Annotated in this window: 44 protein-coding genes (1 of these 44 running past the window's edge); 30 read left to right on the top strand and 14 right to left on the bottom strand. The window is 59.2% G+C overall.

Annotated elements, in window-relative coordinates:
* On the bottom strand, positions 1-1,217 hold the 5' portion of the coding sequence (locus ABIQ96_RS19765) for a transglycosylase domain-containing protein (protein WP_348216366.1). The gene continues 1,135 nt to the left of window position 1, outside the view; the window shows 1,217 of its 2,352 coding nt (coding positions 1-1,217); its start codon is at positions 1,215-1,217; its stop codon lies off the left edge, out of view.
* A 98-nt stretch (positions 1,218-1,315) separates the two neighbouring features.
* Between ABIQ96_RS19765 and ABIQ96_RS19760 the strand changes: the two genes are divergently transcribed.
* The 4 genes from ABIQ96_RS19760 (at position 1,316) to ABIQ96_RS19745 (ending at position 5,880) form a co-directional block, all read left to right on the top strand.
* A complete protein-coding gene (locus tag ABIQ96_RS19760) occupies positions 1,316-3,478 on the top strand; it encodes a trypsin-like peptidase domain-containing protein (protein WP_348216365.1) in 2,163 nt (720 codons plus the stop codon).
* A gap of 177 nt (positions 3,479-3,655) precedes the next feature.
* The gene (locus tag ABIQ96_RS19755; protein ID WP_348216364.1) at positions 3,656-4,204 is read left to right on the top strand and encodes a Maf family protein; all 549 of its coding nucleotides are present in this window, start codon (positions 3,656-3,658) and stop codon (positions 4,202-4,204) included.
* Positions 4,205-4,246: 42 nt separating this feature from the next.
* Entirely contained in the window at positions 4,247-5,212 is a 966-nt protein-coding gene (locus tag ABIQ96_RS19750) for a diacylglycerol kinase family protein (RefSeq protein ID WP_348216363.1), read from the top strand.
* On the top strand, positions 5,209-5,880 hold the full coding sequence (locus ABIQ96_RS19745; protein WP_348216362.1) for an ElyC/SanA/YdcF family protein: 672 nt from the start codon (positions 5,209-5,211) through the stop codon (positions 5,878-5,880). Before ABIQ96_RS19750 ends, ABIQ96_RS19745 begins: the two co-directional genes overlap by 4 nt.
* A gap of 325 nt (positions 5,881-6,205) precedes the next feature.
* Here ABIQ96_RS19745 and ABIQ96_RS19740 read toward each other — a convergent pair whose 3' ends face one another.
* From ABIQ96_RS19740 to gspG, 9 genes are all read right to left on the bottom strand, one after another.
* Positions 6,206-8,755: a secretin N-terminal domain-containing protein gene (locus ABIQ96_RS19740; RefSeq protein WP_348216361.1), complete on the bottom strand. Its 2,550-nt coding sequence runs from the start codon at positions 8,753-8,755 to the stop codon at positions 6,206-6,208.
* Positions 8,756-8,785: 30 nt separating this feature from the next.
* Positions 8,786-9,400 (bottom strand): hypothetical protein, encoded by a 615-nt coding sequence (locus ABIQ96_RS19735; protein WP_348216360.1) that lies wholly within the window; start codon positions 9,398-9,400, stop codon positions 8,786-8,788.
* Positions 9,401-9,413: 13 nt separating this feature from the next.
* The gene (locus ABIQ96_RS19730; RefSeq protein WP_348216359.1) at positions 9,414-9,944 is read right to left on the bottom strand and encodes a hypothetical protein; all 531 of its coding nucleotides are present in this window, start codon (positions 9,942-9,944) and stop codon (positions 9,414-9,416) included.
* A gap of 87 nt (positions 9,945-10,031) precedes the next feature.
* Positions 10,032-11,276, bottom strand: a complete 1,245-nt coding sequence (locus tag ABIQ96_RS19725; protein ID WP_348216358.1) for a hypothetical protein — start codon at positions 11,274-11,276, stop codon at positions 10,032-10,034.
* A complete protein-coding gene (locus tag ABIQ96_RS19720; RefSeq protein WP_348216357.1) occupies positions 11,273-12,211 on the bottom strand; it encodes a hypothetical protein in 939 nt (312 codons plus the stop codon). The genes ABIQ96_RS19725 and ABIQ96_RS19720 overlap by 4 nt, the downstream gene beginning before the upstream one ends.
* The gene (locus ABIQ96_RS19715; RefSeq protein ID WP_348216356.1) at positions 12,208-12,948 is read right to left on the bottom strand and encodes a type II secretion system protein GspJ; all 741 of its coding nucleotides are present in this window, start codon (positions 12,946-12,948) and stop codon (positions 12,208-12,210) included. Before ABIQ96_RS19715 ends, ABIQ96_RS19720 begins: the two co-directional genes overlap by 4 nt.
* Positions 12,945-13,358 carry a type II secretion system protein gene (locus tag ABIQ96_RS19710; protein WP_348216355.1) on the bottom strand — a complete coding sequence of 138 codons (414 nt, stop codon included), beginning with the start codon at positions 13,356-13,358 and terminating at the stop codon, positions 12,945-12,947. The genes ABIQ96_RS19715 and ABIQ96_RS19710 overlap by 4 nt, the downstream gene beginning before the upstream one ends.
* A complete protein-coding gene (locus ABIQ96_RS19705) occupies positions 13,355-13,918 on the bottom strand; it encodes a prepilin-type N-terminal cleavage/methylation domain-containing protein (RefSeq protein WP_348216354.1) in 564 nt (187 codons plus the stop codon). The genes ABIQ96_RS19710 and ABIQ96_RS19705 overlap by 4 nt, the downstream gene beginning before the upstream one ends.
* Positions 13,893-14,333, bottom strand: a complete 441-nt coding sequence (gene gspG / locus ABIQ96_RS19700) for a type II secretion system major pseudopilin GspG (protein ID WP_348216353.1) — start codon at positions 14,331-14,333, stop codon at positions 13,893-13,895. The genes ABIQ96_RS19705 and gspG overlap by 26 nt, the downstream gene beginning before the upstream one ends.
* A gap of 157 nt (positions 14,334-14,490) precedes the next feature.
* Between gspG and ABIQ96_RS19695 the strand changes: the two genes are divergently transcribed.
* The 11 genes from ABIQ96_RS19695 (at position 14,491) to ABIQ96_RS19645 (ending at position 32,790) form a co-directional block, all read left to right on the top strand.
* On the top strand, positions 14,491-15,714 hold the full coding sequence (locus ABIQ96_RS19695; protein WP_348216352.1) for a saccharopine dehydrogenase family protein: 1,224 nt from the start codon (positions 14,491-14,493) through the stop codon (positions 15,712-15,714).
* A gap of 91 nt (positions 15,715-15,805) precedes the next feature.
* Complete coding sequence (locus ABIQ96_RS19690; RefSeq protein ID WP_348216351.1) at positions 15,806-17,374, top strand: hypothetical protein; 1,569 nt, start codon at positions 15,806-15,808, stop codon at positions 17,372-17,374.
* A gap of 87 nt (positions 17,375-17,461) precedes the next feature.
* Positions 17,462-18,526: a hypothetical protein gene (locus tag ABIQ96_RS19685; RefSeq protein ID WP_348216350.1), complete on the top strand. Its 1,065-nt coding sequence runs from the start codon at positions 17,462-17,464 to the stop codon at positions 18,524-18,526.
* Positions 18,527-19,116: 590 nt separating this feature from the next.
* Complete coding sequence (gene gyrB, locus ABIQ96_RS19680) at positions 19,117-21,660, top strand: DNA topoisomerase (ATP-hydrolyzing) subunit B (RefSeq protein WP_348216349.1); 2,544 nt, start codon at positions 19,117-19,119, stop codon at positions 21,658-21,660.
* A 41-nt stretch (positions 21,661-21,701) separates the two neighbouring features.
* Positions 21,702-22,079: a four helix bundle protein gene (locus ABIQ96_RS19675; RefSeq protein WP_348216348.1), complete on the top strand. Its 378-nt coding sequence runs from the start codon at positions 21,702-21,704 to the stop codon at positions 22,077-22,079.
* Positions 22,080-22,101: 22 nt separating this feature from the next.
* A complete protein-coding gene (gene gyrA, locus ABIQ96_RS19670; RefSeq protein WP_348216347.1) occupies positions 22,102-24,720 on the top strand; it encodes a DNA gyrase subunit A in 2,619 nt (872 codons plus the stop codon).
* 27 nt (positions 24,721-24,747) lie between these two features.
* Entirely contained in the window at positions 24,748-26,199 is a 1,452-nt protein-coding gene (locus ABIQ96_RS19665) for a Wadjet anti-phage system protein JetA family protein (RefSeq protein ID WP_348216346.1), read from the top strand.
* The gene (locus ABIQ96_RS19660) at positions 26,196-26,855 is read left to right on the top strand and encodes a DUF4194 domain-containing protein (protein WP_348216345.1); all 660 of its coding nucleotides are present in this window, start codon (positions 26,196-26,198) and stop codon (positions 26,853-26,855) included. The genes ABIQ96_RS19665 and ABIQ96_RS19660 overlap by 4 nt, the downstream gene beginning before the upstream one ends.
* Positions 26,852-30,235 (top strand): SbcC/MukB-like Walker B domain-containing protein, encoded by a 3,384-nt coding sequence (locus tag ABIQ96_RS19655; protein WP_348216344.1) that lies wholly within the window; start codon positions 26,852-26,854, stop codon positions 30,233-30,235. Before ABIQ96_RS19660 ends, ABIQ96_RS19655 begins: the two co-directional genes overlap by 4 nt.
* On the top strand, positions 30,225-31,472 hold the full coding sequence (locus ABIQ96_RS19650) for a Wadjet anti-phage system protein JetD domain-containing protein (RefSeq protein WP_348216343.1): 1,248 nt from the start codon (positions 30,225-30,227) through the stop codon (positions 31,470-31,472). The genes ABIQ96_RS19655 and ABIQ96_RS19650 overlap by 11 nt, the downstream gene beginning before the upstream one ends.
* A gap of 67 nt (positions 31,473-31,539) precedes the next feature.
* Positions 31,540-32,790 (top strand): rhamnogalacturonan acetylesterase, encoded by a 1,251-nt coding sequence (locus tag ABIQ96_RS19645; RefSeq protein ID WP_348216342.1) that lies wholly within the window; start codon positions 31,540-31,542, stop codon positions 32,788-32,790.
* Between the two features lie 4 nt (positions 32,791-32,794).
* On the opposite strand, the gene ABIQ96_RS19640 is transcribed toward ABIQ96_RS19645, so the two are convergent.
* Positions 32,795-33,805, bottom strand: a complete 1,011-nt coding sequence (locus ABIQ96_RS19640; protein ID WP_348216341.1) for a LacI family DNA-binding transcriptional regulator — start codon at positions 33,803-33,805, stop codon at positions 32,795-32,797.
* A 144-nt stretch (positions 33,806-33,949) separates the two neighbouring features.
* Here ABIQ96_RS19640 and ABIQ96_RS19635 point away from each other — a divergent pair, with 144 nt between their 5' ends.
* The 7 genes from ABIQ96_RS19635 (at position 33,950) to ABIQ96_RS19605 (ending at position 39,831) form a co-directional block, all read left to right on the top strand.
* Positions 33,950-34,432, top strand: a complete 483-nt coding sequence (locus tag ABIQ96_RS19635; protein ID WP_348216340.1) for an MSMEG_0572/Sll0783 family nitrogen starvation response protein — start codon at positions 33,950-33,952, stop codon at positions 34,430-34,432.
* A gap of 12 nt (positions 34,433-34,444) precedes the next feature.
* A complete protein-coding gene (locus ABIQ96_RS19630; RefSeq protein WP_348216339.1) occupies positions 34,445-35,443 on the top strand; it encodes a Nit6803 family nitrilase in 999 nt (332 codons plus the stop codon).
* The gene (locus tag ABIQ96_RS19625; protein ID WP_348216338.1) at positions 35,385-36,533 is read left to right on the top strand and encodes an MSMEG_0568 family radical SAM protein; all 1,149 of its coding nucleotides are present in this window, start codon (positions 35,385-35,387) and stop codon (positions 36,531-36,533) included. Before ABIQ96_RS19630 ends, ABIQ96_RS19625 begins: the two co-directional genes overlap by 59 nt.
* Positions 36,526-36,804 (top strand): MSMEG_0570 family nitrogen starvation response protein, encoded by a 279-nt coding sequence (locus ABIQ96_RS19620; RefSeq protein WP_348216337.1) that lies wholly within the window; start codon positions 36,526-36,528, stop codon positions 36,802-36,804. Before ABIQ96_RS19625 ends, ABIQ96_RS19620 begins: the two co-directional genes overlap by 8 nt.
* 13 nt (positions 36,805-36,817) lie before the next feature.
* Positions 36,818-38,080, top strand: coding sequence for an MSMEG_0569 family flavin-dependent oxidoreductase (locus ABIQ96_RS19615; RefSeq protein ID WP_348216336.1), 1,263 nt, complete (start codon positions 36,818-36,820; stop codon positions 38,078-38,080).
* Between the two features lie 129 nt (positions 38,081-38,209).
* Positions 38,210-38,776, top strand: coding sequence for an MSMEG_0567/Sll0786 family nitrogen starvation N-acetyltransferase (locus ABIQ96_RS19610; protein ID WP_348216335.1), 567 nt, complete (start codon positions 38,210-38,212; stop codon positions 38,774-38,776).
* A 65-nt stretch (positions 38,777-38,841) separates the two neighbouring features.
* Positions 38,842-39,831: a sll0787 family AIR synthase-like protein gene (locus tag ABIQ96_RS19605; protein ID WP_348216334.1), complete on the top strand. Its 990-nt coding sequence runs from the start codon at positions 38,842-38,844 to the stop codon at positions 39,829-39,831.
* Here ABIQ96_RS19605 and moeB read toward each other — a convergent pair.
* Positions 39,754-40,887 (bottom strand): molybdopterin-synthase adenylyltransferase MoeB, encoded by a 1,134-nt coding sequence (gene moeB, locus ABIQ96_RS19600; protein ID WP_348216333.1) that lies wholly within the window; start codon positions 40,885-40,887, stop codon positions 39,754-39,756. The genes ABIQ96_RS19605 and moeB overlap by 78 nt on opposite strands.
* A gap of 85 nt (positions 40,888-40,972) precedes the next feature.
* On the opposite strand from moeB, the gene ABIQ96_RS19595 reads away from it, so the two are divergent.
* Positions 40,973-41,548: a thioredoxin family protein gene (locus ABIQ96_RS19595; RefSeq protein WP_348216332.1), complete on the top strand. Its 576-nt coding sequence runs from the start codon at positions 40,973-40,975 to the stop codon at positions 41,546-41,548.
* Here ABIQ96_RS19595 and ABIQ96_RS19590 read toward each other — a convergent pair.
* Positions 41,545-42,603 (bottom strand): Ca2+-dependent phosphoinositide-specific phospholipase C, encoded by a 1,059-nt coding sequence (locus ABIQ96_RS19590; protein ID WP_348216331.1) that lies wholly within the window; start codon positions 42,601-42,603, stop codon positions 41,545-41,547. The genes ABIQ96_RS19595 and ABIQ96_RS19590 overlap by 4 nt on opposite strands.
* A 192-nt stretch (positions 42,604-42,795) precedes the next feature.
* Complete coding sequence (locus ABIQ96_RS19585) at positions 42,796-49,344, bottom strand: autotransporter-associated beta strand repeat-containing protein (RefSeq protein ID WP_348216330.1); 6,549 nt, start codon at positions 49,342-49,344, stop codon at positions 42,796-42,798.
* Between the two features lie 512 nt (positions 49,345-49,856).
* Between ABIQ96_RS19585 and ABIQ96_RS19580 the strand changes: the two genes are divergently transcribed.
* The 7 genes from ABIQ96_RS19580 to ABIQ96_RS19550 all read left to right on the top strand — a co-directional run bounded on the left by ABIQ96_RS19580 (position 49,857) and on the right by ABIQ96_RS19550 (position 57,536).
* Positions 49,857-50,582: an SDR family NAD(P)-dependent oxidoreductase gene (locus ABIQ96_RS19580; RefSeq protein ID WP_348216329.1), complete on the top strand. Its 726-nt coding sequence runs from the start codon at positions 49,857-49,859 to the stop codon at positions 50,580-50,582.
* Between the two features lie 10 nt (positions 50,583-50,592).
* Entirely contained in the window at positions 50,593-50,850 is a 258-nt protein-coding gene (locus tag ABIQ96_RS19575) for a phosphopantetheine-binding protein (protein WP_348216328.1), read from the top strand.
* A gap of 23 nt (positions 50,851-50,873) precedes the next feature.
* A complete protein-coding gene (locus ABIQ96_RS19570) occupies positions 50,874-51,866 on the top strand; it encodes a lysylphosphatidylglycerol synthase transmembrane domain-containing protein (RefSeq protein ID WP_348216327.1) in 993 nt (330 codons plus the stop codon).
* 81 nt (positions 51,867-51,947) lie between these two features.
* Positions 51,948-53,510 (top strand): hypothetical protein, encoded by a 1,563-nt coding sequence (locus ABIQ96_RS19565; protein ID WP_348216326.1) that lies wholly within the window; start codon positions 51,948-51,950, stop codon positions 53,508-53,510.
* Between the two features lie 24 nt (positions 53,511-53,534).
* Positions 53,535-55,292, top strand: a complete 1,758-nt coding sequence (locus ABIQ96_RS19560) for a hypothetical protein (RefSeq protein ID WP_348216325.1) — start codon at positions 53,535-53,537, stop codon at positions 55,290-55,292.
* A gap of 158 nt (positions 55,293-55,450) precedes the next feature.
* Complete coding sequence (locus ABIQ96_RS19555; protein ID WP_348216324.1) at positions 55,451-55,975, top strand: hypothetical protein; 525 nt, start codon at positions 55,451-55,453, stop codon at positions 55,973-55,975.
* Positions 55,976-56,018: 43 nt separating this feature from the next.
* A complete protein-coding gene (locus ABIQ96_RS19550; RefSeq protein ID WP_348216323.1) occupies positions 56,019-57,536 on the top strand; it encodes a hypothetical protein in 1,518 nt (505 codons plus the stop codon).
* The last annotated feature ends 135 nt before the right edge of the window (positions 57,537-57,671 follow it).

Below are 57,671 nucleotides of genomic sequence, written 5' to 3'. Positions count from 1 at the left end.
ACGACAACGGCGGCACCTTGGATGTAGTCGGGCTCCTTGCGTTGGTCGGCGGGGATTTGCCGCCATGCCGCTTGGGTCTGGTGGTCATAACCGGACATCCTCTCGACTTCGCGGAGTTTTTTGTCTAACGCCTCCTCGCCCTTGTGCTGGATGCGGAGGTCGATGGTGGTGGTGATGTCGAGTCCGCCGAGCTCGATATTTTCCTTTTCCAGAATGACCTCCAAGTCGCGCTGGATCGCCTCCATGGCATAGGATTGCTTGGCCTCGCGCCGCCATTTCGGCCGGACTTCGATGGGTTCGAGTTTGGCTGCCTCGGCCTCGGCCTTGGTGATCACTCCGGCGTCCACCATCCGATCAAGCGTGGTGCCGCGTTCGCGGGTGGCGGCTTCCATGGAGCTGAACGGATTGTAGGCATCGGGGCCGCGGACGATCCCTGCGAGCAGCGCGGATTCTGATAGAGTGAGTTCGGACGGATGCTTTTCGAAATAAATCCGCGATGCTTCGCCCACTCCGTTGATGCTACGGCCCCAGTTGATCTGGTTGATGTAAGCTTCGAGGATTTCGTCCTTGGTCATGGCCGACTCGAGGCGGAAGGCGATGGCGATTTCAAGGCACTTGCGGTCGATCTGCATCATCAGGAGCCGGGGCTTGTTGCTGCGGATTTCATCGATTTTTTCGGGGTCCTTGAGTTTGAAAATGTCGGACGCGAGCTGCTGGGTGATGGTGGACGCGCCTTCCTTTTTCCCCTGGAGGTTTTTCAATACAGCGCGGCCGATGCCGACGGGATCGACGGCTCCGTAGTTGTAAAACCGCTCGTTTTCGCGGGCGAGGATGGCCTTGCGGAAATTCTCCGCGACTTGGTTCAGCGGGACGATCGAGCGCTTTTCGCCGTGGATGCGGCCGATTTCCTCACCGAGGCGGTCGTGGATGATCGTGCGTTCCGGCATCGCGTGGATTTTCGCGAGGTCATACTGCTGCGCCCGGATCCCATAAACGACGGCGAAAACGAGCAGGGGATACAGCCCGGCGACGACGGGGTAGGCGAAAATCCGGACCAGAAATTTCAACGGACTCCCGAGCGGCCGGGTGAGCAAATTGACCAAATGAAAGGGCCAGAAAAACAACAGCGAGGCAGCTCCCGGGCCGCGCGATGGTGCCCGGTGAGGCGCGTTCCTGTCGCGAAGGCGGTCATCATCTGGCGGGTTGCGTTTTGGCATCTTCGTGCGAATGATAAGCGATCCTTTTCGAACCTTCCATCCTTGATTATTGGGACAGACAAACCGACAAACGGGTGTCGCTGAGGATGCAACAAGCCATGAAAGTGAAATCCTTTTTTCCCCTCGCCGGAGTTTGCCTGGGCCTGTTCGCCGGCAACGGAATCCTGCAAGCCGCCGAACCGGTCCACACGCTTGACGACCTCAACCGGCTGCAATCGAAGGTCGAGACGGTTTCCCGCAAGGTGATGCCCGCCACGGTCGCGCTGCTTTCCGAAAAAACCGAGTCGTCCGGTTCCGGCGTGATCACCACCGCCGACGGATTGATTCTAACGGCTGCGCACGTCACGCAGGGTGCTGAAGAGGTGACGGTCGTCTTTCCGGATGGCGAGCAAGTGCAGGGAAAAGTGCTGGGTGCGAATTATTCCAAGGACATCGCGATGGTGCAGATCCAAGGCAAGGGCCCATGGCCGTTTGCCGAAATGGGTGAGTCGAAATCACTCACCGCCGGTGACTGGGTGGTCGCGCTGGGACACTCCGCGGGATTCGACGCTACGCGGACGCCTCCGGTTAGATTTGGCCGGGTGGTCTCGAAAGGACCGGGCAATTTCCTTACCACCGATTGCACGCTGATCGGCGGCGATTCGGGTGGACCGTTGTTCGACCTGAACGGAAAAATCATCGGGATCAACTCTTCCATCGGCGTTTCTCTAACCAACAATAATCATGCCGGCATCGACGGTTTCAAGCAGGACTGGGACCGCATCCGCGCGGGTGAGGCATGGGGTCAGCTTTCCATGAATCCCTTCGCCAATCCCGAGAAGCCGGTGTTAGGCATTGCCATGGGCCGCTCACGGGGAACCGAGGGCGTGCCGGTGGATGCCATGGCTCCGCGTTCTCCTGCTGCTGCGGCCGGGCTGCGACCGGGCGATGTCATCACGAGTCTGGACGGCGCAACCGTTCCCGACGCCAATCGTCTGGAGCAGGCCCTCACCAAGCATCAGGCGGGCGATAAGGTGAAACTCGGCATCCTGCGCAACCGCAAGACGATTGACGTGGATGTTTTGTTGGCCCGCTACGACGACATCTTCAGCTCGATGCCGGATGGAGCCTCTCCTCAAACAGATGAGGATATTCCTTTGATGCTGCCGGAAGAACGGCAGGCCATCACCGCGCAGGATCAGGAGTCCGGCACCGCCATTGCCCCGGAGCTTACGACTGCGGCCAAGTCCACGGTGGGAATCTGGGCGGGATCTCGCCGGCTCGCTTATGGTACCGTGGTGGGTGACGGGACGAAAATTGTCAGCAAGTGGAGCGAGGTCGCCAGGGCTTCCGGCAACCTGCGGGTCGGCAATGGCGCGGGGGAAGCCCGTGCTGTCAAACTGGCCGGAGTTTATGAAGACGAGGACCTCGTCGTGCTGGATATCGAAGGCGCGGCGCTCGCTCCTGTTAGCTGGTCGCACGAAGCGCCGAAGCTCGGTAGTTTCCTCGCCGCTCCGCAGCCGGACGGACGTCTCGCCGGCTTCGGCGTCGTTAGCGTGCTTGAGCGCAATCTCCGCGATACGGACCTGGCCTACCTCGGCGTCGTCGCCGCCAAAGGCTTCGCGGGCAAAGGCGTGAAGATTGGCGAAATTGATCCGGGTTCCGGTGCCGCCAAGGCCGGGTTGCTTCCCGGAAATGTGATTCTCAAAGTTGGTGATCGCCCGATTTCCGGAGTCCTCGCGCTGAGAAACGCCCTCAACGGCGCAGCTCCCGGTGGCAAGGTTTCCTTGTGGGTCGAAGTGAACGGCCGTGAAAAGGCGATCGACGTCTCACTCGGCAACCGCCCCGAAACGCACCAGTATTTCGGTGCCAGACTCCAGCAAATGGAGCGCATGGGTGGCCCGATCAGCCAGATCCGCGACTCGTTCAGCCATGTGATTCAGAGCGACCTGCGTGTCTCCCCGAACCAAGTCGGCGGCCCGGTGGTGGATTTGAATGGTCGTGTGCTGGGGATCACGATGGCGCGTGCCGACCGTACTCGTTCCTTTGTCATGCCCGCCGCCGCTGTGGAGAATTTGTTGAAAAAGGATCCCGCGAATCCCGCGCTGGCCCAAGTCCGCGAGGATGACGAAGCCAAGCCGGAGCCCGCGAACGGAGGACCGCCGCTACCACGCGGTCGCTCGCAACGCGGAACCGAAGAGCGGATGCGCCGCCATCTCACCGACATGCAGCGGCTGATGGAATACATGAACGACGAAATGCAGGCGCTGGAGAATCGCTAGTGCCGTGTAAAATTGATTTTGGCGGACAAAGCGCTGAACGTGGTTGTGGCCGTCCGGGCTTTACGGGCTCCAGGACTCTAACGGAGCGTTGGGTTCCTGCCGGCCGGTTCAATTTCCGCTTTACCAACCGCTGCAGCTACTAAGACTCGCTGGCTGAAGCCAGCGCTCTCTTTCACCATGCCCATCGTCCTCGCCTCCGCTTCTCCGCGCCGCCATGAATTGTTAGGCGGGGCGGGTATCGTGTTCGAAGTAGTGGTTTCCCCGGCCGAGGAAATCCACGACGCATCAATGAAACCGGATGTTCTCTGCGAGATCAACGCCACCTTGAAGGCCGCGGCGGTCGCAAACGTTAGGCCGGACGCCACCGTCATCGGCGCAGACACGCTGGTCTTCATCGACGACCTGCCGCTTGGCAAACCCGCCGATATGGAAGACGCGCGGCAAATGCTGCGACGGCTCTCCGGCAGGACGCACCAAGTATGCACCGGCGTCTGCGTGATCTATCCGGGCGGCGGCAAAAATGTGTTTCACGACATCACCCAGGTCACCTTTCTCCCCCTCGACGACGCTGCCATCGACCGCTATTTCACCCTCGCCAACCCGCTCGACAAGGCCGGGGCCTACGGCATTCAGGAATCCGGCGAGCTGATCATTTCGGAAATCCGCGGGAGCTTTGACAACGTGATGGGTCTGCCGGTGGACAAGGTGATCGCGGCGCTCGGGTGAAATCGGGTTGCGGATAGGGCGGCGATAGGTGAAGAATCGCGCATGGAGACGCCCCACCGGTATCCGGTCATTTTCAATCCCAAGGCACGCAGCCAGAAGGGTGGGAGGGTGCTTCGTTTCCTGATGAGTCACGCCAACCGGTTTGCACTGTTCGCCACGAACCACGCCGGCGAGGCCCGCGAATTGGCGGCCAGGTTCGCCGCGGCGGGCGAGCCGGTGGTGATCGCCGCCGGTGGTGACGGCACGCTTAACGAGGTGGTCAGCGGGCTCGCGGGATCGCGGACGTTGTTAGGCGTTCTGCCGGCCGGGACGATGAACGTGTTTGCCCGGGAAATGGGAATCCCCTTCGACACGCTGGAGCGGGCGTTCCAGGTCATCGAGCGCGGGTTTGTCAGGGAAGTGGATTTGTTCGAGGCGAACGGCTCGCCCTTCGTCCAGATGGCCGGAGTCGGATTCGACGCGATGGTCATTGAGGAAACGTCGTGGGAGGCGAAGAAGAAGCTGGGGCCGCTGGCCTATCTGCTAGCGGCGGTGAAGGTTCTCGGTGAAACCCCGCCGAAGATCGAGGTGATTTGTCCGGACGGACGGCGCGAGGAAGGCGTGGCCGTACTGGCGGGAAATGGCTCGCTGTACGGCGGGCAGTTCAAATTTTTCCGGAATGCGAACAACAACGATTCCAAGCTCGATGTCCTCGTTTACAAGGAAGCGGGCTACCGGCTGGTACTGGATTCGCTGCGCGGGCTGGCGTTCGGCGGGATCGATCTGGTGGCTTCGACGAGTTGTTTCCAGACGGAAAGTTTCATCGTCCGGGCGGACCGCGAGGTGCCGGTGGAAGTGGACGGCGAATGGATCGGGCGCTTTTCCGAGGTCCGTTTTGTGGACACCTCCAACCGCTTGCGGGTGATTGCCCCGGAAGAGCCGCTGGCGGGCGGCTTCTCCGACGTGGTTCGATCCTTGCTGCAATGGCCGCGTCGGCCGACCGAGCTTCAAACCACGCGGAGTTTATGAAGCCCGGCGCGAAGAGTTTCCTCAAGCGCTGGAGCAAACGGATTTTGATTTTTCTCCTGATTGTCGGCGTGTTGGGCGTCGGCGTGATCGCCTATGCCAATTTCACCGCCATGTGGGCTTCACGCGGACGCCTTTTCGATGATGTCGCCTCGCTGCCACCGACCAAGGTGGGATTGGTCTTCGGCACCACGGACCGGGTCAACGGGCACGAAAATCCGTATTTTAGCTACCGGATTGACGCCGCTGTCGAGGTTTGGAAATCCGGTAAGGTTGAGACCCTTGTCGTCTCGGGTGACAATCTAAGCCGCTATTACAACGAGCCTGAAAAGATGAAGCAGGCGCTGATCGAGCGCGGAATTCCCCCGGACCGTATCGTCTGTGATCCGCTGGGGCTGAGGACTCTGGACTCGGTGTTCCGGGTGAAGGAGAGCATTGGTTCGGGGTCGCTGCTTTTGATCAGCCAGAGGTTCCAGAACGAGCGGGGAATCTATCTGGCGAAAGCCAACGGCATGGAGGCGTATGGGTTTAACGCCCGCGACGTGGAAACCCAAGCCGGTATGAAGACGAAAATCCGCGAGATCGGTGCTCGGGTAAAAATGTGGCTGGATGTGAATTTCCTGAACACCCGCCCGGCCCATCTCAGCAAGAAGATCGTGCTGCCCGAGTGATCGCGAGCGGCTTGGGAGGTCGTGTGGCCTCCTGATCCTCTCATGGAAGGGGGGATGGACGTCTCGTCCATTCGGCGCAGGTGCCTCGATGATGAATGGACGAGGGCGTCCATTCTCCTCATTTGTGGGCAAAAAAGAGGCCGCCGGAGCACCCACTCCGGCGGCCAAGCTGAACAACTTCAACACACGCGCGATTTAACTCGCGGCCCGTAATGAGGCTGACAACTGCTGTTCACCCTTACATGAAAACGCGAACTTACGTACGGTCTTCAGCGGCTTTTGACCCATGGGGAACGGCGGCGTTCAAAAATAATTCCGGAATTTTTCAGTGGCGGTGAGCCGGGCGAATCGACGGCTTCATGGTGCTCGCAGCAGGCTCGGGATTCGAGGTCTGGGCGGGCTGCACCCTGGACGATTGATGGCCACTCTCCTTGTCCGCCACCGGTTGGATGGCGCCGACATCAGGAAGCACGCCGGGTCCGTCGGCCATTTCATGAGCCCTGGAGGAAACCTTGTAGCGAGCATCGATGTCCGATTGGACGGCATCGAGCGAGCGATCGTTTTTCACGACGGATGGCTGGATGAAAACCAGCAGCTCGCTGCGGGTGTCCGTATCGGTCGTGGTGGAGAACAGTCTCCCGAGATAGGGAATGTTGCTGAGGATCGGGATGCCGCTTCGGTCGGTGCCTTTCCGGCCGATGATCAAGCCGCCGAGGGCAATGGTCTGGCCGTTCGGGACGGTGGCGGTGGTGAGGATTTCCCGGGTGGAGATTTTGGGGACCGTGAGTGGTTGGCCGTTGCCGGCGCCGCCTTCAATTGTCTGGGTGCCGTTTTGCTCATCGTTCAACAGGGCGATCTTCATGGTGATTTCGTTATCCGAGTTCACGAGCGGAATCACTTCCAGTTTCAAGACAACGTCCTGATACTCGATGTTGGTGCTTGTGTTGCTACCAGTACCGCCGCCGTAGGTGTTGCTACCCGTCGGAATGGCGATTTTTTCACCACTGGAGATGGTGCCCTTCTGGTTGTTGGAGGTGAAAATGCTGGGTCTGGAAAGCACTGTGAAGTCGGTCTTGTTCTCGAGCGCCTTGAGATAAACTTGCAGATCGCCAATGGTTCCCAGTGCCCGGAGGCCGCTGCCGGTCAGGGAGCGTGGGTCGAAGCGGGGGAATCTTCCTGCGGCTGCGGCTCCTGCCACTGGCGTAATGAGGTCCTTGATAACGCCGTTGCCGCCGCCGCCGCCGGCGCGGAAGTCATTGCCACGATATAAGTAGTCCACTCCGAATTGGTTCGAGTCCGAGAGGCTGAGCTGGCCGATGACGGTGGAAATCATCACCTGATCCGGTTTCACGTCGATCTGGTCGAGCAGGCGCTCGATGATTTCCAAGCCTGAAGGCGGGCCTTGGACGACGATGGAGTTGGTGATATTGTCTGCGACCAGCAGCGTCCGTCCGACCAAGACCGACTCGGGAGCGGAGTTGGTTTCCGGATCGCTCAGGGCATTTCCCGTGCCGCCGCCGCCGCCACCGCTTGAGCTGCCACTGCCGCCGAAAGAGCTGCCGCTGCCAGCGGAGGTTCCACTGGAGCCCGAGCTTGCGGAACTCTGACGGCCGGCTGATTGGGTGCGTCCGCCGGCTGCGGCTCCGCCACCTTGGGCTCCTCCGCGTGCGGCTCCGCCACCTTGGGCACTTGCGGCGCCACCCGCTTTGTCACCGCTGCTGAAGGCGCGGTTGAGGGCATCGCCGGCGATCGGCAGGAAATCGGAAACCGTGAGGAAGCGAAGTTTGCGGCGAAGGAAGTTCTTCTCGCTGGTTTCCACGTCGAACTCGCGGACGAGTCCTTCCACGAACAACAGATCGACCGGACGGCCCATGGCGAAGATCCGGTTGGTGCGGGGATCGGGGACGATTTGGACGGGAGTTTCCTCACCGCTGCCCGAGCTTCCAGCCTGACCGGCGATTTGCGGAGCACCTGGAGCCGGAGCGGCATCCGCGCGTTGAATGCCAGCGGTTTTCTGGCCGGTTTGTTGGGCCGTGAGAAGGGTGGTGAGGGTGTCCGCGATCTCGGTGACGTCGGCGTATTGGACCTTGATGAAACGCGTGCCTTGGACGGAGCCGGGCTTGTCGATTTCCTTTTTGAGGTCGATGAGCTTGCGGATCAGTGAGGTGTTTTCCGTGATAATGAGGGAGGAGGCGTTGGCGACCGGAGCAATGGAACCGTAGGCGCCGAACTGGCCAATGATTTGGGTGAAGACGTTCTGCGCATCGACCGGCTTGATGTAGTTGAGCTGCATCACGTAGGAAATGACGGCGTCGCCCTCGGGGAGGGCGTCGCTCTCGCTATAAACAAGACCCTTATCGGTATAAACCTCGACTCCGCGCTGAGTCGGGCGAATGCCGCCAGTGGGAAGGGTGAGGAATTCTAGATTCTTGTCCTGTCCATCGGGCACGAAAACAAAATTTTCGATGATGGCGGCTTTGCGGAGGAGCTCGGCGGCTTTCGCGAAAGTAAGAGGATCCTGGGGAGTCGCTTCCTGAACGAACGAGAACTCGGCGGCGGCAGCGGCGGCGGAAACGATCACGCGCCTGCCGGTGTATCGACGGTAAAGCCCGGCAAGCGCATTGCCGGTGAGTTTCGGTTCATTGATGTCCTCGATGATCGGCGTGTCTCCCAGATTGGTCGGAGCTTTGTTACCCTGGTTCGCGCCGGGAGCTCCGGCGGGACGAGGCGGGATGACTCCTGGGACGGGAACACCTGGAGGTGCAACGGGCACGCTCGGAGGAGGAGCGGGATTTCCCGGAGCTTCCGCCGGTTGCTGGGCGTTAGCTGTGGCAAGGCCGAGGAGGAGAAATGCGAAGGAGCGTGGCAAGGACATGGAGAAAAGATGAAATTTCAGATTGGAGAATTAGTTGCGGCGGCGTTGCGGGCGCTGGGCGTTTGCGTTGTTTTGCGGCTGTGCGACTTGCGGTTGAGGAACTTGCGGCTGGCCATTCGGAGTGGGTGGCGGGACGACCCGGGGCCGTGCCTGCGGCTGACGGGGATCACCACCAGGCTGCGGTTGTCCTGGCATCGGCGGCTGGCCGGGTTGAGCGGGCACGGGTTTCGGCGGTGCCGTTGGAGTGATGACGAGCAGTTTCTCGTCGAAACGCACGGTGCCGGTTTGTTTTCCTGAAGACATGCTGACCACGGTGCCCAATGGATCTCCGGCCTTTTTGGTCACACCGAGAATCTTGAAATCGGACGTCGTGCTATCCGAATAGACCATGATGCGTTCATCCGGCTTCTTCTTGTTGATCAGCGTGACACGGAATTTTCCTTCGCCAATGGGTGACACTCCGATGAGCGCGTAGTCATCCAAGGGGTTGTTCTCCGGGCCACCGGTGATCGGAGGTGGTTTGGTGGTGAACGGCGAATCGTTCCAAAGCTTGCTGTAGCTACCGAGTTGTCCCTTTTTGGGGATCTCCGCAGAGGTGAGGCCGACGAGGGCGAGCGAGAGTAGGGAAATGACCGGAATTTTCATAAAATCAGATAGGTCAGGAGGTGGATGGAACGAACCATTGTTCGACGGTAGCGGTGCAGTCGATCTTGGTGTCGTCCTGGGTGTTCGGCGACAGGCGGATCTGTGAAGCCATGCGGAGTTGTTCCGGCACGTTGAGTTTATCAAACCACCGATAGAGCGCGTCTTCCGTGCCGGTGACGGCGATCTGGATTTTTGCGCGGTGGTAGTAGGTGCCGGTGGTATCCGTGGGTAGAGGTTTTTGGCCGGGCTTGATGGTGAGGCCAGTCTCGCTCGCTGCCCGCTCGACGACTTGCTGGAGCTTGGTTTGGACTTCCTGGTTTTCGGCAGGCTCGGGCTCGTTTTTGGCGAGCCACTCCATCTGGTCGGTGACTTGCTCGCTGCTGTCCTGAATCATATGGGCTTTGGCGAGCTCCTGTTGGGCGATGGCGTTTTCCGCCTTCACCTTGATCTGCTTGGCTTGGGCGATGTTGAAACCCAGGAAATTGATGATCACGAAGCCGGCGATGCCGAAGAAGATCAGGAGTTTTTTTTCTCGGTCGGACATGAAGAAAGGAAAAGAAAAGGAGCGGATGGAGAAGGATGCTGCCCGGTTAATGCCGCAGCAGTGGGGTTTTGTCGGTGAAGTGGAAAATCAGGGCTGCGTGGCGGCTGCGGGGACTTCCCCGCTATAGACAAACTCCCAGCCGCGGGTCGATTGGCTGGGCTCGGGTCTTTGCCAGGTGAAACGGGTGAGGCCGTTGCTCTTGCCGAGGTTGAGGCTGAAAGAATTGACTGCGGGCAGCGCGCCAGCCTCGCCGATGAGCTTGATTTCGGTGGCGCTGATGTCGGCGGTTTTCAGGCGCAGGCCGCTTTGTGGCGGGATGCAGTCGGCGACACGCTTGAGGATATCGACCGGAGAATTGGCGAGTTCGATGGCGTTGGCCAGTTCGTCCCATTTCGCGATGTGTTGGGTGTAGGCCGCACTTTCGGGGGCGATCCGTTTCGCCTCGGCGAGCAATTTCGCGGTGTCCGAACTGGTTTTCCACAAACCGTAGCAGAACCAGCCGATGATGCCGAAGTAAAGCAGCGCCACGGCGGCGACGCCGAGAAGGATGTTTTGTTTGCGACGGGCGGCGCGGCGGGCGGAGCGGACGTCGGCAGGTAGGAGTTTGCTGAGCGGGTTCGGAAGAACGGGCGCGGGCCGCGGAAGGACCTCGACGGGGGCCTTGAATGCCGCATTCAGCGCTGCCGGACTGACTCCGGGCGAACTGGTCCAAAGCGCGATGTGCGCAGGCTCGATTTCCAAGCCCTGCATCGAAAGCTGGATCAGTGCGAGGCGGATTTCCCGGGCGAATGCTTCATCCGGGCTGGAAGAAGTGCCGGAGGTGGCTTGGCAATAGACGAGATTTCCCTGATGATAGAGACTGAAAACCCAGCGGCCGAACTCTTTCCAAACCGCCAGCGCATCGCCGCCGAGCGGATAGGCGCGGGGTGAAATGTCGAATCCTTTCGGGCCGCGCGGTGGCATTTCGCTATCGACCGGCGTGCGCAGAAGGACGGAAACCAGCGCGCTGTTCTCCGCCTCGCGGGCGATCACGAAAACGTCGGTTAGCTGGCCGGCCATCGGGTCCGGACGCAGGCCGAGACGCTCGGCATGGAGCGCGGCCAGGTCGGGAAACAGCGCCTCATCGTCGCTGCTCACGCGCATCGGCACGGCGGTGACGGATTTCACCGGGAAAAGCAGCAGGACGTCACCTGCTGGAAGGTCGGTGAGTTCGCTGGCGAGCTCGACAGCGGTGGCGCTGTGAAGGGTGAATTCGGCGGCGGATGGGCCGGTCCAGATTTCCCAGCCGGATTCGCCGGGGACGAGAAGAACGTTGTCGGTGGATTTGCTCACGGGATGGTTTCTTCAGTGCGTTCGAGGAGGGCCGGTCTTCCGGTACGGTTGCGGACAATGACAGTGATCTTGTGCTTGGCACCTTCCGCGATGCCGATGCTTTCGATGCGGGTGATGGGATCATTCACCGTGAAGCGCTTGGCGATATCCGGACGGCTCTGGGTGTCAATTCCCAATTCCTTGAGCGCGTCATCAGCACGTTGATAGGGGACGTCATCCGCGGTGTCACGCTCGCCATCCGCGCCGCGGACTTTTTCCGGGATCATATCGGCATTTTCCACCGAGACTTCCGCGGCGGCAGCGATCAATTCCGCAGGCGCTTCATTCAGATCGAGCGGGCCTCCGCTCCAGATGGTGAACCAGTCGCGCCAATCCGGACGGACCGCTTCCACCAGATCCATTCCCCTCACCAGGCTCATTTCACTAAGGTCGTAAAAGGGGCGGTTGAACGGCTGGTTGATGCGGCCTTCCTTGTCGTAGAAATCTTTTTCCGCGCCATTCAGGGCCACGTTGTCATCGGCATCGATCCAGTCCGACATGGCATCGACGACGTTCTGTGCATCCTCGAGCTCCAGTCCCCATTTGATGAAAATTTCGCGCAGCAGGGGCTTGTCGTCCTGGAGGAGGATCGAGTTGATGTTGAAGCGGCCACCTTCGGAAATGATTCTAACGTCGAAATTCTCACCGGTTTCCGGGTTGGCGCGGTGAAGCAGGGGATCGGTCTTTTTGACCATGTAGTTCGACCCGACGGCAATTCCCATTTCAGCGATTTGGCGCGCGCGCGAACCGTGGACTTTGGCCGAGGCGATTTCCATGTCGAAGGAAATGACGCGCAGCGCGGCCATGCATGCCATGCCCAGGATCGCAATCAGCCAGAGCACGGCCATGAGAGCCGCGCCGGGAGGTTTCCGGGAGCTGACGGTGGAAATCCTCATGGCTTTGGAACCGGAGTTGGAGTTGGAGTTGGAGTTGGAGTTGGAGTGGTTTGTCCACCGCTTTGTACCATTTGGCGGATTTGGGTCTCGATGTTTGCCTTCGGTGGAATCCAGAAAATCTGGCGGCTTTCCTCGCCTTTGGCACCGACGGCCATGGTGAGTTCGACTTGAAGCGGCAGGCGTCCTTGCAAATCCCAGTCGTATTGCCATTCCATCGAGCGGCCGTCCAAGACGCGCCATTCGAAGTAGGCGACGTCTGTTAGCAGGACGATTTCCGCGAACGGCTTGTTATCGGCGGCGGGAGTGGTGGAATTTCCCGAGGAATCCGGGAGAATTTCATTTTCGTAATAGCGCAGGACGATGTCGAGGTAGCCGCTGCGCTTTTTCACGGTGCTGAGCTGGACGGCCTTGGCGATGCGGGCCTGGCCGCCCCAAGTGAAACCGAGCGGAACGTTTTGCAGCGTCAGATCCGACAGGTAGTGGGAGCCGGAATCCGAAACCTGGAGATCAAACCGGGTATTGCCGGGCAGGGCGGAAAAGCGCTGGGTGAGGAGTTCGAAAAACGCCTGATGCAGCATTTCCTCGTTCTGGGTTTGCACGATGGTGTTGCCCAAAGCGAGAGAGGTCCGCGCGGTGCCGAAAACCATGCCGACGATGATGGCAAGGATGGCCATGGACAGCACGAGCTCCAGCAGCGTGAATCCGGAAATGCGGGTTTTGACAGGGGAGGTGATCACTGGGTTTGGTACATGCGTCCGTAGCGCCAGGTATCGACGGCGCGCTCCTGCCAAGCGCCGTTTTCGAACCATTTGGCATTGATCTCGATGTGGAACATCTCCGCGAGTTGTTGACCGTCTTCGGTTTGCAGGTCTTCGATGAGTGAAATCTTGGTGAGGAGCTCGATTTCCGTTTCGCCGACGGTGCTGCTGGTTTCCCCTTCCTCCATGGTCGGGAGCGAGAGCGTTTCATCGATCGCGCTGTCGAGAATCCGGGTGATCCTGAGTTCGCTTTGGGCGAGTTGCGCGGCCTGGGCCATGCGTTTGAGCGCGACGGCGAATCCGGTCGCGGCGATGCCGAACACGCCCAGCGCGAGAACCATCTCAAGGAGAAGGAATCCGCGTTTCAGGCGCTGTCGGGAAAGGGTCATCTGGCTTCGAGTTCGCTATCGCTGATGGAAGCGGTGAGCGGGTGAAAGGTGTCCATGGCCCAGCTTTTGTTGAGGGTGAGTCGGACGGAAATCGGTTCGCACAGACCGTCCGGATCGAATCGCCAGACTTGGACGTTATTCTTGGCGGTGGCGAGCCACTTGTCGGAATTCCAATGGCGGATCGAGAGTTCCATGCCATCCTGAAGCTTGAACCAGCGGTTTTCGCTGGCTGCGCCGCTGGGTTCCGGTTCGTCAACAACACCGCGGCTTCTGGAGAGTTTCTTCTCGTCTCGGCCGGCTTGGGCGAAGGGCAGCAGGTTCACACGGCCATCCCGGAATTCCAGAGCATAGGGCGTCTGGTGAAGGATCGAAATGGTGCGGGCGCGTTTGGCCATCAGCTCGATTTCACCGGATGCATTGCGCAAGGCCCGCTCGTCGGATGAGAAAACCATTAGTCCCACCGCGCCGGCCATGACGACACCCGCGATGGCCATGACCATGACCAGCTCAATGAGGGTGAAGCCCCGCAGCGGCTTATTCGTCCTGACTGCTGAGATCATCTGGGGTGTTTTCCTGGCCGTCAGGGCCGCTGCTGTAGATTTCAAACTCGCTGGCGATCTTCTTGCCCGGGAAGCGATAGCCATAAGGAACGCCCCATGGGTCCAACGGAATTTTGGGCATGATCTGCACCCAGCGGCGTGGAACCGGGGTGGATGAAGGTTTTTCCACAAGTGCCTTCAGTCCTTGCTGGCTGACGGGAAAGGTGCCGCCGTTGAGCTTATACATGGCGAGGGCGCTTTCGAAGCTCTTGAAGTCGGATTCGACTTGGCTGAGCTTGGCGGAGTTGCCGATCTTTTTCATCGAGTAGATCGCACCGCCGAGGATCATCGCGATGATGCCGAGAACGATGACCATTTCGAGCAGGGTGAAACCGGCGCGGCGGCGGAAGCTGGAGGAAGGGGTGGTGAGTTTCATGGAGAAGTATTTTTTTGTCTGGCGTTAGCCTTTCAGGGATGAAAACGCCGCGCTACCGAAAAGTTGTCGGAAAAATCCGCGAAAGTATTGGCAGACGTCACGGAGAATTTCTTGCAAGCCGTGCGGCTTTCTTTCACCCCTTGTGCCTCATCAGATCATGAACAAAGTCCTTATCATCGGAGCCGGCGGAGTCGGCAGCGTCGTCGCCCACAAATGCGCCATGGTTCCCGAGGTCTTCGGGGAAATCACTTTGGCGTCGCGAACCCTCTCGAAATGCGACGCGATCGCCGCCGAAGTGAAACAACGGACCGGCCGCGACATCGCCACCGCCAAGGTGGACGCCGACAATGCGGAGGAAACGGCAGCGCTCATCCGCAAAACCGGGGCGAAACTGCTGATCAACGTCGCTTTGCCCTACCAGGATCTGAATTTGATGGACGCCTGCCTGCTCGCCGGTTGCGACTACATGGACACGGCGAACTACGAACCGCTGGACGTGGCGAAATTCGAGTATTCCTGGCAATGGGCGTATCAGGAAAAATTTGAAAAGGCCGGTCTCACCGCGTTGCTGGGCTCTGGTTTCGATCCCGGCGTCACCAATGTTTACACCGCTTGGGCGCTGAAACACCATTTTGACGAAATCCACACGCTCGACATCATCGACGTGAACGGCGGCAACCATGGCAAGGCCTTCGCGACGAATTTCAACCCGGAAATCAACATCCGCGAGGTCACTGCCGAATGCCGCCATTGGGAAAGCGGTGAGTTTGTCGAAACGCCGCCGATGTCGAAGCATCAGGAATTCACCTGCCCGGACGGCGTCGGAACCTACGAAATTTACCGGATGTACCACGAGGAGCTCGAATCGCTGGTGAAACACATCCCCACGATCCGTCGCGCGCAGTTCTGGATGTCGTTTTCCTCGAATTACCTGAAGCATTTGGAAGTCCTCCAAAATGTCGGCATGACGCGGATCGATCCGGTCGTTTATAATGGCGTGGAAATCGTCCCGCTCCAGTTTCTCAAGGCTGTCCTGCCGAATCCCGGCGACCTCGGCCAATCCACCAAAGGCCGCACCTGCATCGGCAACGTCATCACCGGAATCAAGGACGGCAAGCCCAAGGCGATCTACATTTACAACATCTGCGATCACGAGGAATGCTTCGCGGAAGTTGGTTCGCAGGCGATTTCCTACACCACCGGCGTTCCGGCGATGATCGGCGCGAAGCAGATTCTCGCGCAACTTTGGAACCAGCCGGGAGTTTGGAATATCGAGCAACTCGATCCCGATTCGTTCATGGCTGATTTGAACGTTTACGGGCTCCCATGGAAAGTCCTGGAATTGACTCCGGATCAAGCCGCGTCTTTCCAAGTCGCATGATCGTTCCGTGCTTACAAAGTATTTCCCAATTAGTCTGAGGAACGTCGAATTTCCTCTTGTCAGCTCCAATTACCCACACCATCTTCCGCACATGATTCGGATCAAAACCCTCTCTTTGCCGCTCATTTCCGCCCTAGTGGCAGGGTCGGCGCTGCCAGCCAACGCCCAGCTTTCGTTCTCTCTCAGCAGTAAAATTACCTACCGGCAAAACAAAAAGGGCATTTTTTTCCAAGGTGGAACCTTCAATTCCCAGCTTCTTGACGGAAGCGCGACCTACATCAGCGGATGTGAATGGTATCAGTATTATGGTCCCGGGTTTTACAATAATATCTGCTCACCGGGAACCACCGCTTTGATAAGTGCTGGCACGATCGATGGAATTAATCCTGCTTACCCGTATTTTCTGGTTTCCAGCATCTACCCGGCGTTCATCGTTGCTCCCCGTAAGGCGGAAAAAATCTTTTTGAATGCGGCACCGGCTTCCACACTTCCGCGGCCCTCAGGTGGTTTCACTGACAACAGCTATTCGTTGTTTTATAACCTCACGGTTCCGAGCACCATCAGCGAATATGTTATCACGAATTATTACAAGCGGACCGGCTACACTTCAAAGCAACGGGATAAATTCCAAAGCGATATTGTTCCGGGCGTTTACTATTATTCGTTCCCGCGCCTAGGGAACCCCGATATTCCTGCTCCGATCGCAGCGGTGATTTACCCGATGTTGGAAGGCAAGCAGGAGATCAACAACACGGTTAGCGGCTTCGAATTTACCAAAGTCAATGGAAACAAATGGAACAAGGATGGCTTCATTGAAATGAGCTATCTCCGCCCAAACTCCATCAATTGGACGGGTATGTCTCCCACCACCGTTTTTGCGTCTGCGGACAGTCTCTATTTTTCCATCAAGGCCATTGCGAACGATAAGGATCCTACCTCGGATACGGTGACGACTTACGCGGGAAAACCGTTCTCGATTTTCCCTCCTTATCAAAATGGCGGTGAACCCCGGGTCCTGCTTCCGACGCCCTACGCCACCTCCTTCACGACCCCGCCGATTTTCAACGCGAATACCACAGGGGTCGTGCAACTTGATTTGCGCCGAAATTTGCAAACCGGTGGAGTCACTTATGACTTCTCCACAAGAACCTTCCAGATTCCTGTCGTCGTGGTGGATCGCTACACCGAATACGTGGATATCGATTTCCCCACATCATCGAAAGGTACTGGCATTCTGGAAGATCCGGACAAAGACGGATACAACAACCTGAACGAGTGGATTCTCGACAGCAATGCTTCAAATTCCGCAAGTATCCCGATTGCCCCGGTGACAGAACTGGTTCAACCGGTTGATCCCTTCTTCGGACTTCCCACCGGATTTTCTTATTTCGGATTCGATGTGAAGAAGAAGCTCGGAACGATTCCGGGTGTTATCTACACCCTTCAACGGAGTAAGGATCAGGGCAAAACTTGGTCGAAATTCAAAACCGACACCGACTGGACGGTTCAAACCGTTCGGACTGCGGCGATCGCCAATTTGCCCGCGTCTGCCACGATTCAGGTCCGGAGCTTGGTTTATGACACGACCACCGGTACCCCGATCCAGCCACCGGGAACCGACAACGACATCTATCGGGTGAAAATCACCTTGAAGAAGTAACGTGCGGATCGGGCTGTTGGGTAGTCTCTTGAAGCGGCCTGCGGGTTGGATTTTCACACTCTGGATTGTCAGTTGATGAGCTCGGATATGATCGACACTGCGGAGCGGCTCGTTTGCCATCTTGAAACGAGTCGCAGCGGTTCCGAAAATCCGATATGCGCCATCGACACGGAAGCGGATAGTTTGCATCGCTATCGCGAGTCTCTCTGTTTGATCCAGTTTGCCGACCGCGCGAAATGCGTCCTCATTGATCCGTTGGCGATCGAGGATTTGTCGTCGTTGGGAACGTATCTGTCATCGGCGACGGTGTGGATGCATGGAGCTGATTATGACATGACGATGTTCAAGCGGCAGTTCGGGAAATTGCCTGCTGTCGTTTATGACACTCAGATCGGTGCGAGATTGCTCGGGGCCCGTCGCTTCGGCCTTGGGGATCTCGTGAACCTATATTTCGGAGTGGAGCTCTCCAAATCGTCGCAGAAGGCGGATTGGGGCAAGCGCCCTCTGTCTCCCAAGATGATCGAGTATGCGCTCAATGATGTGCATTATCTCCTCGAAATGGGCGACATGATCGTTTCTCAGCTCAAGGAGAAAGGCCGTTACGAATGGTTCGAGGAGAGTTGCCTCGCCGCCCGGCAGCGGGTTTTGGATCGGGATGACTCAAAAGAGGAGAATTGGCGAGTCCAAGGGTCAGGCAAGCTGGAGCCGTATGGATTGGCGTTTCTGCGGGCCTTGTGGCAATGGCGTGACGGCGAAGCCAAATCCTGGGACCGTCCGTCGTTCATGGTGGCTCCGAATCGCCAGCTCTTGGAATGGAGCATCGATCTTGCCGCGAACCGCAACCTGTCTCTTCCCAATCATTTCCGGCCGGACCGCTTGAAGAGATTTCGCGCCGCCGTAGAGACGGTTCAAAGCCTTCCTGAATCGGAATGGCCCGAGCGCCCGGCCGGCAAGCGCAGAAAGCGTGACCGGGATTTTGAACGCAGGGTCGATCTCCTCATCAAAACGCGTGAGCACGAGGCGGCAAAACTCGATATCGAAGGATCCCTGATCGCACCGCGGGCCACTTTGGAATCCTTGGCTGAAGGCGAGGTCGAGCCCAAGGACGTGCTTTTGAAATGGCAGCGTGCATGCCTTGGCATGGCGGTTTGATCGTTCTTTCCTGATCTTCCGGCTTGAGTTCGTGGACCGGTGCGGAGTTCACTTCAACCGTGTTGGCTTCATCTCCTCGCGACCCGGACTCCAGCCAGCCACTCGTTTTCCTTTGCCCGGAATGTGGCATGACGCTGTCGGTTAGGCCTCGTTTGGCCGGCGTGAGCGGACCATGTCCGTCCTGTGCTTCAATGATCAGTGCTCCCAACTCCCACGAAGCGCCGCAATCCGTCCCAGTTGCGGTCGTCGCGCCTTTTCCGCGGAGGGGGAAAATTTCACCACATCAGGGTAAAAACTCCGCCTCACAACGGAGCAAAGGCAGTATCTCGGCGGACTCCAATTGGGACCGCGAGCACTTGGATCGGCGGGAAGTCATGAAGACGCTATTGATCCTCACGATGTTTATTTTGGCGATTTGCGCATGTCTCGCCGTGTCATGGTTTTTGAAGGTTTGGGTGGGGAAATAACAAGTGTTTAATTCGTTCATAAACAATGAGTTATCTTGGTTGAAAGTGGGTCGAAAAAACCCATGGTTTTGCGACGAAGTTCCTTGTCTCCGGGAGTAGGATTTCAGACCTTCTGGCCCCACCATGTCCGAGTCTCCTAACGAGCCCCAAAAAGCAGAAACGCAGGTCGCTGCAGCACAAGTTTACGATGCCGCGCAAATCGACAAGCTGGAAGGCTTGGACGCGGTTCGGAAGCGCCCCGGCATGTATATCGGCGATCCCGACGAACGCGGTCTGCATCACTGCGTGTTCGAGGTTTTGGATAACTCGATCGACGAACATCTAGCCGGTTATTGTTCGCGGATCAAGGTCGCGATCCATGTCGACGGCTCCGTTTCCGTCGCCGACAATGGCCGCGGCATTCCGGTCGACATGCACCAGAAATTCGGCATGCCTGCCGTCGAACTGGTCCTAACCAATCTTCACGCTGGCGGCAAATTCGGACAAGGAGCCTACAAATATTCCGGCGGTCTCCACGGTGTCGGAGCGAAATGCGTCAACGCTCTATCCGATTGGTTCAAGGCCGAGATCATGCGGAACGGCAAGGTTCACCTCATCTGCTTCGAGCGCGGCAAGACGACGAAGCCGTTGCATGTCATCGGTGAAGTCGATCCCGGCAGAACCGGCACGATGATCACCTTCTTTCCGGACGCCACCATCTTCGTCGATACCATCGAGTTCAAGTTCGACCGCCTGTCCACCCGCCTCCGCGAGTTGGCTTTCCTTAACCCCGGCCTCATCATCGACCTTGAGGACGAGCGCCCCGAGTCGTTGAAGAAGGCCACCTTCTATTACGCAAAGGGCATCGAGGAGTTCGTGGTCCAGTTAGGCGAAAACAAGACCGTCATCCACGATGATCCGATCGTGCTTCACGGCAAGCGCCAGATCGAACTCGACTACGACGGAAAGAAAACCACAGACGACGTTTTCGCCGACGTCGTCTTCCAATACAACGATTCCTACAACGACCAGATCCTCTGCTTCGCCAACTCCATCCCCAACCGCGACGGCGGCACCCACCTCACCGGTTTCCGGACGGCACTCACCCGCGGCATCAACCAATATGCCAAGGTCAACAAGATCGTTAAGGACAAGGATGCCGCTCTAACTGGTGACGATGTCCGCGAAGGTCTGGTGGCGGTCATTTCCGTGAAGATGCCCAACCCGCGCTTCAACTCGCAGACCAAGGATAAATTGGTCAACGCGGAGATCGAAGGGGTCATCTCGTCCATTGTCTATGAGGGCATCATGCAGTATTTCGAGGAGAATCCCGCCCTCGCCAAGCGGGTGATCGAAAAATCCCTCAACGCCGCCCGCGCCCGCGAGGCTGCTAGAAAAGCCCGCGAGACCGTTCGCAAGTCAGCCCTATCAGGTGGTGGCCTCCCCGGAAAACTCGCCGACTGCTCCGAGCGCGATCCCGCTAAGTCCGAGCTCTATATTGTCGAAGGTGACTCCGCCGGTGGTTCCGCCAAACAAGGCCGCGACCGGCGGACGCAGGCGATCCTCCCGCTGCGGGGCAAAATCCTCAACGTCGAGAAAGCCCGCCTCCACCGCGCGATGCAGAACCGGGAAATCCAGAACCTCATCACCGCCATCGGTGCGGGCATCGGCGATGGCGAGCAAGAAGGCTCATTCAACATCGACAAGGTCCGCTATCACAAAATTGTCATCATGACCGATGCCGACGTTGACGGCTCCCACATCCGCACGCTCCTCCTGACGTTTTTCTGCCGTCACATGCCCTTGTTGGTCAAACGCGGCTTCCTCTACATCGCCCAGCCGCCGCTCTATCTGGTCACCCGCAAGAAGCGCTCCGAATACGTTCAGGACAACGACCAGCTCAACAAGATCCTTATCGAACTCGGCGCCGGCGAAGTCCTCCTCCGCACTACCGACCACTCCCGCAGCTTCACCGCGGAGGAACTCAAGGTCATCCTCGATAGCCTTTCGTCGCTTTCGCGCTTCACGAATTCCATCGAGGGCAATGGTGGCAATTTTAGAAACTATCTCGACGCCCGCCGCGACGGAGCGCTGCCGGAATACATGGTTCGTATCCGCATCGGCAACGACGAGAGCGTGCGCTATTTCTCCACCGAGGCCGAACTCCGCGGCTACGCTGCGGAAAACCGCGACCTTCGTCTTTTCGACGAAATCCTAACCGAAGAGGAACTGGCTCTCAACAAAGGCCCGTCGCGTCGTGCGAATCTCCACGAGCTCCACGAGTCGCATGCGATCACCCGCCTCTTCGCCCGCCTGACCGAATGTGGCATCGACACCACCGTCTTCTTCAATGACGACGCGCCCATTTTCGAAGTCGTCGAAGGTGAAGGCGAGAAGGAAAAGGTCACCCCGGTTTTCGCAGTCCCGGAAATCCTCGCGAAGGTTCTGGAAATCGCCAGCCGCGGTGTGCAGATCAAACGCTTCAAGGGTCTTGGTGAAATGAACGCCAAGCAGCTTTTCGAAACCACCATGGATCCCACCGTCCGCCAATTCCTCCGCGTCCGCCTCGATGAGGATAACGCCGTTGAGGCCGACAAGATGTTCGACGTGCTCATGGGAGATGTCGTCGAACCCCGCAAGCGTTTCATCGAAGACAACGCCCTCAACGTTCGCAATCTCGACGTCTGATGATGTTCGTCATGAGTCATGTGCCACGAGTGAAGAGTGAAATGAGCAAATCCCTGAACGATCTGGAAATCTACCGCGAGGCGATGCGCCTCGGGGAGGTCGTTTGGGGCTGGGTGGTTCACTGGGATTTCCTCGCAAAAGACACCGTTGGCAAACAATTCGTACGCTCATCCGATTCAATCGCCGCCAACATCTCGGAAGGACACGGCCGCTTTCATTTCAAGGAAAACCAGAAATTCTGCTATTACGCCAGAGGGTCGCTCACCGAAACCCAAACGTGGCTCGAAAAAGCCGCGCGGCGTGACCTGATCGATGCCGAGCAAGCCCGCGATCTGTATCGCGATCTCGAAGCACTCCGCAAACGTCTCAACGCTTACATCAAATCCATCGGTCCGCAGTCAGATACCCATGACTCCTGACTCTTGACCCATCAACTTCTCCATGTCTGAAGAACATATCAAGCCGATCAACGTCGCCGAGGAACTTTCCAATTCGTTCCTGGAATACTCGATGTCCGTCATCATCTCGCGCGCGCTGCCCGATGTGCGCGACGGCCTCAAGCCTTCCCAACGCCGCGTTCTCTACGCCATGCGCCAGTTAGGCGTCGGCCCCGGAAAACCCCACGTCAAGTGTGCCAAGATCGTCGGTGAAACCATGGGTAATTTCCACCCCCACGGCGACCAATCGATCTACTCGACCCTCGTCAACATGGGCCAGCCATGGTCGATGCGTGACATGTTAGTGGATGGCCAGGGTAACTTCGGTTCCGTTGAAGGCGATTCCGCTGCGTCCATGCGTTATACCGAAGCCCGGTTGCACCATCTGGGCATGGCGATGATGGAGGATCTCGACAAGGACACCGTCGACTTCCAACCGAACTACGACGGCTCGCAAACCGAGCCATCCGTTCTTCCCTCGGCATTCCCTAACTTCCTGGTCAACGGCGGCACCGGCATCGCCGTCGGCATGGCCACCAACCTTGCCCCGCACAACCTCGGCGAGGTGATCGACGGCATCTGCGCGCAGATCGACAATGCGGAAATCACGCTGCCGGAGCTGATGCAGTTCATCAAGGGGCCCGACTTTCCGGTCGCCTGCGAAATCCGTGGCATGCGCGGCATCGAGGAATACTTCCGCACCGGCCGCGGCTCCATGCGCCTTCGCGGCAAAATGGAAATCGTGGAGAACGACAATGGCCGCTCGATGATCATCATCCGCGGCGTGCCTTACGGCGTGAACCGCGCAACGCTTCAGGAGCGCATCGCCGAGTTGGTCAATGAAAAGACCCTCACCGGCATTTCCGGCATGCGCGACCTCTCTGCGGAGGACACCTGCATCGAGATCGAGTTGAAACGCGACGCCCGCCCACAGGTGGTGATGGCACAGCTTTTCAAGCTCACCTCCATGGAGACCTCCTTCAGCGTGAACATGCTGGCGATCCACAAGAACCGCCCGAAACAGCTTTCACTCAAGGAGGCCATTGATGCCTACATCGAGCACCGCCGCGAAGTCATCATCCGCCGCACCCGCTATTTGTTAGGCAAGGCCGAGGAACGCGCCGAATTGCTCGAAGCCTTCCTGCTGGCCCTCGGCCACCTCGATGACTTCATCAAGATCATCCGTTCGTCGAAAAATCGCGACGAAGCCCGCGAACGCCTGGCCGCTTACAGCTTCCCGGTTGCCACCGCCGAGTCGCTCGGCATCATGATCCGTTCGCAGCCGTCGATCTCCGGCGACACCTACACCTTCAGCGAGCGTCAGGTGAACGCCATCCTCGAACTCCGCCTCTATCAGCTTACGGGCATGGAGCAGGACAAGGTGAAGGGCGAATACGACGGAGTGCTCGTCGACATCAAGGACTTCCTCGACATCCTCGCCCGCGAGGAGCGCGTGCTGATCATCATCAAGGACGAGCTCCGCATGATCAAAGACAAGTACGCCACGCCGCGTCAGTGCTCGATCGTTGCAGAAGCCGGCGAAGTCGCGATGGAAGACCTCATCGCCAACGACGCGATGATCGTCACGCTCTCCCACCGCGGTTACATCAAGCGCACCCTCTCCAGCGAATACCGCGTCCAAGGCCGTGGCGGAAAAGGCCTCAAGGGCATGGAAACCCGCGCCACGAAGAAGGACGAAGCCAACGATTTCATCGAGCACCTCTTCAGCGTCCAGGCGCACGACTATCTGTTATTCTTCACCAACACCGGCCGCATGTATGTCGAGCGGGTGTATGAACTTCCCGAAGGCTCGCGCACCGCGATGGGCCGCAGCATACAGAACGTGCTCAACCTCAAACCCGAGGAAAAGATCGCCGCACTCCTTCGCCTCGAACGCACGGTGGACGAGAATGGCAACGACATCACCTTCCGCGAGGAAGCCGGTTTCGTCTTCTTCGCCACCCGCAGCGGCAAGGTGAAGAAAACCGCCGTCAACGATTTCCGCAACTACCGCAAGGACGGCATCATCGCCATCAACCTTGAGGAGAACAACGAACTCATCGGCGTGCGTCTCACTTCCGGCGGCGACGAAATCATCCTCGTCACCCACGAAGGCATGAGCCTCCGTTTCCACGAAGACGACACCCGTCCTCTTGGTCGTGGCACCGCCGGTGTGATGGGCATCCGCCCCAGCGAAACCGACTTTGTCATCGGCCTCGCCCTCGTTACCCAAGGATCCACTTTGTTAGTCGCCTCCGAGAATGGCATCGGCAAGCGCACCACCTTCGAGGACTACCGCAAGCAATCGCGCGGCGGCAAAGGCATCATCACCATGAAGGTCACCGACAAGACCGGCCCGGTCGTCGGTGCCGTGACTGTCACCGAGGAAGACGAACTCATGCTCATGACCTCCAGCGGTCAAAGCATCCGCATCCGCGCCGCCGAAGTCCGCGAAACCGGTCGTAATGCCCAAGGAGTGAAACTCCTCACCCTCAAAGGGAATGAGAAACTCCAGGACATTTCCCGAGTGATTCCGGATGGCGATGATTCACCAAGCGACGAGCCAACGGGTGAAATCGAAGAAGGTGAAACCGAATCCGGCACCGACGAAGCGGCGGAGTAATCCGCTGATCTCAGCGCAGCAAAAAGCATGAGCGCGGAGCATCTGTCCACAGCGTTGTTCCGCGAAACGCGGGGCAGCGGCTTCTTCCGGGTGCTTTCGGGGAAAAACGCTCCGTTCTATGTCGATGTGTTGGATTCGCTCGAACACGAAGCCTCGGAACGACCCGACGGACTGGCTCGTGAAGAGGTACTTGCCATCATTTCGGACACGCTCGAGCGGCATCCCGGATTGGAAATCGAGGAGGAAAACGGTTCCCTCGATCAAACCGAACGATCCCAGCGGGAGAAAGCGCGCCTCCTTTTGGATCATCTCCTGAAATGCCGCTGGCTGGAAGAACCGCCGCGTCGCGATTGGCGGCGGACACTTCAGTTCGATGCGCACGGAGCAACCTTGATTGCCGCGCTGCGGAAAATCGCCTGGCCCGACGCCGCGGTTTTCACGGACAAACTGATGGCGGTCTGCGCACTGCTGGCAAACGAGGTGGAGATTTCCGAACGCCCGTGGCAGACCGTGGAAAACTGCCTTTCGAATGTTCGCGAGGGACTGAACGAGCTGCGCTCGATGCAAAAATCCGTGCAACGTTTCACCCGCCGCCAGTTGGAAGAGGACACGTTGAAGGGGAATCTATCTGTGGTTTTCGACGACTACTCGGAGCAGGTTTCCCACGCCTGTTATTCGGAACTGGTCCGCGCGCGCCTCCCGCTGCGGTTGCCGGAGGCCGTCCGGAGAATCGATGATCGGTTGTGCGGTGACTGCGGCACAATGTCGGATATGCAGGTCGAGGTGCTGCGGCGCAATCCCAACATGGATGCGGAAACCGCCCGTGCCAAAGTCAGGAACGCGCTGGACGAACTTTCATCCATGCTCGAACGCGTCCTGCCGATGGCCGACGAGATCGACCGCGGCACGGCGGATTTCTCCCGACGTTCGCTTGCCAGGTTCCGTTACTTGCAGGATGTCACCGGCGAGAGGCGGAGCGAGATCAAGGCGTTCTTCGAGCGGGCGAACTCGCTTCTATCCGGCAAGCGTCTTTCCCATCACGCGGCGGATCTGCCGGAGCTCCCGTCGCCGCGACTGCCGGAGGTGAGACTGCCCGCCGGACTGGATTCGCTCTACTCGCCACCTCAGCGCCGCGCTGCGGCGGAACAGGAGGCATTCGAGGATTCCGCGGAGGATGAGGATCGCGAGAGCGGCCTGGAGAACATGGGCAGGGCGCTGCGGGATTCACTTTCGGTGCTGCGCGCCAACACGTTCGTCGCATCTCTCGATGGAGGAAAAGGCTCCCGCATCCTGAGCGCGGATCTGCCGATCCAAGGTGAATCCGGTTTCACCGACCTCATCTCCCTGCTGCTCCATTCCGAATCCGCCGAGGCGCGCTACCGCATCGTGATGGACCGCACCGAGGACGAGGGGCATGTGCCGGCGCTGGACTCGCTGGAAGGCTGCGTGGTCGAACGTTTTTCCGTGATCAAGAAATGAGCGACGATTTGCCAATCCCTGAAACTCCCGAGGACACGCCCACCTTGCTGCGTCTATCCGACGAAGACCGCGCACGGCTTGGCGAAGCCGTACAGGAGCTGTTGGCCCACGGATCGATCCTCGGGCTCGATGCGGGACGCTCGGCGCTCTATCACTGGTGCCGCCAGTATTTCGATTGGGTGAAAGAGGCCGCCGCGCTCGTCGGTCTCGACGTCGCGCTGATGCATGAGGAGCGCATGGTGCAGGCGATTCCCCGGACATCCGCTTTGCAGATCCGTCTGCGCCAGGATGCCACGCTGGTCTGGCTCGCGCTGTGGTATGCGGGCGACGTCCGCTGGCGTGACGAAGGACAGACGCAGGCGTTTCTATCTGTCGCCGAGTTGAACGGCCTGATCAAGGACCAGCTCCTGCCAGACGCGGCGGGATTGCTAACAATAAAACGCATGAAGGAAATCCTGAGGCAGGCGGCTCGGTTTCACCTCATCCGTTTCGAACCCGCCGAGCCGTTCGAGGAATCCGGCATCGAAGTGCTGCCCGCCATCCGCCGTGTGGTGCCTTTCCGCGATTTGGCAGCGTGGACGGAAACCGCCGCAAGTTTTCAGAAAATCGATGGACCTACGGAAGAGCCTGTCATCATCGAGGAGGAAGAATCATGAGCCGCGCCATCCGTCTGACGAAAATCCACGCGCTGAACTGGTATGGCTATCGCGACTCGCTGCCCGTGGTGGGAAACCTCGTGCTGGCCGGAGTCACCGGTTCGGGGAAATCCATCCTGATGGACCTGCTCATGCTCGTCCTGGTCGGCCCGGAGCGCGCGCGGCATCATTTCAACCGCAGCGCCACGGGATCGAAAAGCGACCGGACGATCAAGGGGTATTGCCTGCTGGATACGAAGCGCGAGGAAAACGGCCAACCGCAGTATTTCCACGACAAGGGCGTGACCACTTACATCGCCGCCGAGTTCACCTGGCCGGATGGGAAGCGGAAGGAAACCTGGGGACTGCGTTTCGAGTTCCGCAACACGTCGGAAAACGACGGGTTCACGACGCCATTCTATTGTCCGGCTTCACTGGAGCGTGAGGATTTTCTAGCAATTTCTCCGGAGGATGGAAAACAACGGACGCGCACGCTCGCCGACTTCAAGAGTCTGATCGATTCGAAGGGCGGACGGCTCTTCACCACCTCGCGCGAGTATCTGCGCGACATGGCGAACCCGAGCCATCTCAATTTTAACAAGGACGTGCTGGAGCGGTTGCTGCCGAGCGCGATGTCGTTCACAAACCTCAAGAGCTTCGATGACTTCTGCCGTCAGTTCGTGCTGCCCGCCGAATCCGTGCCGGTGGAGGATGTGACATCAAGCTTCCGAAACTTCGAATCCTACGAGCGGGAGCTGCGCGAACTGAGATCCCAGTTGGATCAATTGCTGCGTATCCGCGGGCTATCCAAAACGCTCAAGGAAGCCGAGCGCGACCGCGACGTTGCGACCTATCTCGCGGCCGAGCACGCGTGGGAACACGCGGCGGCGGACGTGGCATCAATGGAAAGCCGCCTGACGAAACTGCGCGAGGATTTCGCGGAGGACGAGGCCCGGCTCGCCGAACTAACATCTCTCAGCACTGAGACGCAGCGGCAGCGCGAGCGTTCCATCGCCCTGCTCAACGAATCCACCGAAGGCCGGCTTTATAAGGATCTGGCCGACCGCATCCGCAAGCTGGAGATCGAGATCGAACGGCTCCGCGCGCTCGCCAGCAAGATCGACGGCGGCCTCGCTCATCGACTGAAGGCCGCGCGCAAGTGGATGCAGGATGTGGGGAAAGCGCCGGTGCATCCGTTCGTCGATGTTTCCCGCATGGACGAATCATTGCGTTTTCTCGACTCCTGCGAACGTTCCGAGACCTCCAACAGCCTCGCGTTCCTCGCCACAGCGGCTGATCAGCTTTGCAAACAACTTCGCGATCGTTTCCGCAACGATGCCGAGGAACTCCGGCGCCTGCGTTCGGAAAAATCCGATCTCGATTCGCAAATCGATGCTCTCAAACGCGGCCTCCCACCCGTTCCGCAGCCGCTGCTCGCCGCGCTACGCGAAAACCTCCCCACGCTGCCGGGCGAAGTGCCGCCACGTGCGTTGCGCGAGCTTTGCGAAGTGGAGGATGAAGCGTGGCGTGCGGCGGCTGAAGTCGCGTTCGAAGAGAAATTCGCCGTGCTTGTTGCTTCCGGCCATCACGCGCAGGCGCTCGACATCCTCTCGCGTTTGCCCGCCGCGGATCTGCTGAAAGCCGGACCACAGCGTGTGATTGATTCAGGAAAGATCCCCGCTGCTAGCAAATCCCGCAGATTGAAAAACTCGCTCGCCGAAGTCATCCGCTGCAGTGACGAGACGGCGCAGGGATATGTCGATTCGCTGTTCGGCGAAACCATCCGGGTTTCCACACCTGCGGATTTTTCCCGCCATGATTCCGCCATTCTGCCGGATGGCCTGCACAAGCGAGGCTCCGTCATCACGCGTCCGCAGCCTTACGACGGCCAGCCGTTCATCGGCGAGGGAGGGTTGAAGCGTCAGCTCGAAATCAAGCTCGCGCGACTTGGCGAGATCGATGCCGCGCTGCGCCGGCTTGAGCCAATCGAGCGTGAAATCGAACGGCTCATCGCCGCACGGCAGCAGGAGATTCCCGATCATTCGGACATTTCCCGGGAACTGGTGCGGGTGGAAGAACTTCCTAACAAACAATCGGAGCACGAGGACCTCATGTCCCAGCTCAATGCCATCGCCACCGACGAGATCGCCACTCTGGAAGGGCGCATCGAGGAATTCAAGGAGCAGCTCGCCGCGTGGGATCGCGAGAAAAACGCAATCCTCCGCAAAGGCGGCCACAAGGACATCGAGCAGGCGGAGAAGATGTTGGAATCGCGCCAAAAGGAAGCTTCGGGCCGCGAGGACGATTTCTCACGAGCGAAGCTCCGCATTGACATCAGCGCCCATCTTGAGCGCTACCGTTCATGGAAACAGGAGGCCGCCGAATACACTCCGGCGCTTGATGTCCGCGCCCGTGAATTTACCAAAGCCGCAGCAGCAGCGGAGATTCTGGCCGCAAACACGATCGGCGATCTCAAGGTTGCGATGCTGGATTTCAAAAAGACCTTCCAACCGAAGTTCGACGATCTGCCGGACGACGGCCGCGACACGCAGCCTTACGAACGCGTGCTCGGTCTCATCGAAGACGCTAACATTCCGGAGTATGAAAAAAAATCCGCGACCGAGCGGAAGCGCTGGGAATCGCTCTTCCGCACGCAGGTGCTCAGCCGGATGCAGCAGGCGATCAAGAACGTGGAGAACATCATCTCGCTGCTCAATCACCAGCTCAAGCGCCCCATCGGTCACGACCGCTACAAGATCGACCGCAAGCTGAACCCGGAATTCCGGATCTATCGGGAGTTGATCGACCTGAACGCGCTGCACCACGAGGATGAGCTATTCTTCGCCAGCATGGGCGAAGATCTCAAGGAAGCGCTGAAAACATTCCTAACGACATTGGTAAAGAACGCGAACAGCCCGGACGCCGCGCGGCTGTTGGACTACCGCCAGTATTTCGATTACGACCTGCTCGTCACCGATATCCGCGATCCCGACGGCAAGCCGGTAAGTGTGGACAAACAAAGCGGCAAGATGAGCGGCGGTGAAAACCAGAGTCCGTATTTCGTCGCCATCCTCGCCAGCTATCTGCACGCCTACAACCGCCATGAAACGCGTCGCAAAGAACCGTCTCTGGCGCTGGTTCCCATCGACGAGGCGTTTTCCAAACTCTCCGGCGAACGCATTCAGAACTGTTTGCAAGCGATGGCGGAACTTGATTTGCAAGGCATGTTCTCGATGTCGAGCGGCAACATTCCCTACGCCTTCAGTCAGTGCGACGAGCTGATCGTCATCACGCGGAAAGAGGAGCGCCGGGGCTCGCGCGTGGGTGTGCGCAATGTGCCGTCGGTATTGTTCCGTGACACACCGGAAGGCAGGAAATGGATGGACGACCATGCCTCATGACGTTCCAAGAATTTTGCGGGTGTTGGCGGATTTCTATCGAAAGTCCGCCGCCGGCAGCCATGGCGGTGCCCGGGATTTTATCTGTGATTACGAGCAATTGCTGCGTCACGCGGATTGCCACGATGGCGACGACCGCGAGAAGGCCGAGGACGATCTGAAACGGGCGGAGCTGGAATCAGGGAATCTGCTTTCACTCGACCGCGCCGCAAGATCCGGAATCTATCAGCGCGTTCGTCTGTCCAAGGAGGGCGGCGAGTCGTGGCTTTTCCAACGATTGCGTGAAAGTCCGCCAAGCGGCCAAAGATCGGAACTGGCGTCGTTTTTCAAAGCGATGTCGGATCAGCCGGTGCCGGAAAGCTGGCGGCAACCGTGGCGGGCCTGGTGCGAATCACTGGAGGACAAAGCTGTCATCCAAGGCAGCGTGCAACCATTCAGGCGCGATGATCCTGCTGGAAATGAAGAGTTTCTCAAGGCGCTGCTAGGTGTGATCCATTGGCAGGATGAGTCGCTCATCCGATTCGCCAGCAGCGTGATCTGCGGTGATTCGAAACGCTTGGAAAAACTGGAGAGCAGGTTGATTTCCGCGCTCCAGGCGATCCGCGGTGATGACGTGTGCGCTTTGGAGGACTGTGGGATTTTGAAGAAACCCAGGGCACTGACGTTTCACGGTCCGTTGGTTTTGAAATTCGGAAACGAACGGGTGGACTTCGGATTGCTACCGGGGCCGTGCCGTATTTCCGAGATCAACCTGGCTCAGGCCGATGAGGTGACCACCGATGCGATGCTTTGCCTAACGGTTGAAAACGAGGAGGTGTTCCTCGAACTGGCGAAACGGAATCATGGATGGCTGCTCGTTCACACCAGCTTCCCGGGTTCAGCGGTCCGGCGTTTGTTTGGAATGCTCCGCCCGGATTTGGATTGCCTGCATTTCGGCGACAGCGATCCGGCAGGCTTCGATATCTTGCGCGATCTGCGGGAAAAAACCGGGTTCGCATTCCGGCCGCTGTGTATGAAGTTCCGTCCGGATGATGCGGGGCTTCCGCTGACGGCGGACGAGCGGAAAACAATCGACCGACTTCTCGCCACACCGTTGATGGCGGATGTGCATGCCGAGCTGCGGAAGATGTCACACGCCGGCACCAAGGGCTCGTTCGAACAGGAGTCCGTGTCCCTTGCAGAGGTGATTGGATGCGCCGCAGCGTTGACTTCGTCCGGCTCGGACGACCCTACGGGCTGACGCCCTCGCGTTGTCTGCTCCAAACGGGGGATGTTGGAATCTGTCGGAATGCTGTCATCGTCCGCTTGTGAAAACTCCTCAAGCCCTGCTGATCCCTTTTCTCCTTTCGGGGTTGGCGCAAGCCGAGACGTCCAAGCCGATGAAATTCGATTTCGGCACGGCGGAAACCAGTCCGGGTTTCACGGCAGTGACTTCGGAGGATGTTTACACTTCCGAAAAAGGATACGGCTTCGATCTGGGCTTCCCCGTGAAGGCGGAAAGCCGCGGAAGCAACGCGGTGAAGGGAGATTTTGTCACGGGCGAGGGCGGTTTCTATTTCTCCGTGGCACTGCGGCAGGGAAATTATGAGGTCACGGTTCTGCTAGGCGATCCGGCGGGCAAGTCGGACACCACGGTCAAGGCGGAGTCGCGGCGGTTGATGTTGGAAAACGTGGTGACTGGGGACAAGGAGCAGGTGAGTAGGAAATTCACCGTAAACATCCGCCAGCCGGATTATCCCGGAGGACGCGTCGGACTGAAGGATCGCGAGAAACCTTATCTTCACTGGGACAACAAGCTCACCCTCGAATTCAACGGCCCACATCCATGTGTGGCAGCTGTTGAAATCACACCCGCGCCCAACGCCACCACGGTCTATCTGCTGGGTGACTCCACGGTGACGGACCAACCCTACGAACCGTGGAACTCCTGGGGACAGATGTTCACGCGGTTTTTCAAATCCGGTGTCGCCATCTCCAACAACGCGGAATCCGGCGAGTCGTTAGGCAGTTCGCTTTCCGCCCGCCGGGTGGCGAAGGTGGAGGCGGAGATGAAAAAGGGGGACTACGTTTTCATCCAGTTCGGCCACAATGACATGAAGAGCAAGGCACCGGACGCGTTGCAGAAGTACGAGGAGAATCTCGGGAAAGTCGTTCGCGAAATCCAGCAGAAGGATGCCACTCCGGTGCTGGTCACTTCGATGGAGCGCAAGGGCGGTGTGGAGAAGGACACACTCGGCGGCTATCCGGATGCGATGAAGCGCGTGGCGGAAAAGGAGAAGGCCGCTTTGATCGACCTGCACGCGATGAGCCGCCAGCTCTATGTCGGGCTCGGCAAGGATCTGAACGCCGCGTTTCAAGATGGCACGCACCACAACAATTTCGGCAGCTACGAGATCGCGAAGTGTGTGGTGGAGGGAATCCGGAAGGACAAACTGCCGCTCGCCGCGATGTTGGCGGATGACGTGAAACCGTTTGACCCATCGAAGCCGGATTCAGTTTCCACTTTCGCCTATGCTGCCAGTCCGTTGAAGGATCTAACGAAACCTGACGGGAATTGATCCATCATGGTGTCGCCTTCCAGATGCCTTTGATCAGCACTTCCTTCGGATCCGCAGGGGCACCGAGCCGGTGGGTGTGGAGGCCTTCGACGACGAGGTCGAAGGCGGCGGCTCCGACGGCCTGGAGGTTGCCGTGGATACCGGGCCAGGTTTTCATTTCGTCCTCGGTACGATAGAGGTAGGCGAGGGCGATGTCTTCGGGGACGCGGAGGCCGGATTTGGAGAGCCAGCTTTTCACGGGGAATTTGTAGACTAACAATGAATCGGGGTTTTCGCGTTTGACCCATTTTGCGAAGTCTTTTTCCTCGTCGCCAGCGTGCGGGATGAAGGGCGTGCAGCGGTCCGATTCCGCCTGGCGGGTTTGCCAGTCCAGCGCGCCGCCTGACCAGAGGTAGCCGGAAATACGGTTGTTGAACTCGGGGACGACGAGACCGGTGCGTTTGTAGCCGGCGGCACGCAGTTCGCCGAGGGCGAGCTGGACGTTGAAGAAGCCGTGGAAGTTCGCGCGGTCCACCGGCACCTCGCGGAAATAGGTGCTCAGTCCGGCGACGGTGAATTGATTGATAGAGAGTCCGGCGCGTTCGGTGCGGTCGCGGGAGAATCCTAACAAAACACCGCGGATGCCGCGGGTGAGCAGGGCTTTTTCCAATTTCGCGGCGTCGTAGTGGAAATCGCTCATGGGAAATTCTTCGACCCGGTAGCCGAGTTCGTCGGCACGGCGGCAGATGCCGGCGTATTCCCAGAGGCAGACGTCCTTGGATCTCCACCCGCCTTCGCCATGGTAGTCGGTGACGAGGGCGACCGTACCGACCTCGCCGCTGCCGCCCTTTTTTCTAACGGACATGAGCGCGCTGACGAGCGGGTTCGGCCGATAGCCGAGTTCGGCGGCGAGCTGGTTGACGCGGTCGCGGGTGTCCTTGCCGATGCGCGGATCGCCTTTGAGGGCGCGGGAAATGGTGGATTCGGAGAGGCCGAGCGCTTTCGCCAACGCCGACATGGTGACCCGCGCGTTCATGCCATTTCTCCAAGCAGATTCCGTGCGCAACGATGTGCATGAAATACGCGCTGCGATTTCACCCTGCGGAAAGCGGCTGGCCCGCCCGGTGCTCTATCGATCCCAGTCCGGCGTCCGGACCACAACTCCTAAACCACCACGAACATGCCAAAAGTTGATAAAGAAATGCACAAGGACGGAGACTTTCTCGTCGATTACGAAGAGAAGGTTTTCGAAGACTTCAAGGCCGAGCCGGGCGAGAAAGCGCTCGTCACTTTCCACACCGTCGCCTTCGAGGGATCGATCTCGATCGTGAACACACTGTCCGCGACGCGCCTGCTGCGGAAGGGCTATGAAACATCGATCCTGCTCTACGGACCGGGCGTGACGATGGGCTTCCAGCGCGGTTTCCCGACGCTCGGCGACGAGGCGTTTCCCGGCCATCTCTTTGTGAACCAGCGGCTCGCGAAATTCATGGAAGAGGGCGGCAAGGTCTATGCCTGCCGTTTTTCCACCCAAGCGCTCTATGGGCAAACCGAAAAGGCGTTCATCCCCGGCATCATCCCGATCAATCCGCTCGACGTCCTCGACTGCATCCTTCTGCACAAGAAGTGCAACGCGGTGATCATGGACTCCTGGACTGTCTAACAAAACTATCTCATGAAAAAAATCCGAGCAGCGGCCATCCAGATCGCCCCCGACCTCAACGGCGCGGACGGCACCATCGACCGTATGGTCCGGGCCATCACTGAAGCCGCGGATGCGGGCGTGAAGTTGGCCGTTTTCCCGGAGACCTTCGTGCCGTATTATCCCTACTTTTCCTTCGTCGAACCGCCGTTCGCCACGGGAAAAGCGCATCAGAAACTGTATCGCGAGGCTGTGGAAGTTCCCGGTCCGCTGGCCCAACGACTCTCCCGCGCCGCCGCGAGCCACCGCATGGTGCTCGTGGTGGGCGTGAACGAGCTGGACGGCGGATCGCTTTATAACACGCAGCTCGTCTATGATTCCACGGGTGATCTGCTTTTGAAACGCCGGAAAATCACCCCGACGTTTCACGAGCGGATGGTCTGGGGCCAGGGCGACGGCTCCGGCCTGCGTGCCGTGGATTCCGCCGTGGGAAGAATCGGCGCGCTGGCCTGTTGGGAGCACTACAATCCACTTGCTAGATACACCTTGATGGCCGACCGCGAGGAGATCCATTGCGCGCAATTTCCCGGCTCGATGGTCGGGCAGATTTTCGCCGATCAAATCGAAGTCACCATCCGCCATCATGCGCTGGAGGCGGGATGTTTCGTCGTGAATTCCACCGGCTGGCTCACCGATGAGCAGATCGTGGACATCACGCCGGATCCGCAGAAACAGAAGGCCCTGCGCGGCGGTTGCTTTTCAGCAATCATCGCGCCGGATGGCTCGCACCTTTGCGAACCGGTCACGGAAGGCGAGGGAATGGCGATCGCCGATCTCGACTTCGACCTCATCACCAAGCGCAAGCGGATGATGGATTCCGTCGGCCACTACAGCCGACCCGATTTGTTCGAACTCCGCGTGGATAAAACGCCGCGTCCCGCCCTCACGGAAATTTCAGAAGAAACCAACGCCAATGCAGACACTCGACTTCCCATCCGCCCTCTCCTCGAAGAAGCAATGGTTGCTCGCTGAGCTCCAGTCCGCCGGACTCCGCATCGGCGATGCGCCTTCCACCGCGCCCTCGCGCAGCGGTGGCGCGGGGCCGACCGATCACAAGGCAGTCACGGTGTTAGGCACCACGATCATGGTGCCGATCCACACGCGTGGCGCGGCTTCGTCACCGTTTTTGGTCGGACCTGTGAATGCGGCGGGCGTCGCGTCACTCTATCAGGGCGATGAGCAAATCCTGAGTGTCCAGTTTCCACCCGAGCCGAAATTCTACGGAATGACCACGGCGGACGGCGTGCCGTATTGGAAAATCGCGCAGCTTCATTCGCAGCGTGTGCTCGCCACCACCTTGCTGCAAACGTGTATCCGCTATGGAAATTCCAGCACGCGTTGCCAGTTTTGCGCTATCGGTGAGTCGCTCAAGGCGGGCCGCACAATCAAGGAGAAGTCCCCCGCGCAGCTCGCCGAAGTCGCTGCTGCGGCGAAGCGTCTCGACGGCATCGACAACGTCGTCATGACCACCGGCACCCCGCCGACTTCCGACCGCGGGGCCGCCGTGCTCGCCGCCGCCGCCTACGCCATCAAGCTGGCGACGAACCTGCCCATCCAGGCGCAGTGTGAGCCGCCGGATGATTTCCACTGGTTTGTGAAACTCCGTGCCAACGGCGTCGATTCTCTCGGCATGCATCTCGAAGCGTGGGATGAAACCGTCCGCCACAAAATCATGCCGGGAAAAGCCGAGGTGCCGATGTCCTACTACATGGAAGCATTTTCCGCCGCCGTGAAAGTCTTCGGTCGCGGCCAAGTCAGCACGTATCTGCTCGCGGGACTCGGCGACACGGTGGACGGATTGCTCGAGGGCTGCCGCCAGCTCATTTCGCTCGGCGTATATCCTTTCGTCGTGCCGTTCGTCCCGGTCACCGGCACGCCGCTCGCCGGCCACGCTCCGCCGACCGCGGAGTTCATGAAAGCCGTGCTCTCTCCGCTCGGCGCAATGCTCACCGAAGCTGGCATGACTTCTGATACAGTGAAGGCTGGCTGCGCGAAATGCGGAGCCTGCAGTTCTCTTTCCTCGTTCGAAAATCCAACCCAAACCACCTGTTCCAATGCCTGAAGTCACATTCACCGCCGAACTGCCGGACGGCAGTTTCCAGCCATGTTACTCGCCATCCACCGTCGTGAGGAAATACTTCAAGACGGGCCAGCAACTCCCTGCGGATGAGTTCATCCGCTTGTCCCGGATCGCCCTCACCGAGGCGTCCGACCGTGTCCGCGAGCGATTCGGATTCTCCTGCACCTCGGCCTATTCCTCGCTCTCGGAAATCGAGCGCTGGGCCGGTGCCCTGCCGCCGGACACTCCGGTGCTGATCTCCCACGTCAGTTAGAAATCCCGTCGTCATGCCTTTTACCGATCCTCAATACATTTCCGTGGTCATCATCGGCGGCGGGCAAGCCGGACTCTCGGCGAGCTATTGCCTCCGTCAGCGCGGGGTGGACGATCACGTCATTCTCGAGAAAAACCGCATCGCCCATTCGTGGCGGTCGGAGCGATGGGACACCTTCTGCCTCGTCACGCCAAACCACCAATGCCGCCTGCCCGGCCATCCCTACGACGGCGATGATCCCGAGGGTTTCATGGTGAAGGATGAAATCGTCAGCTACATCGAACGCTACGCGAAAAAATTCCGACCTCCGATCCTGGAAGGTGTCACCGTGACTTCCGTTACCAAGCGCGAGGGTTATTTCCATATCACGACCAATCAAGGCTCCTGGTTCTGCGATGATGTGATCGTCGCCATCGGCGGATTCCATACGCCGTTTGTGCCGGTCGGAGCTGATAGGGTTCCGGACTCGATCAAACAGATCCATTCAGTCGATTACAAACGTCCCTTGCAGATTCCCGAAGGCGAAACACTCATCGTCGGCTCCGGCCAATCCGGCGTGCAGATCATGGAGGATCTCCATCTCGAAGGCCGCAAAGTCCATCTCTGCCTTGGCAACGCCCCGCGTTCGCCACGGCGCTATCGTGGAAAAGACGCGGTCACCTGGCTGGAGGAAATGGGATACTATAAAACCACTTTCGCCGAACATCCCGATCAAGCGAAAGCGGTTTCCGGCACGAATCATTATCTCACAGGTCGTGATGGAGGTCATGAAATCGATCTCCGCAAGTTCGCTCTCGAAGGCGTGAAACTCTATGGATTCGTCGAGGACATTGACTTCGAAAAATTCACCGTCCGGCAGGATGTCGCCGCCAAGCTCGACAGCGCGGATCGATCCTACAATGGAATCTGCCAGCGGATTGATGACTATATCTCCGAGAATCAAATCGATGCTCCCGAGGAACCACACTATACTCCGGTTTGGCGTCCAGAAAGCGAGCCGACCGAGCTGAACTTCACGGAAAACAACATCACCAGCATCATCTGGTGCATCGGATTTCTTCCGGATTTCAAATTCATCAAACTGCCGGTCATGAACATGCGCGGATTTCCGGAAACGGATCGCGGTGTCACCGAGCTGCCGGGGCTCTACTTTCTCGGGCTGCCCTGGCTCCACACCTGGGGCTCCGCACGGTTTTCCGGCATCGCCGAAGATGCGGATTACATCGCTGCGAAAATCGAAGCGAGCATTCCCCAAACCGCCCATTGCGAACCATGAACCTATGAAGCAAAACGCGGAGGCGCAGAGGCAGCCGGGAGAAACGGGGAGTTATCAAATGGCTTCTCTTTTCTCTGCGATTCTCTCAGCGACCTCTGCGCCTCGGCGTTTCGCTTCACTCCTACCGCCATGATCCTCGAAAAATTCCCCACCTACAGTCCGCATGATTTCGTGTTTAAGATCGCGAAATCAGCCGAGGACCTCGATGGATTCTTCTCGGTCCGCCGCGACATCTTTTGCGAGGAGCAGGGGATCTTTGCCGGCGATGATCGTGACCTGTTTGACGAGTCGATGATCCCCATTGTTTGCAAAACACTCATCGCCGGCATGGAGGATGCCGTGGCGGGCGTTGTCCGGATTGACGAGCGGAAGCCGGGACTGTGGTATGGTTCCCGGCTGGGAGTCGCGATGGATTTCCGACGGATCCGTCATTTCAGTCCGGGGGTGGCGGTGAGAAATCTACAACCTTGCTATCACGGACTGGGAGCACTCGGTGCCGGATTGATCTATAAAGCGGTGTCCACGGCGAACGCGCTGGGCTGCCATGAATTCCTCGCCACCGTGCAACATCAGAACGCCCGGTTTTTCCAACGTCTTCATTGGGAAGCACTCGAAGAGATATCTCTTCATGGAATTCAACATGTGAAAATGCGTGCGGATCTCAGCTATTACCACGCCTCATCACGGGTCGCCTGAAAATAACCTGATTGGGATCATTTTTTCACATAATTGGCATGAGTTGATCTATCAGTGAATGCCTGATGACAGACCTCGCCTCGCTGGCTGAATATCTCTCAGGTCACCCTGCGGTGGCCGAGAAAGCCAATATCCAGCAGGCTTTCGGACATGCGTTGGAAGTCTCCGGCAAGATCAGGCTGGGTGACGACTGCGCGGCGATTGCCAATCCATCGGGCACCGGACATCTGCTTTTTGCCGCCGAAGGCATGTTGGGATCATTTGTTGAAGACGATCCATGGTTCGCCGGCTACTCGGCGGTGATGGTCAATCTGTCCGATGTCGCCGCGATGGGCGGACGTCCCGTCGCCGTCACGGATATCCTATGGACGCCCACCGAACAGATTTCCGCCGAGATCTGGCAGGGAATGCAAGCGGCGGCTCTGGCCTACTCCGTGCCAATCGTCGGCGGCCACACGACGCGGACGGTTTCCGGAAAAGCCATGCTCGGTGCGGCGGTGCTCGGTCATGCCGGCGATCGGTTGATCACGAGCTTCGATGCAAAGCCGGGCGACCTCCTCGTCATCGCCATCGACATGCACGGCGGCTACCGCGGCGACAAACCATTTTGGAATGCCAGCACCATCACCTCGCCGGAGCGGTTGAGAGCGGATTTGGAATTGCTGCCCTCGCTGGCGGAAAAAGGACTCTGCCGCGCGGGTAAGGACATCAGCAACGGCGGCATCATCGGCACGCTGGCGATGCTTTGCCAATGCTCGGCGGTCGGCGCCGTCCTTGATCTTGAAAATCTGCCGTGCCCGATGGATGTGGAAATCGAGAAATGGCTCGTCTCGTTTCCAAGTTTCGGGTTTTTGTTAGCGATCGCGCCGGAGGATCTTGAAAATACGATGAGCGATTTCACGGCGACGAAGATCACCTGCCGCGAAATCGGTCATTTCAGGGAAACGCCCGGCATCACGATCACCGCGGATGGTGAATCAGCCGAGCTGGTTTTCCGCAAGCCAGGCGTCCATGCCGCCGGTGACGTTTTTGACTCGGGTGAAGCCATGGTCTAGCAGCATTTGCACTGCCTTGGCCGAGCGGCCACCGGCCTTGCAATGGACGAGGATCTCGCGGTCTTTCGGCAGGCTGTCCAACTGCTCGGGCAGGGTTTTCAACGGGATCAGCCGCGAGCCTTCGATGTGGGCGACGGCGTATTCGTCCGGTTCACGGACGTCGATGAGCAGGCCGTCGAATGGGCCTTGGAGCTGGGTGCGGAGTTCGCTGGTGGTGATGGATTCCATGTGTTCGGGAGTAAAGGCGCAGGAGGCGGAAGCAGTGGTTTCGGCATTTGAAACGCCGGTGATTTCCGGGGAGTCTCCGCACAGGCGGCACTTCGGATCGCGGTTCAACTTGAGGGTTCGGAACGCGCTGTTGAGCCCGTCATAACAAGTGAGTTTGCCCAGCGGCACGGTGCCGATGCCGAGGATCAGCTTGAGGGTTTCCATCGCCTGGAGCGAGCCGATGATGCCCGGCAGCACCCCTAACACCCCGGCCTCGTGGCAGGACGGCACGCTGCCCGGCGGTGGCATGTTGGGAAGCAGGCAGCGGTAACAAGGTCCGCCGAGGTGCGGGGCGAAAACGCCGGCCTGGCCTTCGAAGCGGTGGATCGCGCCATAGACGAGCGGCTTTTTCTGGAAAAACGCGGTGTCATTGGTGAGGAAGCGGGTGGGGAAATTGTCCGAGCCATCGACTAGGATATCGTAGGATGAAGCGATCTCCGCAGCGTTATCCGGTGTAAATCTAACCGGGTGAAGTTCCACCGTGATGTGCGGATTCACCTCGCGCAGCCGGGCGGCGGCGCTTTCGAGTTTCGGTTTCCCGATCCATGATTCGCCGTGGAGGATCTGGCGCTGGAGGTTGGACGCATCGACCACATCGGCATCGACCAGTCCGAGCCGGCCGACTCCGGCGGCGGCAAGATAGAGCGCGGCGGGAGAGCCCAGCGCGCCGGTGCCGATGAGCAGGACGGACGCGTTTTTCAACCGCAGTTGCCCCGCCTCGCCGACGGCGGGAATGAGCAAATGGCGGGAATAGCGGAGAAGTTCCGCCGGTGAAAGTCCGTCTGACATCGCGGCGGATGCTCGCAGTGGAATTGTCACCCGTCAAAGGCGGAAAACCGTTTTGCCCCTTCGGGAATTGTGGTAGAGTGCTCCCATGTCTGAAACCCTGTCATCCTTTCAAATGAGTCCGGGCGACTCGGCGCCCGACTTCTCCTTGCCCGATGCCGACGGCAATATGTTTCCGCGTGACGCGATCTCCGGTCCGCGTGGATTGTTGGTGGTCTTCGCCTGCAACCATTGTCCGTTCGTGGTCCATCTAGCCGATGCGCTCGGTGATTTCGCCCGCGAAATCGCGGAGCAAGGGGTCAACACGGTGGCGATCAACTCGAACGATCTCGGGAGATATCCGCAGGACAGTCCGGAGCTGATGAAGGGTTTCAGTGACGCCCATCGTTGGGAGTTTCCCTACCTGTTGGATGAGTCGCAGGAGATTGCCAAGGCCCACGGCGCGGTGTGCACGCCGGATTTTTTCCTGTTCGACGACAACGGGCTGCTCTTTTACGCGGGCCAGTTCGACGACTCCCGTCCGCGGAGCGGACTCGAACCCCACGCCGGTGACCTGCGGGAAGCAGTTAGGCGCATGCTTGGCGGCGAGGAACCTCTTGCCCGGCCTTATCCAAGTAGCGGGTGCAACATCAAGTGGAAGCCGGGGAACGAACCATTAAATTAGGGTGGGCTTGTGGGTTTCCAGACCCGCCCGTTTTCCCAGCCGACGCGATAGCCGGGGAAATCCGGGAGTTCCTCGGGCGCGTCTGTGCTGATCCACTGTGCGCCGCTCTCCACGGCTTTTTTGAAACGGCTGAGGTCCTTGGCGCGGACTTCCTTCAAGTCGGCATCGGCGCGGGTGCGGACCATGAATCCGGCGGCCACGAGCTTGCGGATTTCGTCGTAGCTGCCGACCGGATCGTTGCGTTTCATGAAGGCGGCGGCGGGGTGGTCGGGCGGGACGCTGACAAAGAGGAGGCGTTCCCGCAGGTCTTTGTTAGGACTGAGCGCGAGGTAGCGGTCGCGGACCGCGCCTTCATTGTCGAGGGCGAACAGGAATTTCCCGGCAGCCGCTGAAAGGCTCGGCCAGCCACGGGTGGTCACCGCGTCCCGCAAACTCGGTGAGTCGCCGCGAACCTTGTCCGGCGTGAGGATGCGGTCGGCGGGCATCTCCGCGCGGATTTCCGCTTCGAGCGATGTGAGCTGGGTGTCATCAAACGGCAGCGGGTGAATCCGCGGTGAAAATGAATCCTCCTTGAGTTCTAGCAGAACCATCACCGGCTCGTGTTTTGGATGTGCCTTGGACCAAGCGTTCAGTTCCTGAAGCGCCTTCCGCAGCGTCGGCACGGTGGTGCGGAAATCGAAATCAGGACTGTGCAGGATCTTCAGCCCCGGCTCCTTCCACGCGGGATCGGGGTTCGCCTCGACTTCCCCCGCCAGTCGGGCGGCGAGGGGATCCGAGTAAAGCCCGCCCTTGGGATCGGCGTAGAGGTCGAGCTCGATCTGGCGGATGTGGAGTTTCTCAAGTTGTTCGGTGAGCGGGCGGTGCGTGTGGTTGATCGCATCGCCTTCGCCTTTTGCGGCTATTTCAATCATCCGCCGGACCTTCGGCGAGGGTGCGATGTGATAGGAATTGTGGGTGCCGATGAATTGCACTCGGTTCATCGGCGGGTCTTCATCGGCTATGGAACTGCCAACTGCGGAAATAAGGACGCCCAGGGCAAGCCAGTGTGTTTTCATGAACGATGGGAACATTGCATGATGAATCCCAAACCGCTAGTTCATTGTCCTGTACCAACACCCCGAACATCGCAGAGGAAGATCGACCGGCTGCTGGCTGATGCATTTCATCTAGCGAAAACCCGGGCTTCCCTACTGAAAATGAAAACGCCCCGGCTGGAGCGGGTCCGGCCGGGGCGTTGAGTGGGATGGTTACGGGGCGACGTTCACTACCAGGCGGGCGAATTTTTTCGCATCCGGTGCTTGCGGCACCCTCAAGGTGATGGTGTCCGTGCCGTTGCCATTGTCCACCACCGTGACGCCTGGATTGGCGGCGACAGGATTGTTAGGAACCGCGTAGCTGGCGGGCCAGCTGGCCAGGCTCGTGCCCACTTCGATTTTCGCGGTGGTATCCGGCGTTTCGGAATCCTGCTTTCGCACGAAGGTGAATACGAGGTCGCCACCATTCAAGGAAAGCCCGGGCAGCTTGCCAAGGTCGTTGGTGGTGGCCAAACCACCGAGCAAATACTCGACACCGTTGGCCACTCCGTCGTTGTCATAATCGTCCTTGGCGGTTCCCACAGGGGCGTTGGTGGAGGCCCAGGTGGTGTATCCACCCGAGGTAGCCACTTCCAAGGTGAGCTTGCCCGCGTTCACGCCGGTTTCGTAGAAGCGCCAGGTGTTGTTGCCCTCGACCTTGGTCCACACATCGGAGGCTTGGGTGAAGCCGCCTGGGATATTGAATAAGAGGCTGTCAAACGTCCTGGTTGAGACATCCACGAGTGTCCAACTGTTGCCATTGGCAATCGAGGCTCCGGCGAGGTTGATGCTGAAATTGCCGTAGAAGAAGGCGGTTCCAGTGCCTGTCACCTTGTTGCTCACACCGTTCGCTCCGGGGGCGAACTGCAGGGTGGCAGTTTGATCGAGCGCCAGCGTGGTGCCCGTGCCGACCACCGTGTTGCCAGTGTAGGTGTTCGATCCGGCGAGCGTGGTGATGGCCGCACCGCTGAAGGTCATCGCGCCGCTGGTGGTGGCGGTCAGAGTGGCGGTTCCGCCGATGGCACCGGTGTTTCCGACTCCGCCACCGATCAAGGTGAATGTTGGCGGGGTAATGTAGCCGTTGCCGCGGTTGGTCATCGTGATGCCTGTGAGATTGCCGGTGGAATCGATGTTTGCCACGGCGGTTGCGCCTGTTCCGTCACCTGTGATTTGGACGAGGGGAGTATCGATGTAACCGCCGCCGGAAACCGTCAGCCCGGTTGCGCTCACGCCGTTGCCGGTGGGAGCGAGCAGCGGCTGGCCGATGGTGATCGCGTTTCCACCATTGTTGATGGTGCCTCCACCCGAGCGGACGAAGGTTTCGGTCAATCCCGTTAGGAACGCGGTGCTCGCCGCATTGGCGGTGAGTGTTCCGCCGTTGAAGTTGAGTGTTCCCGCACCCGCTCCGCGGTAAACCTTGGGAGTCGTGACGTTGCCGCCGAGGAGGTTGACGACGCCGGAAGCGGCCGCGTTTCTCGCCAGTTGCAGTCCGTTGTTGGTGACTGCGAAATTCAGTGCGGCGCTGCCGGAAACGTTGAGGGCGGCACCGGCGTTTTCACCAACCCAAAGGCCATTGTCAACGGTGCCATTCACGTTGAACACCGCCGAGCCACTCAGGTTCACCAGGGCGGCGCTTCCCGTGCTGGCGGCAAGGGTGATCGGATAGGTCGTTTGGTTGTAGATACCTCCGCTTTGGTTGAGAACGCCGATGGAGGTTCCGAGGCCCACGGCCAGGAAGCCGCCGACGTTGGTCGTGCCGCCGGTTTGTGTGTAGCCACCGAACGAACCGTTGACACCCGCCACAGTCAACTGGCGGAAGCTGGTCAAGGAACCCGAATTCAGGCGGACCGCTCCGGCGCTGTTGCCAATAGTCGCTCCGATGAGGAGAGTTGTGCGGTAAGCGAGGTTGTCAGCATTGGAGGAATTGTTGTAGTTGACCGTTGCGCCATTGATTTCCAGGACGCCGTTCGCGTTGTATCCGATCACCGAGGTGTTCACGGCGACGGCACCCGCCGCGTTCGTGCAACCGTAGGAACCGGTGTTGGCGAGGACGAGTTTGCCGCTGTCCACCGATAGGTTGGAGGTGGCGTTGTTGGCATTGTTGGTGAGCGTCCATGTGCCCGCTCCCCGTTTGATGAGGCCGAGCAGTCCCGTTCCGCCACCGTTTTGGATGATGCCGCCGGAGGTTTGATCGGTGGTGATGTTCCAGAACGACCATTTGGAGTTGGCTGTGCCGTTTTCAAAGGTGCCGGTGCCTGCCAGTCCATCGGCGTAGAAATCCTCAGATGTTCCGACGGTGCCTGCTTGAATCGAGACAATTCCGTTGATCACTGAAACGCCGCCGGAGATCCGGAGTGCGCCGGGGCCGGCCTTCACAAGGTCGTAGCCCGTGGAGGCGATCTTACCCGTGCCGAAAGTACCCGCGCTGACGGTGACGGTGCGGGAAGTGCCCGCGCCGCCGAGGGTCACTTGTCCGGTTCCGAGGGCGAGGTCGTTGGTGCCGGTGAAGGTGAAGTCCGCATTCCAGTTCTGGGGTTTCGTGGAAGTGGACGCAATGGCCGCGCCGCTGGTGTTGTCGAGAGTGCCGGCGTTGAGGATGATGGTTCCGGGCCCGGTGCCGAGGGCGCCCGCGCTGTTGAAGTTGAGCACTCCCGCGTCCAGGGTGAAATTCCCGGTGAATGTGTTGGCTCCGGAGAGAGTGAGGGTGCCCGAGCCTTGTTTGGTGATGGAACCCGTGCCGGTGATGGGATTGGCATAAAGGTTCGGCGATCCCACCAGATTGAAGATCAGGTTGCTGTTGTTGGTGATTGTCGAACTGGAAGCAATGGATCCATTGGTCGCGCCATTGCCGATTTCCAATATGCCCTCGTTGATGACGGTGGATCCGGTGTAGGTGTTGTTGGTGGTCATGGTCACCTTGCCCGAGCCGTTCTTGATGACCGAACCAGTGATGATGCCAAAGCCTCCGGTGCTGGAGATCGTGTAGTCGTTAGGATCGGTGTTGTTGAAGACGACAGTGTTGGGGCTGACATTCTGGGCGAGATTGACTGAGAACCTCGAAGCCGTATCGTCGAAGATCACCGGGCTGTTGGTGGAGAATTCGATGCCATTCCCGAGGTAACTCCAGTTTTTGGAGCCTCCGATGGCTGTAGTGGTCCAGTTCGAGTTCACATTTCCCGTCCAGACCAGCGATTCACCGGTGATGCTGAGGGCGATTGAGACGCCGTTGTTGACCAGGGTGGCGGTTTGATTGGGGTTCAGGCCCGGAATGCTTCCCAGCGTGAAATGCGTGGCGTCGGGCGCGGCGTAATTGGTGAAATAAATGAGGGGGTAGTCGGTTCCACTGGTCCACGCTCCCGAGACGTTGGTGACATTGATGACGGTGCCGTTAGATGGGGTGGCGAGGTCATTGGTATAGATATACCTTTCCATGTTCGTGCCGTTAGCCTGAAGGTTCAAGGTGGCCGCGCCTTGGAAGGTCAGCGTGCCGACGGACAACTGCGAGACGCCTGCCCCGCCATTCCCCGTGGTGATCGTGTTGCCGATCGCGCTTGCGACGGTGAGGGTGTTGATCGTTCCGACTCCATCGACCGATCCCTGGGTGACTGTCACTGGCGAAGCGATGGGAGCCGTGCTGGTCTGGATCAGTTTCGCATTGCTTCCGTTGATACTGATGCTGCTGCTCGTATCCACACTTCCGCTGTTGGCCAGTGTCAGGGTTCCGGCGCTGACAACCGTCGGGCCGGTGTAGGTGTGGGCGCTGTTGAGCGTGAGTATACCGTTGCCGGACTTGGTCAGCCCGCCGTCAGTGGCAGCGTCGCCACCGACGTCGCTATGGACGAGCGATTGGGCAACCGTGATATTGAATCCGTTGGAGTCGATTTTCGCCCCGCCGTTGCGCACGTTGGCGCGGGTGGTTCCGGCTCCGAGATTGAAAAAGGTGGTGCTGGTCGCGGTGGGCTTGATCGTTCCGCCGTTGAAATTAAACGTGCGGCTGCCGGTGGTGGCTGTTGATGCTACCTGAGGCACGGTGAGCGTTCCACCATTCAGGTTGTAGGTGTTGTTGCTGGCTGCCGCACCCGCGCGCTGGAGGTCCAGGTTGCCGGTGCCGCCGACGGTGATTCCGGCATCGCTGTAAAAGGTCACTGCCCCGCCGCTCTGGTTGACCACGTTGGCACCGACGGTGCCGTCCGCATTCATCTTGATGGCCGAGCTGTTGTAGAGGTTCACCGAACCACTGGAGATGTCGAGCTGCCCCTTGCTGGTGTCCCATCGGCCAACCATCAGCCACTTGGCTGCCGCGGGGACGATGGTTCCGACGTTCAGGGTTCCGCCGCTGACCGTGAGTTTCCCGAGATTGTTAGATCCGGCAAAGCCGAGAGTGACATCACTTGCGGAATTGACGATGGCTGTGCCGCTGATGGTGCCGGTCCCCGAAACCGTGTTCAGGCTGCCGTTGCCCCTTGCGAGGGTCAACGCGCCAAGATTCGCGGTTCCGCCCGAGATGGTCAATGTTCCGGAGCCATTGGGCGTCGCGGTATTTCCGGTATCATAAGCGCCCACCCGCACTTCACTTGTGTTGTTCCAGGTCCCGCCGGCCATCGTGAGGGTGCCTGTACCCGTGTTGAAGCCGATATTGGTGACTCCTGCAGTGGTAAGGGAGGCGGATCCGTTGAGATTGAGGGTGCCGGTGCCGCCGGTGTTGCCGACGTAGGCGATGCCGCCGATGGAGGAGACGCTGGTGTTGTTCAAGGTCAAGGTCCCCGTGCTGGCAGTATTGCCGATCACGACGTTGCCCCCGAGGGTGAGATTTCCAGTGCCATTGCGTGTGAGGCTGCTGCCGATGGCGGTTGCGGTGCCGCCGATGGTGGTGACGCCACCAAAATTCATGCTGCTGCCACCGTTGAGAATGACAGTGCCAATGCCAGCGTTGCCGACAGTCTTGGCTCCCGCGCCGGTGGCGATCACCTGGGCGGAATCATTGAGAGTCATCGACATGTTAGATCCGGGGCTCTCGGCGAAGTTGAAGACACCGGCGCCGGAAATCGTGAATGACGAGGTGTTGTTCAGTGTGAACGTGCCTTTGGGCAGGTTGGTGGCAGTGCCGCCGTTGTAGCCGGCGCTGAAGTTTGCCGCAGTGACGATGGCCGCGTTGTTCGTGACCAGATCGGAGGAAACGGCACCAATGCCGTTGCCGCGACCCAACGAAAGATAGGTGGAAATCGCTAGAGTTCCGCTGTCAACTTGCAGTTTGGCGTCCAGACCAGCGACGCCGTTGGCTTTGCCAAACAGGCCGCCAACGACGGCTTCGCCGGTAACCGTGTGGGTGCCGCCGTTCAGCAACAGCGTTCCCTGGCGGGCGATGAAGGGGAATCCTCCAATTCCGTTGCCGGCGTAAGTGCCTCCACCGGTCAGTTCCAGTGTCCCGGTGCCGAGCTTCATCAGGCCGACGGTGACCGCAGGAGTGAGAGCGCCGGCTTGAGTCACCGTGGCGGTTGCGTTGGTGGTATCGACAGCCATGGATGTGCCTGCGATCCAGTTGACGGCCGCTCCTTGGCCACCGGTTCCGGCGATCAGGCCGCCAATGGTTCCGGCTCCGGTTCCACCGTTGAATTCACCGGCACCGCCGGCGTTCACAGCGATGGTTCCGCCAGCGATGGTGGTCATCGCACCGGTGGCGGGCATGGATGCGATTTTTTTGAACTGGAGGAACGAAGCCCCGTTCATCGTTGTACCGCCGGTGTAATTCTGCGTTCCTGCGTAAATGACCACGCCGTTGCGAATATTGATCGGAACGGAAGAGGTGATAGTGTTGTTCCCGGCGATGGTCAGCGCGTTGTCGACATATCCGGCTGTGGCGAAATGACCGCCCGCACTGGTGGCCACGGCGCTGACGGTTCCGCTGAAGGTGGCATTGCCTGTCGGCACGTAAACAACGCCCTGAGCGGCGATGCCACCTCCGCTGATGGTAAGGGCATTTGCCACATTGACTCCGTTGGCGAGCTGGAGCTGGTTTCCGGTTGCGTTGTTTACCGTGACTCCAGCCGTACCCAGGGCGGAGCTGTTTGCCGCATTCAGGATGCCGGTAATCAAGGTCCCGCCCGAGTAGCTGTTCGGGCCGGAAAGGGTCAATAGGTTGGTTCCGGTCTTGTTCAGGGAAACCGTGCCGGAACCATCCGAAACGGTTCCGCTAATGTTGGTAAGTCCCGCACTGTTGACAGTAAGGGTTTTCACTCCGGTCTGGGTGGTACTGACGGCACCCGCCACGGTGAGAGTGTTGATCGTGGTCTTGAGGTTGGCCAAGGTGAAGGCCTGGGCCCCTGCTGCGGCACCGAGGCTCAGGTTCGCGTTGATCAGTTGATTGGCGGCAACCGTTGCATTGACGGTGATCGCGCTGGATCCGTTCAGGGTGAGGACCTGGCTGCCCACAGCGCCGGAGCCGAGGGTGTAGCCCGCCGTAGTGGCGGTGTCGAAAACGATGGAGCCGACGCTGACGCCGGCTCCCAGATCAATAGTGGTATTGGCATTGCCCGCATTGTTGAAAGTGGCTGTGTCGGCCGATCCCGGTGCCGGGGTGGCACTCCAGTTGGTGTCCGTCGCCCAGGTGGCGTTGGTGGTTCCGTTCCATGTCGCGCTGGCGGCGAAGGCGGAAGAGGTCGCGAAAGTGGCGACGATGAGGGCGGTGGAGCTGGCGAGGAGGCGGGATTGGCCTTTGGGTTTCATAATGTTGTTTTCGGGATTTGGATTGGAGGATTCTTCCTCCGGAGTCGGTCTGGATTTGAAAGGCAAATGGGCTCGCCGGGCGAAATGGCGATCAATTGACGGGTCAAAATTTTGTAGCGTGCCGCACTTGGGATGGTGCGGACGCCAACGGGTCAAAATAGGGCCGATCAGCGGATCAATGGGTTCTGTACGGACGCAAAGGACGTTTGCGTTTGTGCATACATTCTAAGCGCTGTTTTCGGGCGTTTCCTGTATGAAGACGCCCGAGATGAGTAGTTTTGCGACAATGGTGATTTTGTAATTATATGAAAATGATTGGTTTTTAGTCTATTATAGAAATTTGAATCTGGATTTTCCCCCATCTGTATCCCCCTAAATGGGGGCCCCCGAACGGGGGGGACTCGTCCGGTCTGGAAGACCCGGATGCCGGGAATGGTGAGCGGGAAGTTTGAAAAAAACCGGGCCCGGGTATTGAAATTGACCCCCTTACATCCGGTGGTGATGCTGCCGCCGTGCGTTCGATCTTGGTCACTGGTGGAAATGGAGGGCTCGGTCTGGGGATCGCCCGCTATTTCCTCGACCACGATTCCGACGCCCGGCTGTGGCTCGGGGTCCGGTCGAATCGCGGGCACGCGGAGGCCCTCGCCAGCGGGTTTCCCGGGCGCTGCCGGGTGATCGATCTCGAAGTCACGAACCCCGACGCATGGAAGGCGGCGGTGGAGACAATCGTGGAAACCGACGGCCGCCTCGACGTGCTCGTCAACAACGCGGGCATGCACCGCGATTGCCTGCTCGCCGCGATGCCGGACGAGGCGTGGCACTCGGTCATTTCCTCGAATCTCGACGCGGTTTTCCACGGCTGTCGCGCGGTGGTCACGCCGATGATGCGGCAGCGCTTCGGGCGGATCATCAACATCGCGTCGCTCAGCGCCGTGCTGCCGCCGTTAGGCCAGACCAATTACGCCGCGGCCAAGGCCGGAGTGGTTGCGTTAGGCCAGACGCTCGCCAAGGAAGTCGCGCGGGCGGGTATCACCGTGAACTCGGTGCTTCCGGGATTCATCGAGACCGACGCTCTCGGCGACATGGATGAAGAAGCGCGGAAAAACGCCAAGCGCGGCATCCCGATGCGCCGCTTCGGGAAACCGGAGGAAGTCGCCGCCGCCGTTTATTTTCTAGCAAGTAGTGACGCTTCTTATGTCACCGGAGCCGCGCTCAAGATCGACGGCGGAATTTTCTAACTTAACAATCATGCAAGGCGACGAACTGCGACAGAAGATCAAGGAAATGATGGTGGACGAGCTCATGCTCGAACAGGCTCCGTCCGATATCAGCGACACGATCCCGATTTTCGGCGGTGGCGGGCTCGGACTCGATTCGGTGGACGCACTGCAGCTCGTCGTCGGGCTGGAAAAACATTTCGGCCTGAAGATCGGCAACCCGGACTCGGCCAAAGCCATTCTGGAAAACGTCGAATCGATCGCCCGCGAGATTGAGAAATCCGCTTAGGCGCATCGTTCCGACCGGCTTGCATGAAGGCATTTCTGATATTCCTCCTCAAGCTGGCTCTAACGGGACTGTGCCTGTGGTGGGCGTTCTCCCAGGTGAAGTTCGACCGCTCGATCTTCACCCGGCCCGGTGCCGTTGATTACCGCTGGCTTGCCGGCGGGGTGGCGTTGGCGGGAACGTCCATCGTGCTTCACGCGCTGCGCTGGTGGTTTTTCCTGCGGGGGCAGTCACTGGATGTTAGAATCGGCCGCGCGGTCGAGCTGACGATGATCGATAGTCTGTTCAGTCTCGCTTCTGTTAGCGGTCTCGGCGGCGATGCGGCGCGGATCCTCCTGCTGATGCGCGACCATCCGGGGAAGAAACTCGTCATCGCAATGGCGGTGATGGCGGATCACCTGGCCGGTTTGGTTTCGTTGTCGCTGTTGTTCTTCATCATCTCGGTCGCGAGGTTCGACGCTATCGCGAACCAGAGCATCCTTGGTCGCGGAGTCATTCATTTCGCTTGGTTCTATTTGGGTGGTGGCTTGGCGATGGTGGCGCTGATTTTCGTTTGTGCCTCGCCGCCGGTGCATCGGCGGATTCATAACAACGACCGGTTCGCACGGTTTCCGATCTTGAAAAAAGTTCCGGAACTTTATGACGTCTATCGGAAAAACTGGTGGTTCGCGGTCGCCGGACTGGCCGTTTCATTCGTCATGCTGCTCGCGTATTTTTCCTCCTACTACTGCGGGATGCGCGCCGTCGGTGGCACGGCCGGATACAGCGCGGTGGTTTCCGCGATGCCGGTTATCGACTCCATCAGCGGCATGCCGGTTTCCATCGCGGGCGTCGGCGTGCGTGAGAAGTTGTTCGAAATTCTGATGAAGGATCTTGCCGGAGTGCCACCGGAAACCGCGGTCGCCGCGTCGCTTGCGGGCTTCGCTTGCAATGTCTTCTGGGCGGGCTTAGGCGCGTTGTTTTTCCTGAAGAAAAGCGACCGCGTCACGGTGGCGGAACTGGAGGCGAATAAGCAGTAAGCTCCCGCCGTCTGATTTGCGGATTTTGGTCGTCGCCGCCGGAATTCCCCTGTAGGAAACCCGGTTAGCTAACAATCCATCGTGACGAAAAAATCCCCATCCGTTCTCATCGCCGGGCTTTGTGTCGCAGGCTCGCTGGTCGGCTTTACCGCCAAACGGCTGACCACCAGCGATTCCGTTTCCCAGTCCACCGCCGCCGCTTCCCGCAGCGAGCAATACCGTCCGGATGCTTCGGGGAAATCCGTCGATGAGCCCGGTCGCACCGCCGCCAAGCCGAAGCAGATCACGTTTCCCGCGCGCCATTCCACCGATACTTTGGAAACGCTCGCCCTCGTCGATGACAGCGAACTCTACGCCCGCCTCGCGTTATGGTTGGGCGACGCCAGTGCGGCGGACATCGCCGCGTATTGGAGCATCTACTCGAAGAAACCCAAGCGCAGCAACGATATCACCGATCTCGTTTTCCTCAACTGGACCCGCCTCGATCCCCAGGCCGCCATCGCCGGGAGTTCTAGCGACCAGCACGCGTGGTGGGCGTGGGCCTGCCACGATCCGAAGGGAGCGCTCGCCTTTGCCACGGCCAACGCCCCGGACCACATCAATCACGTCGCCTGGGGCATCGGCGAGTTCCACCCCGACTGGTTGCGCCAGCATTTCAAGGAACTCTCCAAGGGTGCGCAGGACAACGCCCTCCGCGGCATGGCGAAATGGGACGACGGCCAGGATCCTCTCGACGCCATGAAATTCCTCAAAGAAGTCGGCCGCTCCATCACGCCCGGCACTTTTAAGGCACTCGTCCGCAAGGACCCGTGGGCCGCGTTGGACTGGGTGAAGGAAAATCCCAACAGCCGCAGCGCCTTCGGATACAGTATCGACGATCCCATGAAATTTCTCGTCCGCACCATGGCCGACGAGCGCCCGGAGGATCTCGAGCGCCTCGCAGCGCAAACGCCCTCCGGCAGCCTCAAGCTGCAAATGGATTCCGCCCTTTTCGCCAACCTCCTCAAGACCGATCCCGAGGCCGCCATGGAGCAGGCGAAATCTACCACCGCCCCGCGCATCGCCGCTGAGCGCTATGCCGCCATCGGTCTCACCCTCGCGAAATCCAATCCCGAGCAAGCTTTCGAGATCGCCAAAAGCCTCTTCGCCGCCTGCCCCGATGCCATGCAAATGATGGCCATGATCGAATACCCCAACGGCGGATCGGGCTCGGGCATGACCATTCCAGGCGTCACTGAGTTCGTGGAAACGCTGGTCAACAAGGATCCGGCGAGGGCATTGCAAATGACCATCGGCCTCAAATCGGGACCTTATGGCAACTCCGCGTTCAGCACCATTTCCGGCCAATGGGCCGAGCGCGACTTCGTGGGCTACACGAACTGGGTCAACCAGCAAACCGACTCCGCCGCCCGTGAAGGAGGTGTCAGTTTCGTCATCAATAAGCTCCAGGAGGAGGGGAATTACGCCGAGTCCGCGGACTGGGTCATGACCATCAAGGATGATGAGCAAAGCTATCGCCTTAGCGACATGCTGTCGAATTGGCAGCGCAAGGATCCCGCTGCCGCTGCCGATTGGTTGGAAAACGTCGATCTTCCCGAGGTCCGCAAGACCGAGCTGCGGACGAGGATGCAGAAGAATCAATAAACCCACACCCCGGCCCCTTTTCTCATGAAAGCCCTTCCCGTTCTCGCCTTCCTTGTTACCGCCGTCATCGGCTGGAATTTCGCAGGAATTCCCGCCCGCTCCGCGAAATCCACGGACTCCGCCGCTGCTGTTCGCGAACGCGGCCAGCGGCCTGAACGCCATGTTAGGAAGGCCGCCGGGCCGGACGGCGAGGCCGGGCAACGTCTCGCCGCCATCCGCGCCTCGCGCGATCCCGCCGAACGGATGCGCGCCACCATCGATCTCGCCAGCACCCTTCCGATCTCCGAGTTTACCGCGTGGATCGACGGCAGCTTTTTCGACCTGCGCGGCGGGGCCGAGCTCACCGTTTTTTCCAAGATCTTCGAGGAGCGTTGGAAAAACGAAGACCCCGAGGGCTTTCTCGCGTGGGCCACCAAGAGCAGTCCGCAGCTTGCCAGCGAGATGCTCGCCGGATGGGCGGAAAACGATCCTCAGCGCGTCCTCGATTTCTATAAAAACCATCCCAACGACGTCGCCGAGATGCGTTCCCTCAGCGCCATCGCCCTCAAGAATCCCGCCCTGGCCCTCCAGCGCATGCAGGAATTGCTCGCCGCCGGCACCTCCCTCACCAGCCTCAGCTCCCACACCGGTTCGTTGTTCGCCGCGCTGGCGGACAAGTCTCCCGCCGCCCTTGATGCCGCGCTCGATTCCCTGCCCGCGAAACTGAAACTCCAGGCCGAGTCCATCCTCGTCGGCCGGAAAATGAAGACCTCCCTCGACGATGAGTTCCTAAAACTTCAGTCCCACCCGGACGGCATCGCCATCCTCAGCCGCATTCTGGATTCCGGCGATAGCCGTGATAGCGGTGACGCCATCCATGCCAAAATTCTCGCTAACCTCGCCGACCTTCCCGCTTTGTGGCGCGCCGCCATTGCCTCCAATAGCTACAGTTTCATGGGTGGAAAAAACGCCGCCCTGTGGATTACCGCCGATCTCGAAGGCTCCGGATTCACCGCGGAGCAAGCCAAGCAAATGCGCTCGCAAGCCCTCGATCGACTCTACAATCAGCCCGAAGTCGCCCTCAAGCTCCTGCCCGAGGTGGAAATGGATGACGATTCCCGCAAGAACCTCCTTTCCAACATTTTCAGCAATCTCAACGGCGATGAGACAAAAGCCGCCGCCCTGCTCGCCCTGCTCCCCAACGAGGAAGACCGCAAGTTTGCCCTCGCCATGGCCTCGCCGCGCGAGCAGACGGAGCATATTTTCAAAATCAACAACCCCGCCGACTGGCTTACCAGTCTCGCCGCCTTTGATCCCAAAACCGAGGGTTCCACCTACGCCTACATTTCCGCCTCCGAGGAGTGGGACAGCACCAAGATTACCGCCCTGACCCAGCAATTCAACGCATTGCCCGACGACACCAAGCGGAGCATCGCCCAGAACCTCGTCCGCGATGGCTACTCGGACAAATCTCCGCTCGAAGCCGAGGCCATTCGTTTCCTTCTCTCCGATCCCGCCGCGCCACCGTCGGCGGAAGCGGGAGACACCTCGCGCAATACCCCTGAAAATAAAAACATCCAGCTCGCCTCCCGCTACGTCGGCAAGCTCGCGCAGAACGACCCCACCGCTGCCGGCGATTGGATCCAGACCCTGCCCGAAGGCCAGCCCAAGCTCTGGGCTGCGAAGAACCTCCAGTCGCTCTGGTCCCAATACGATCCCGTCGCCGCCGACCACTGGCTGAAATCCCTCCCCACCGCCACCCAGACGCAGATCAAGTCCCTCGCCAAAAAGCCCGGAAACTGAACGACAGCGCAGCGGCAAGTCCGCTAGATTTCTTCACCTGAGGAGTGGGAACATTCCTGTCCCCACCACCCGTGACCCGCCATCCCCGCGAAACAGATTTCCTCATCCGGCTTTGCCTCTTGTCTTATCCCTGACGCCGATTCATATCACTTGTTTCAATGACAAAACTCATTCCATCTCTCCTCTTCTGCCTTTGCGTGGCGGTCGGACGTGCCGAGGAGAAATTGATCAACCCTTTATTGTTGAGTCTGAAGGAAGCGGTTTTCACACACCTGCTGGAGAGCCATCCTCCAAAGGACCTTTTTACGGTGGCGATGGAATACGACCTTAAAGGCAAAGTGTTCGAGTCTCCATCCAAGGAGTTCGTGACGAAGATGCTGGCGATTGAAGGAGTGAAGGCGGACTTGTTTGTACCGCGCCATCAGCTGGTGATTCCCGATTTCGATAAAATGATCAGGATGCCGAATGGAACATCGCGCTTTCAGGGTGTTCTGAAGAGGGGGACGACGCGAAGTGTTGATGTTTATGAGATCGATTCGGTCGAGTGGCGATCGGATGATGAGGCGGTTGTGAAATGGAGCGTGGGTAGCGGCCCGTTGAGCGGCGGCAGGGGATCCTCGCTCTATTATCATACGAAAGATGGCTGGAAATTCGCGGAGGATCTCGAGCATTGGGTAAGTTGACCGGAGGGATTCGAGTGAAACACGCCTCCCTAACACCCATTCTGTGAAACTCTTCCACCGCCTCCTCATCCTCATCGCCGCGGCGGGCTTGTTCAGTGGGCTTGCCGTCAGGCGTTCCGGCTCGCGAGGTGCCGGGGGGCGGGAAATTTCCGGTCAGGACGCCGGCCGTTCTCCGGGGGAAATCGCGAGTGCCGCCGGGCCGCTTCCGGCCGTGCGGGTATTTCCGCCGCGCCATTCCACCGACACCGTGGAAACCCTCGCCGCTATTGACGACGCGCACCTCTACACCCGCCTCGCCCTGTGGCTGGTGGACGCCGGCGAGGCCGACATCGCCGCGTTCTGGAGCGGTTATTCCGAGAAGGAGGATTACTCAGAGGAAATTTACCAACTCGTCTTCCTCAACTGGACCCGCATCAATCCGCAGGCTGCCATCGCCGCCGCCGGGATCGAAGACTACAACGCCTGGTGGGCGTGGACCTGCCATGATCCGCAAGCCGCGCTCGCCGCCGCCCTCACCGCAGGGCCCAAAATCCTGGAACTCGTTGCCATGGGAATCGGCGAGTTTCACCCGGAGTGGCTGAAGGCGCATTCCAAGGAAATCCCCGAGAGCTTCCGGGAATACGCCTTCCAAACCGCGACGAATCGGCAAGACGCGGAAAATCCCCTCGAAGCTCTCAAGTCCTCCAAGGAACACGACATAGACCCCAATTTCGAAACGCTTGAGGCGCTCGCCCGCCAGGATCCCTGGGCCGCCCTCGAATGGGCGAAGAAATATCCGGATGATTATCCCGGCGATTTCAAGGATACGATGGACCTCGTCCTCCAGACCATGGCCGCCGAGCACCCGGAAGATCTGCGGCACCTTCTCGCGCAGACGCCCTCCGGTGAGACCAAGTTGAAAATGGAAGCCGCCCTGTTCGCCAACCTCCTCAAGACCGACCCGGCCGCCGCCCTCGAACAGGCGGCCGCCACCACCATCCCGCGCACCGCCGTGGAGCGCTACGCCGCCATCGGCCTCGACAGGGTGACAACCGATCCCGAGCAAGCCTTCCAGCTCGCCCAAAGGATTTTCTCCATCGGCCCGGATGCCTTGGAAATAGAAGCAAAGATCGAATACCCCGGCGGCAGTTCCACCTCCAGTCTCGATATCCCGGGCTTCGATGATTTCATGGAGTCGCTGATGGCCAAGGATCCCGCGAGGCTCATGGACGCGGCCTTCTCGGGGACTGAACTACAGGCCGAGCCGTTCACCCGGCTTTCCGACCATTGGGTGCAGCAGGATTTCCCGAGCTATGTGGACTGGGTGAACCGGCAGGCGGATGGAGAGATCCGGGAAACGGGCGCGACCGTCATCGCCAACCAACTGCAGAACGACGGCCAGTTTGCGGAAGCTTGCGAGTGGACCATGAGCATGAAAGACGGCGGGAAGGAATCATTGCCGGTCTTACTCAGGCGTTGGAACTCCAATGACCCGGAAGCCGCCGCCCAATGGCTGGAATCCTCCGATATTCCCGCAGAACGCAGGGCCGCGCTTGAAACCGAAATGCAAAAACCATGGTGAATTTGTAGGTAGTTTAACCCTTTAGTGCAATGCCTTTAAGGATTCAACCAGCTGTCTAACAGAGCGTTTTGCACTGGTACTTTTAAAACAGATGTTTTGATTGGGTGGGTGTCTGACCCATCCATCTCCCACCTG

The sequence above is a fragment of the Luteolibacter sp. genome (assembly GCF_039920825.1).
GTDB lineage: Bacteria > Verrucomicrobiota > Verrucomicrobiia > Verrucomicrobiales > Akkermansiaceae > Luteolibacter.
This window is presented reverse-complemented; position numbering and strand designations above follow the sequence as displayed.

Excerpts from the sequence above, each read along its gene's own strand:
- ABIQ96_RS19760 (WP_348216365.1), top strand. The coding sequence starts at position 1,316 with ATGAAAGTGAAATCCTTTTTTCCCCTCGCCGGAGTTTGCCTGGGCCTG.
- ABIQ96_RS19755 (WP_348216364.1), top strand. The coding sequence starts at position 3,656 with ATGCCCATCGTCCTCGCCTCCGCTTCTCCGCGCCGCCATGAATTGTTA.
- ABIQ96_RS19750 (WP_348216363.1), top strand. The coding sequence starts at position 4,247 with ATGGAGACGCCCCACCGGTATCCGGTCATTTTCAATCCCAAGGCACGC.
- ABIQ96_RS19745 (WP_348216362.1), top strand. The coding sequence starts at position 5,209 with ATGAAGCCCGGCGCGAAGAGTTTCCTCAAGCGCTGGAGCAAACGGATT.
- ABIQ96_RS19740 (WP_348216361.1), bottom strand. The coding sequence starts at position 8,755 with ATGTCCTTGCCACGCTCCTTCGCATTTCTCCTCCTCGGCCTTGCCACA.
- ABIQ96_RS19735 (WP_348216360.1), bottom strand. The coding sequence starts at position 9,400 with ATGAAAATTCCGGTCATTTCCCTACTCTCGCTCGCCCTCGTCGGCCTC.
- ABIQ96_RS19730 (WP_348216359.1), bottom strand. The coding sequence starts at position 9,944 with ATGTCCGACCGAGAAAAAAAACTCCTGATCTTCTTCGGCATCGCCGGC.
- ABIQ96_RS19720 (WP_348216357.1), bottom strand. The coding sequence starts at position 12,211 with ATGAGGATTTCCACCGTCAGCTCCCGGAAACCTCCCGGCGCGGCTCTC.
- ABIQ96_RS19710 (WP_348216355.1), bottom strand. The coding sequence starts at position 13,358 with ATGACCCTTTCCCGACAGCGCCTGAAACGCGGATTCCTTCTCCTTGAG.
- ABIQ96_RS19705 (WP_348216354.1), bottom strand. The coding sequence starts at position 13,918 with ATGATCTCAGCAGTCAGGACGAATAAGCCGCTGCGGGGCTTCACCCTC.
- gspG (WP_348216353.1), bottom strand. The coding sequence starts at position 14,333 with ATGAAACTCACCACCCCTTCCTCCAGCTTCCGCCGCCGCGCCGGTTTC.
- ABIQ96_RS19695 (WP_348216352.1), top strand. The coding sequence starts at position 14,491 with ATGAACAAAGTCCTTATCATCGGAGCCGGCGGAGTCGGCAGCGTCGTC.
- ABIQ96_RS19690 (WP_348216351.1), top strand. The coding sequence starts at position 15,806 with ATGATTCGGATCAAAACCCTCTCTTTGCCGCTCATTTCCGCCCTAGTG.
- ABIQ96_RS19685 (WP_348216350.1), top strand. The coding sequence starts at position 17,462 with ATGATCGACACTGCGGAGCGGCTCGTTTGCCATCTTGAAACGAGTCGC.
- gyrB (WP_348216349.1), top strand. The coding sequence starts at position 19,117 with ATGTCCGAGTCTCCTAACGAGCCCCAAAAAGCAGAAACGCAGGTCGCT.
- ABIQ96_RS19675 (WP_348216348.1), top strand. The coding sequence starts at position 21,702 with ATGAGCAAATCCCTGAACGATCTGGAAATCTACCGCGAGGCGATGCGC.
- gyrA (WP_348216347.1), top strand. The coding sequence starts at position 22,102 with ATGTCTGAAGAACATATCAAGCCGATCAACGTCGCCGAGGAACTTTCC.
- ABIQ96_RS19665 (WP_348216346.1), top strand. The coding sequence starts at position 24,748 with ATGAGCGCGGAGCATCTGTCCACAGCGTTGTTCCGCGAAACGCGGGGC.
- ABIQ96_RS19660 (WP_348216345.1), top strand. The coding sequence starts at position 26,196 with ATGAGCGACGATTTGCCAATCCCTGAAACTCCCGAGGACACGCCCACC.
- ABIQ96_RS19655 (WP_348216344.1), top strand. The coding sequence starts at position 26,852 with ATGAGCCGCGCCATCCGTCTGACGAAAATCCACGCGCTGAACTGGTAT.
- ABIQ96_RS19650 (WP_348216343.1), top strand. The coding sequence starts at position 30,225 with ATGCCTCATGACGTTCCAAGAATTTTGCGGGTGTTGGCGGATTTCTAT.
- ABIQ96_RS19640 (WP_348216341.1), bottom strand. The coding sequence starts at position 33,805 with ATGAACGCGCGGGTCACCATGTCGGCGTTGGCGAAAGCGCTCGGCCTC.
- ABIQ96_RS19635 (WP_348216340.1), top strand. The coding sequence starts at position 33,950 with ATGCCAAAAGTTGATAAAGAAATGCACAAGGACGGAGACTTTCTCGTC.
- ABIQ96_RS19630 (WP_348216339.1), top strand. The coding sequence starts at position 34,445 with ATGAAAAAAATCCGAGCAGCGGCCATCCAGATCGCCCCCGACCTCAAC.
- ABIQ96_RS19625 (WP_348216338.1), top strand. The coding sequence starts at position 35,385 with ATGCAGACACTCGACTTCCCATCCGCCCTCTCCTCGAAGAAGCAATGG.
- ABIQ96_RS19620 (WP_348216337.1), top strand. The coding sequence starts at position 36,526 with ATGCCTGAAGTCACATTCACCGCCGAACTGCCGGACGGCAGTTTCCAG.
- ABIQ96_RS19615 (WP_348216336.1), top strand. The coding sequence starts at position 36,818 with ATGCCTTTTACCGATCCTCAATACATTTCCGTGGTCATCATCGGCGGC.
- ABIQ96_RS19610 (WP_348216335.1), top strand. The coding sequence starts at position 38,210 with ATGATCCTCGAAAAATTCCCCACCTACAGTCCGCATGATTTCGTGTTT.
- ABIQ96_RS19605 (WP_348216334.1), top strand. The coding sequence starts at position 38,842 with ATGACAGACCTCGCCTCGCTGGCTGAATATCTCTCAGGTCACCCTGCG.
- moeB (WP_348216333.1), bottom strand. The coding sequence starts at position 40,887 with ATGTCAGACGGACTTTCACCGGCGGAACTTCTCCGCTATTCCCGCCAT.
- ABIQ96_RS19595 (WP_348216332.1), top strand. The coding sequence starts at position 40,973 with ATGTCTGAAACCCTGTCATCCTTTCAAATGAGTCCGGGCGACTCGGCG.
- ABIQ96_RS19590 (WP_348216331.1), bottom strand. The coding sequence starts at position 42,603 with ATGAAAACACACTGGCTTGCCCTGGGCGTCCTTATTTCCGCAGTTGGC.
- ABIQ96_RS19585 (WP_348216330.1), bottom strand. The coding sequence starts at position 49,344 with ATGAAACCCAAAGGCCAATCCCGCCTCCTCGCCAGCTCCACCGCCCTC.
- ABIQ96_RS19575 (WP_348216328.1), top strand. The coding sequence starts at position 50,593 with ATGCAAGGCGACGAACTGCGACAGAAGATCAAGGAAATGATGGTGGAC.
- ABIQ96_RS19570 (WP_348216327.1), top strand. The coding sequence starts at position 50,874 with ATGAAGGCATTTCTGATATTCCTCCTCAAGCTGGCTCTAACGGGACTG.
- ABIQ96_RS19560 (WP_348216325.1), top strand. The coding sequence starts at position 53,535 with ATGAAAGCCCTTCCCGTTCTCGCCTTCCTTGTTACCGCCGTCATCGGC.
- ABIQ96_RS19555 (WP_348216324.1), top strand. The coding sequence starts at position 55,451 with ATGACAAAACTCATTCCATCTCTCCTCTTCTGCCTTTGCGTGGCGGTC.